The sequence below is a fragment of the Sphingobium rhizovicinum genome, assembly GCF_042647625.1.
In the GTDB taxonomy this organism is placed as follows: Bacteria; Pseudomonadota; Alphaproteobacteria; order Sphingomonadales; family Sphingomonadaceae; genus Sphingobium; species Sphingobium rhizovicinum.
Genome location: NZ_JBHRVU010000004.1, coordinates 3436314 through 3492491, shown reverse-complemented (window position 1 = coordinate 3492491; position 56178 = coordinate 3436314). Strand labels below are relative to the sequence as shown.

Annotated in this window: 50 protein-coding genes and 1 pseudogene (2 of these 51 running past the window's edge); 13 read left to right on the top strand and 38 right to left on the bottom strand. The window is 65.3% G+C overall.

Translation table 11 applies throughout. From position 1 onward, the window contains the following. From ACFOKF_RS18310 to ACFOKF_RS18275, 8 genes are all read right to left on the bottom strand, one after another. Positions 1-318, bottom strand: partial view of a DUF3325 family protein gene (locus tag ACFOKF_RS18310; RefSeq protein WP_380797477.1) — the 5' portion only. The gene continues 9 nt to the left of window position 1, outside the view; the window shows 318 of its 327 coding nt (coding positions 1-318); its start codon is at positions 316-318; its stop codon lies off the left edge, out of view. Then, on the bottom strand, positions 315-1832 hold the full coding sequence (locus tag ACFOKF_RS18305; protein WP_380797475.1) for a PepSY-associated TM helix domain-containing protein: 1518 nt from the start codon (positions 1830-1832) through the stop codon (positions 315-317). Before ACFOKF_RS18305 ends, ACFOKF_RS18310 begins: the two co-directional genes overlap by 4 nt. Next, entirely contained in the window at positions 1829-2137 is a 309-nt protein-coding gene (locus ACFOKF_RS18300) for a ketohydroxyglutarate aldolase (protein WP_380797474.1), read from the bottom strand. Before ACFOKF_RS18300 ends, ACFOKF_RS18305 begins: the two co-directional genes overlap by 4 nt. A 4-nt stretch (positions 2138-2141) precedes the next feature. Next, complete coding sequence (locus ACFOKF_RS18295; RefSeq protein WP_380797472.1) at positions 2142-4244, bottom strand: TonB-dependent siderophore receptor; 2103 nt, start codon at positions 4242-4244, stop codon at positions 2142-2144. A 244-nt stretch (positions 4245-4488) separates the two neighbouring features. Next, a complete protein-coding gene (gene dinB, locus ACFOKF_RS18290; RefSeq protein ID WP_380797470.1) occupies positions 4489-5568 on the bottom strand; it encodes a DNA polymerase IV in 1080 nt (359 codons plus the stop codon). Positions 5569-5619: 51 nt separating this feature from the next. Further along, entirely contained in the window at positions 5620-6174 is a 555-nt protein-coding gene (locus ACFOKF_RS18285; RefSeq protein WP_380797468.1) for a hypothetical protein, read from the bottom strand. A 6-nt stretch (positions 6175-6180) separates the two neighbouring features. After that, positions 6181-6705 (bottom strand): YceD family protein, encoded by a 525-nt coding sequence (locus ACFOKF_RS18280; protein ID WP_380797466.1) that lies wholly within the window; start codon positions 6703-6705, stop codon positions 6181-6183. Then, complete coding sequence (locus ACFOKF_RS18275) at positions 6702-7226, bottom strand: ubiquinol-cytochrome C chaperone family protein (RefSeq protein ID WP_380797464.1); 525 nt, start codon at positions 7224-7226, stop codon at positions 6702-6704. The genes ACFOKF_RS18280 and ACFOKF_RS18275 overlap by 4 nt, the downstream gene beginning before the upstream one ends. A 163-nt stretch (positions 7227-7389) precedes the next feature. On the opposite strand from ACFOKF_RS18275, the gene ACFOKF_RS18270 reads away from it, so the two are divergent. Next, positions 7390-7902 carry an outer membrane protein assembly factor BamE gene (locus ACFOKF_RS18270; protein WP_380797463.1) on the top strand — a complete coding sequence of 171 codons (513 nt, stop codon included), beginning with the start codon at positions 7390-7392 and terminating at the stop codon, positions 7900-7902. 268 nt (positions 7903-8170) lie between these two features. On the opposite strand, the gene ACFOKF_RS18265 is transcribed toward ACFOKF_RS18270, so the two are convergent. From ACFOKF_RS18265 to ACFOKF_RS18235, 7 genes are all read right to left on the bottom strand, one after another. Then, complete coding sequence (locus ACFOKF_RS18265) at positions 8171-9571, bottom strand: efflux transporter outer membrane subunit (protein WP_380797462.1); 1401 nt, start codon at positions 9569-9571, stop codon at positions 8171-8173. Next, positions 9564-10466: an efflux RND transporter periplasmic adaptor subunit gene (locus tag ACFOKF_RS18260; protein ID WP_380797461.1), complete on the bottom strand. Its 903-nt coding sequence runs from the start codon at positions 10464-10466 to the stop codon at positions 9564-9566. Before ACFOKF_RS18260 ends, ACFOKF_RS18265 begins: the two co-directional genes overlap by 8 nt. Then, positions 10463-10678: a DUF1656 domain-containing protein gene (locus tag ACFOKF_RS18255; protein WP_380797459.1), complete on the bottom strand. Its 216-nt coding sequence runs from the start codon at positions 10676-10678 to the stop codon at positions 10463-10465. The genes ACFOKF_RS18260 and ACFOKF_RS18255 overlap by 4 nt, the downstream gene beginning before the upstream one ends. Beyond that, the gene (locus ACFOKF_RS18250; protein WP_380797878.1) at positions 10675-12738 is read right to left on the bottom strand and encodes an FUSC family protein; all 2064 of its coding nucleotides are present in this window, start codon (positions 12736-12738) and stop codon (positions 10675-10677) included. Before ACFOKF_RS18250 ends, ACFOKF_RS18255 begins: the two co-directional genes overlap by 4 nt. Before the next feature lie 11 nt (positions 12739-12749). Next, positions 12750-13193, bottom strand: coding sequence for a MarR family winged helix-turn-helix transcriptional regulator (locus tag ACFOKF_RS18245; protein ID WP_380797458.1), 444 nt, complete (start codon positions 13191-13193; stop codon positions 12750-12752). Positions 13194-13344: 151 nt separating this feature from the next. Further along, positions 13345-13647: a hypothetical protein gene (locus ACFOKF_RS18240; RefSeq protein WP_380797456.1), complete on the bottom strand. Its 303-nt coding sequence runs from the start codon at positions 13645-13647 to the stop codon at positions 13345-13347. 23 nt (positions 13648-13670) lie between these two features. After that, positions 13671-16556 carry a M16 family metallopeptidase gene (locus ACFOKF_RS18235; protein ID WP_380797454.1) on the bottom strand — a complete coding sequence of 962 codons (2886 nt, stop codon included), beginning with the start codon at positions 16554-16556 and terminating at the stop codon, positions 13671-13673. A gap of 164 nt (positions 16557-16720) precedes the next feature. Here ACFOKF_RS18235 and ACFOKF_RS18230 point away from each other — a divergent pair, with 164 nt between their 5' ends. Together ACFOKF_RS18230 and clpB are read left to right on the top strand one after the other, a co-directional pair. Continuing rightward, complete coding sequence (locus ACFOKF_RS18230) at positions 16721-18382, top strand: M28 family metallopeptidase (RefSeq protein WP_380797452.1); 1662 nt, start codon at positions 16721-16723, stop codon at positions 18380-18382. 74 nt (positions 18383-18456) lie between these two features. Continuing rightward, the gene (gene clpB / locus ACFOKF_RS18225) at positions 18457-21036 is read left to right on the top strand and encodes an ATP-dependent chaperone ClpB (protein ID WP_380797451.1); all 2580 of its coding nucleotides are present in this window, start codon (positions 18457-18459) and stop codon (positions 21034-21036) included. 48 nt (positions 21037-21084) lie between these two features. Here clpB and ACFOKF_RS18220 read toward each other — a convergent pair whose 3' ends face one another. Both ACFOKF_RS18220 and ACFOKF_RS18215 read right to left on the bottom strand, forming a co-directional pair. Further along, entirely contained in the window at positions 21085-21300 is a 216-nt protein-coding gene (locus ACFOKF_RS18220) for a hypothetical protein (protein ID WP_380797877.1), read from the bottom strand. 100 nt (positions 21301-21400) lie between these two features. Next, positions 21401-22660: an aspartyl/asparaginyl beta-hydroxylase domain-containing protein gene (locus ACFOKF_RS18215; RefSeq protein WP_380797450.1), complete on the bottom strand. Its 1260-nt coding sequence runs from the start codon at positions 22658-22660 to the stop codon at positions 21401-21403. Between the two features lie 122 nt (positions 22661-22782). On the opposite strand from ACFOKF_RS18215, the gene ACFOKF_RS18210 reads away from it, so the two are divergent. After that, positions 22783-23817 carry a hypothetical protein gene (locus ACFOKF_RS18210; protein ID WP_380797448.1) on the top strand — a complete coding sequence of 345 codons (1035 nt, stop codon included), beginning with the start codon at positions 22783-22785 and terminating at the stop codon, positions 23815-23817. A gap of 151 nt (positions 23818-23968) precedes the next feature. Here ACFOKF_RS18210 and ACFOKF_RS18205 read toward each other — a convergent pair whose 3' ends face one another. Continuing rightward, entirely contained in the window at positions 23969-26986 is a 3018-nt protein-coding gene (locus tag ACFOKF_RS18205) for a TonB-dependent receptor domain-containing protein (protein WP_380797447.1), read from the bottom strand. A 396-nt stretch (positions 26987-27382) separates the two neighbouring features. Here ACFOKF_RS18205 and ACFOKF_RS18200 point away from each other — a divergent pair, with 396 nt between their 5' ends. Beyond that, the gene (locus ACFOKF_RS18200; RefSeq protein ID WP_380797446.1) at positions 27383-27931 is read left to right on the top strand and encodes a hypothetical protein; all 549 of its coding nucleotides are present in this window, start codon (positions 27383-27385) and stop codon (positions 27929-27931) included. A gap of 4 nt (positions 27932-27935) precedes the next feature. On the opposite strand, the gene ACFOKF_RS18195 is transcribed toward ACFOKF_RS18200, so the two are convergent. From ACFOKF_RS18195 to xseA, 3 genes are read right to left on the bottom strand one after another with little or no spacing between them, the layout of a single operon-like run. Continuing rightward, positions 27936-28793, bottom strand: a complete 858-nt coding sequence (locus tag ACFOKF_RS18195) for a M23 family metallopeptidase (protein ID WP_380797445.1) — start codon at positions 28791-28793, stop codon at positions 27936-27938. Further along, positions 28790-29002 (bottom strand): DUF2093 domain-containing protein, encoded by a 213-nt coding sequence (locus ACFOKF_RS18190; RefSeq protein WP_380797444.1) that lies wholly within the window; start codon positions 29000-29002, stop codon positions 28790-28792. Before ACFOKF_RS18190 ends, ACFOKF_RS18195 begins: the two co-directional genes overlap by 4 nt. Positions 29003-29033: 31 nt before the next feature. Continuing rightward, positions 29034-30527 (bottom strand): exodeoxyribonuclease VII large subunit, encoded by a 1494-nt coding sequence (gene xseA / locus ACFOKF_RS18185; protein ID WP_380797876.1) that lies wholly within the window; start codon positions 30525-30527, stop codon positions 29034-29036. A gap of 7 nt (positions 30528-30534) precedes the next feature. Between xseA and purD the strand changes: the two genes are divergently transcribed. Together purD and ACFOKF_RS18175 are read left to right on the top strand one after the other, a co-directional pair. Next, complete coding sequence (gene purD / locus ACFOKF_RS18180; RefSeq protein ID WP_380797443.1) at positions 30535-31812, top strand: phosphoribosylamine--glycine ligase; 1278 nt, start codon at positions 30535-30537, stop codon at positions 31810-31812. 105 nt (positions 31813-31917) lie between these two features. After that, positions 31918-32526 (top strand): hypothetical protein, encoded by a 609-nt coding sequence (locus ACFOKF_RS18175; protein ID WP_380797442.1) that lies wholly within the window; start codon positions 31918-31920, stop codon positions 32524-32526. 107 nt (positions 32527-32633) lie between these two features. Here ACFOKF_RS18175 and ACFOKF_RS18170 read toward each other — a convergent pair. After that, positions 32634-33419 (bottom strand): annotated as a pseudogene (locus ACFOKF_RS18170) (acyltransferase family protein). Positions 33420-33635: 216 nt separating this feature from the next. On the opposite strand from ACFOKF_RS18170, the gene ACFOKF_RS18165 reads away from it, so the two are divergent. Then, on the top strand, positions 33636-34343 hold the full coding sequence (locus ACFOKF_RS18165) for a GDSL-type esterase/lipase family protein (protein WP_380797441.1): 708 nt from the start codon (positions 33636-33638) through the stop codon (positions 34341-34343). 273 nt (positions 34344-34616) lie between these two features. On the opposite strand, the gene ACFOKF_RS18160 is transcribed toward ACFOKF_RS18165, so the two are convergent. The 9 genes from ACFOKF_RS18160 to ACFOKF_RS18120 all read right to left on the bottom strand — a co-directional run bounded on the left by ACFOKF_RS18160 (position 34617) and on the right by ACFOKF_RS18120 (position 44792). After that, complete coding sequence (locus tag ACFOKF_RS18160) at positions 34617-35675, bottom strand: sugar phosphate isomerase/epimerase family protein (protein WP_380797440.1); 1059 nt, start codon at positions 35673-35675, stop codon at positions 34617-34619. 1 nt (position 35676) lies between these two features. After that, positions 35677-36801, bottom strand: a complete 1125-nt coding sequence (locus ACFOKF_RS18155; RefSeq protein ID WP_380797439.1) for a Gfo/Idh/MocA family protein — start codon at positions 36799-36801, stop codon at positions 35677-35679. Between the two features lie 21 nt (positions 36802-36822). Next, on the bottom strand, positions 36823-37788 hold the full coding sequence (locus ACFOKF_RS18150; RefSeq protein WP_380797437.1) for a fumarylacetoacetate hydrolase family protein: 966 nt from the start codon (positions 37786-37788) through the stop codon (positions 36823-36825). A gap of 3 nt (positions 37789-37791) precedes the next feature. Then, a complete protein-coding gene (locus ACFOKF_RS18145) occupies positions 37792-38571 on the bottom strand; it encodes a cyclase family protein (RefSeq protein ID WP_380797436.1) in 780 nt (259 codons plus the stop codon). Beyond that, positions 38568-39725, bottom strand: coding sequence for an alpha/beta hydrolase family protein (locus ACFOKF_RS18140; protein WP_380797435.1), 1158 nt, complete (start codon positions 39723-39725; stop codon positions 38568-38570). Before ACFOKF_RS18140 ends, ACFOKF_RS18145 begins: the two co-directional genes overlap by 4 nt. A 4-nt stretch (positions 39726-39729) precedes the next feature. Then, the gene (locus tag ACFOKF_RS18135) at positions 39730-40632 is read right to left on the bottom strand and encodes a VOC family protein (protein WP_380797434.1); all 903 of its coding nucleotides are present in this window, start codon (positions 40630-40632) and stop codon (positions 39730-39732) included. Then, positions 40629-43016 carry a beta-glucosidase gene (locus ACFOKF_RS18130; protein ID WP_380797433.1) on the bottom strand — a complete coding sequence of 796 codons (2388 nt, stop codon included), beginning with the start codon at positions 43014-43016 and terminating at the stop codon, positions 40629-40631. Before ACFOKF_RS18130 ends, ACFOKF_RS18135 begins: the two co-directional genes overlap by 4 nt. Then, positions 43013-43615 carry an NADPH-dependent FMN reductase gene (locus ACFOKF_RS18125; protein WP_380797431.1) on the bottom strand — a complete coding sequence of 201 codons (603 nt, stop codon included), beginning with the start codon at positions 43613-43615 and terminating at the stop codon, positions 43013-43015. Before ACFOKF_RS18125 ends, ACFOKF_RS18130 begins: the two co-directional genes overlap by 4 nt. A 61-nt stretch (positions 43616-43676) precedes the next feature. Continuing rightward, positions 43677-44792 carry an LLM class flavin-dependent oxidoreductase gene (locus tag ACFOKF_RS18120; RefSeq protein WP_380797430.1) on the bottom strand — a complete coding sequence of 372 codons (1116 nt, stop codon included), beginning with the start codon at positions 44790-44792 and terminating at the stop codon, positions 43677-43679. Between the two features lie 183 nt (positions 44793-44975). Here ACFOKF_RS18120 and ACFOKF_RS18115 point away from each other — a divergent pair, with 183 nt between their 5' ends. Beyond that, the gene (locus ACFOKF_RS18115; protein ID WP_380797428.1) at positions 44976-45599 is read left to right on the top strand and encodes a TetR/AcrR family transcriptional regulator; all 624 of its coding nucleotides are present in this window, start codon (positions 44976-44978) and stop codon (positions 45597-45599) included. A gap of 23 nt (positions 45600-45622) precedes the next feature. On the opposite strand, the gene ACFOKF_RS18110 is transcribed toward ACFOKF_RS18115, so the two are convergent. From ACFOKF_RS18110 to ACFOKF_RS18085, 6 genes are all read right to left on the bottom strand, one after another. Continuing rightward, positions 45623-45973 carry a hypothetical protein gene (locus ACFOKF_RS18110; protein WP_380797426.1) on the bottom strand — a complete coding sequence of 117 codons (351 nt, stop codon included), beginning with the start codon at positions 45971-45973 and terminating at the stop codon, positions 45623-45625. Positions 45974-46222: 249 nt separating this feature from the next. Further along, positions 46223-47122, bottom strand: coding sequence for an alpha/beta hydrolase (locus tag ACFOKF_RS18105; protein ID WP_380797425.1), 900 nt, complete (start codon positions 47120-47122; stop codon positions 46223-46225). Between the two features lie 135 nt (positions 47123-47257). Continuing rightward, a complete protein-coding gene (locus ACFOKF_RS18100; protein ID WP_380797423.1) occupies positions 47258-47650 on the bottom strand; it encodes a C-glycoside deglycosidase beta subunit domain-containing protein in 393 nt (130 codons plus the stop codon). 12 nt (positions 47651-47662) lie between these two features. Beyond that, positions 47663-48673: a sugar phosphate isomerase/epimerase family protein gene (locus tag ACFOKF_RS18095; protein WP_380797422.1), complete on the bottom strand. Its 1011-nt coding sequence runs from the start codon at positions 48671-48673 to the stop codon at positions 47663-47665. Positions 48674-48676: 3 nt separating this feature from the next. Then, positions 48677-49903, bottom strand: coding sequence for an MFS transporter (locus ACFOKF_RS18090; protein WP_380797421.1), 1227 nt, complete (start codon positions 49901-49903; stop codon positions 48677-48679). A gap of 162 nt (positions 49904-50065) precedes the next feature. Beyond that, positions 50066-51016 carry a ThuA domain-containing protein gene (locus tag ACFOKF_RS18085; RefSeq protein WP_380797420.1) on the bottom strand — a complete coding sequence of 317 codons (951 nt, stop codon included), beginning with the start codon at positions 51014-51016 and terminating at the stop codon, positions 50066-50068. A gap of 281 nt (positions 51017-51297) precedes the next feature. On the opposite strand from ACFOKF_RS18085, the gene ACFOKF_RS18080 reads away from it, so the two are divergent. The 4 genes from ACFOKF_RS18080 (at position 51298) to ACFOKF_RS18065 (ending at position 56063) form a co-directional block, all read left to right on the top strand. Next, a complete protein-coding gene (locus ACFOKF_RS18080; RefSeq protein WP_380797419.1) occupies positions 51298-52815 on the top strand; it encodes an MFS transporter in 1518 nt (505 codons plus the stop codon). An 88-nt stretch (positions 52816-52903) separates the two neighbouring features. Beyond that, positions 52904-53557, top strand: coding sequence for a gluconate 2-dehydrogenase subunit 3 family protein (locus ACFOKF_RS18075; protein WP_380797418.1), 654 nt, complete (start codon positions 52904-52906; stop codon positions 53555-53557). Next, positions 53554-55236, top strand: coding sequence for a GMC oxidoreductase (locus ACFOKF_RS18070; protein WP_380797417.1), 1683 nt, complete (start codon positions 53554-53556; stop codon positions 55234-55236). Before ACFOKF_RS18075 ends, ACFOKF_RS18070 begins: the two co-directional genes overlap by 4 nt. Beyond that, positions 55233-56063: a nuclear transport factor 2 family protein gene (locus ACFOKF_RS18065; protein ID WP_380797416.1), complete on the top strand. Its 831-nt coding sequence runs from the start codon at positions 55233-55235 to the stop codon at positions 56061-56063. Before ACFOKF_RS18070 ends, ACFOKF_RS18065 begins: the two co-directional genes overlap by 4 nt. Before the next feature lie 76 nt (positions 56064-56139). Here ACFOKF_RS18065 and ACFOKF_RS18060 read toward each other — a convergent pair whose 3' ends face one another. Beyond that, positions 56140-56178 carry the 3' end of an MFS transporter gene (locus ACFOKF_RS18060; RefSeq protein ID WP_380797414.1) on the bottom strand. The gene runs 1347 nt beyond the window's last position, so the window shows 39 of its 1386 coding nt (coding positions 1348-1386); its start codon lies beyond the right edge, outside the window; its stop codon occupies positions 56140-56142.

The window sequence follows — 56178 nt, the reverse complement described above, 5'->3', positions numbered from 1 at the left end:
CGTCATCAGCCCCAGCGGGATCATCAGCGCCGCCACCGGCACGCCGATGCGCGGCAGGGCAGGGCGATAGGTCATGCCCAGCATGATCGCCCCGCCCAGCAGCGCCAGCAGGCCCACCCATGTCACCAGCGCCTTGCCCGGATCGGCCGCCAGCCCCAGGCTGAGCAGCGACAGCGCCAGCAGCGCCCAGCCCGCCATCTCCAGATGCGCGACGAAGGGCCGGCGCTGCCATGCGTCCAGCAGCACCGGCTTATGCCGCTGCATCCGCGCGGCGAGCGCGAACAGGGCAAGATAGAGAAGACCGGCCGTCAGCATCATGCCGCAGCCATCCGGCGGCGGGCCGGCGCGGGGGCGGGCTTGCGGCGCACCTGCCGCCACACCAGCATCGCCAGCGCAACGGCCGTCGCCAGCAGCATCGCATTGCCGGTCGCGAGCACCATGTCGCTCGCCCAGATCGGCCCCAGCAAAGCCGCCAGCGCGCAGCACAGCGCCAGCACGCCCATCAGCAATGGCCAGCCGATCGCCGGCGGCAGCGCCAGCCCCGCCAGCAACACCGCCGCCGCGCTCCACAAAGCGACCGATATTTCGGCCTCGGCCCGCGCCGCCATCCCCAGCGGCAGCAGCCGGTTGGCGATCGGAAACGCCGCCATGCCGATGGCCGCACCCATCAGCCCGCCGACATTCAGCCGCTCCAGCACCTTGTTGCCGATCGACAAGGGCGCCCGCTCGCGCCGCTTGACGATCCACAGCAGCATGCCGGTCGCGATCGCCAGAGTCAGCATCGCGCCCCCCAGAAAATAGAGCCAGCGCGTCAGCAGCGGCGCGAAATGCGCCATGTGCAGCCCATAAATGGTCTGGTAGGTGCGCACGCCCACGCGATCCTCGGTCCATGCCTTCAGCAATTTGCCGGTCGCCCCGTCGAAACTCATTTCACCGGGCAGATAGCCGATCGCGCGCTGCTCCACCGGATAGAAGGTCACGACCGCCGCCGCATCGCCGGGATGGAAGATATAGGCCCGGCCGACGGGCGCATCGAAATAGCGTTCCGCCTGCGCCAGCATCGGCCCGATCGGCGCCAGCGGCGCCTTCGTCCCGCTCGGCTCGCGGTCGACGGCGCCGGGGGCCAGATCGCTGTAGAGCGTCTCCAGGTCCGTGCCATAGGCGGCGGCAATGCCCCAGGGCATGTTGATCGACGCCAGCGTCACAAGGCCCGTAAAAGTGATCATGATGTGGAATGGCAGGGAGAGGACGCCCAGCGCATTATGCCCGTCCAGCCAGCTGCGCTGCCCCTTGGCCGGGCGAAAGGTGAAGATGTCCTTGAAGAAGCGCTTATGCGCGATGATGCCGGTCACGATCGCCACCAGCATCAGCATCGCCGCCAGCGACGCGAGCAGCCGCCCCCAGGGATAGGGGATTTGCAGCTCGAAATGCAGGCGATAGAAAAATTCCCCGCCCAGCGTGTCGCGCGCGACCGGCGCGCCGCTCACCGGGTCGAGCGCCCGCGTCAGATAGGCGCCGTCGCTGTCATAGGTCGCCTCGACCGTGTTGGACCGGCCATCGGGCGCGGACAGATACCAGCCGGTTGATCCCTTTGTGTTGGCGGACAGCCATGTGGTCGCCGCCTCGATCGCGCGGGCCGGATCGGCCGGGGCGCTGACTTCGGGCCGCATCCAACGGCTGATTTCTGGCTTGAACACGCTCAGCGTGCCAGCGAGGCACATCACGAACAGGATATGGCCCAGCACCAGCCCGGTCCAGCCATGCAGCCACGCCATGGACTGGCGCGCGCCCTCGCGGATCATGGCGCTGGTCCCGCTGTTGTCCGCGCTCATGCCGGCGGCGCTCCCGCCAGCCAGGCGACCCCGCCCAGCGCCAGCGCGGCGACGCCCACGCCCGCCAGCGCGCGCCATGGCCCGCGCGCCAGAAAGGCCCAGAGGGCGACGCCCGGAACCACCAGAAAGGCGATCATCGTGCCGGTCGTCACGGCTTCGGCCCGGCTCATCGGCAGGATGCGGGCCAGCATTGCGGCCGCCAGCGCCGCGACCAGATAGGCCCCCACCGTTCCGGCCAGAGTGCGCAACGCCACATTGGCGCGATAGCGCCAGCCCTTGTGCCGCTGTTTCGCTCCGGCCGCCATCGCGTCAGAACTCCACGCTCAGCGTCGCCAGCGCGGTGCGCGGCGGCGCATAATAGGCCTGCCCCCACATCAGGCTGTTGAGATAGCGGGTGTTGGCGACGTTGCGCACATTCACGCTGGCGCGGACATGGTCGACCACCCGTATGCCCGCCATCAGATCGACGACGGCATAGGCTTTCTGCCGCACGGTAAAGCCATCGGTGTCGGTATGGATGCCATTCTGCCAGCGCAATTGTGCCCCCAGCTTCAGGTCGTTGAGCGTCGGCACGACATAGTTGGTCGCCAGCTTGAGCGTCTGGGTGGGCAGCCAGGTGCGCGTGTCATTGCCGTCCTGATCCTCGATGTCGAGCCAGGTATAGCCGCCGCTCAGCGACCAGTCGTCCGTGATATGGCCGGCAATCTCCAACTCGAATCCCTTGGAGGTGGTGTCCACACCGCGATAATAGCTGTCGCCCGACTGTCCAGCCCCATCCGCGCCGAACACGCCGGCAAAATCGGCCAGCCCCTTCTGCTTCGCGCGGAAAATGGCGGCGGTGGCGTAGAGCTTGCCGTCCAGCCATTCGCTCTTCACGCCCGCCTCGATGCTGGTGCCCTTCGCCGGATCGAGCCGGACATTGTTCACATTCACTTCGGTTTGCGGGTTATAAATGTCGGTATAGCTGGCGTAGAGCGAGACATGGCTGTTCAGGTCCAGCACCAGCCCGGCATAGGGGCTGACCTTGCTGTCCTTGCGGTACAGGTCCGTGCCATAGCTGTCGCCGGTGGATTTCAGCCACATGGCGCTGGCGCCGACCACGGCCTTCAAATTATCGGACAGGTTGAGGTGCGCGGCGCCATAGGCGCGGGTCAGCTTGTCGGTGCTGCGCGCCGCCAGATAGGGGGTGGGGAAATCCGGCTCTGCAATCAGCCCCTGTCCCCACTGGCTGACCGCCGGATAGAGAATGTCGTCCGATGCGGAGCCTTCATATTCCCATCCGTCGCGCTTGGCGGTGGACAGGCCAAAGGCCAGGCTATGTTCGCGCCCGAACAGGCTGACCGGGCCGGACGCATAGAAATCGCCCAGATATTGCTTGTAATCGGACGGGTAGATGCCCACCATGCCATGCACGCCCAGCCCCGTCTCCGCGTCGGACAGGCCATAGGCATAGAGCAGCTTGGCATTTTCCTCGAACCTTTTGTAGGTGAAGACGCCCTTGGCTGACCAGCCATTGTCGAAGCTATAGGCCAGCTCGGCAAAGGCCGTGGTGTCGGTCGTATCCCAATAGGTCCAGTCTGCCGATGTCGATGCCGACCGGGGATAGGCGATGCGCGCGCCTTCGCTGTCGACCAGCGGCAAAGCGCCCCACAGCACGCCGTCGCTGTTATTTTCCTGCCGGCTGTACCCGGCGGTCAGCTTCAGCTGCGGCGTCGCCTGCCAGCTGATCATGCCGCCCATCACATCGCGATTATTGCGGTTATAGTCCAGATGGGAGTCGCGCTCCTGATGGGCGTATGTCATGCGCACCGCGACCGTGTCCGTTACCGGCACGGACACATCGCCTTCCGCGCGCCAGAGATCATAGGAACCCAGCTGCACGCTGCCATTGGCGGCGAAATGGTCCAGCGGCCGCTTGCGCACATAGTTGATCGTGGCGGACGGGTTGCCCACCCCGGTCATCAGGGCATTGGCGCCCCGGATCGTTTCGACATTCTCGAACAGCGCGGTGTCCAGGTCGCCAAACTGAATGCCCCAGATCAGCGGCAGGCCGATGCCGTCCAGCTGAAAACTGGTGACGTCGAAGCCGCGGGAATTGAAATAGGTGCGGTCCGTCTCGACCCGCTCCACATTGATGCCCACGGCCTGATCCAGCAGGTCGTTGATGTTGGTCAGCGCGAAATCGGTGATCCGCTCGCGGTTGATGATGCTGACCGACTGGGGCGTCTCGCGCAGCGTCAGCGCCAGACCCGTCGCCGCGCTGGTCGCCTGATTGCCCGCGCCGGTGACGATGATGGTGGAATCGCTCGCCGCTCCGGCATCGGCCTCCGCCAGCGGCGCGGCCAGCGCCGGACCGGCTGGAAGAAGGGCGGCGACGCCGGCAAGCAGCAAGGTGCGCAGCGGACGAGTCATGGGATTCCCCTATGTGGATGCGTTTCGCGCGCCCGCTAGAGGAATATGGTCATGCGAGTCAATCGCATTAGCAACATTGCGCATCTATTTCGCGCTGTAACGCTTATGTTTCCAAAAAATCCGCCCTTCACCTCCTCCGTTCGCTTCGAGCTTGTCGAGAAGTCCGCGCACCCCCTTCTCGACAGGCTCGAACCGAACGGAAATTGCCGGATCAATCTGGCGGCGTCCCACCGCTTGCGCCGCGTCACAGCGCCAGCGGCAATTGCCCGTCCGCCTCCTGCGTTTCTTCGCCCGCCAGATTATGCACGCCCAGCCCCAGCAGGCGCGCGCCCATGCGCAGCGGCAATTGCGCCAGCAGCAATTCGCGCCCCGCCTGCGCCAGCAGATCGGGCGATCGCACCGGCGCGGCAAAGCTGCGCGATCGGGTGATGATGCGGAAATCGGCGAATTTGATCTTCAGCACCACCGTTCGTCCCCATGCCTGCGCCCGTTCGATCCGGGTCCACAAATTGACGGCGATGCGGTCCAGTTCGGCGACCAGCGCCTCCTGCTCCACCAGATCGTCGAAGAATGTGTCCTCCACGCTCACCGACTTGCGCTCCTGCCGCTCGCGCACCGGGCGATCATCCTCGCCGCGCGCCGCGCGATAATAATAGTCGGCCGAACTGCCGAAATGCGCCTGAAGGAATCGCATGTCGCGGTCGCGCAGGTCCGCGCCCGTCTCGATCCCCAGTTCCTTCATCCGCTGCGCCGTCACCGGACCCACGCCATGGATGCGCCGCACCGGCATGGCGGCGATGAAGGCCGCGCCCTCGCTCGGCCGCACGACGCAGACGCCGTCGGGCTTGTTCTGGTCCGACGCCAGCTTGGCGATCAGCTTGTTATAGGACACGCCGGCCGATGCGGTCAGGCCCGTCTCCGCGCGGATCATCCGCCGTATCTCCTGCGCGATCATCGTCGCGGACGCGATGCCCGGCTTGTTCACCGTCACGTCCAGATAGGCTTCGTCCAGCGACAGGGGCTGGATCATGTCGGTAAAGCGGCTGAAAATGTCGCGCACCTGCGCGGATACGGCGCGATACACCTCGAACCGGGGCTTCACGAACAGCAGGTCGGGGCACAGCCTGCGCGCCCGCGCGCCCGGCATGGCGGATCGCACGCCGAATTTGCGCGCTTCATAACTGCATGTCGCGACCACCCCGCGCGGCCCGCCGCCGCCCACCGCAATCGGCAGCCCGCGCAGCGACGGATCGTCGCGCTGCTCCACCGACGCATAAAAGGCGTCCATGTCGATATGGATGATCTTGCGCACGCCCGATTCCATGGCGGCCGCTATGCCACGAATGGGAACGAAAGGGAAACACCCTGATGCGGATCAGTCGACCAGGCGCAGATTGTCCAGCACCGTCTCCAGATGCGCCCGGCTGATCCGGCTCCACACATTATAGGTGCAACGCTGCCCGCCGACCCGCAGATAGGCCAGCGAATGGAGCCGCTTACCCGCCACATTGTCGGCCGGATAGGGCTGCGCTCCCACCACGCCATAGCCGGCGAAGGACGGCGCGGGCAGCGCGGCCAGATCGCGCATCTGGGGCCATTGCCGCGTCAGCCGGTCGCGCTGCCAGCTTGCCGGCTGATCATCCTGCGGCAACAGTCCCGTGCCGGCAAAGCCATAGGCGCTGCGCACGCCCGGCAGGTCGAACGCCACGGCCCAGCCGCCGCCGAAGCTGGCGGGCCGCGCCTTGCCCCGCACGCCGCCATCCGACGCCAGCGCCAGTGGCGCGCACTGCGCGCGGTTTTCCGCCATGTCCCACTGGCTGCGCGCCACGCCTTCGCCGATCAGCGGCGTCCCCGCCGCCCAGCGCGCGGGCGGCGTCCCGGCCTGTGCGACCGATGCCGTCGCCGCCATCATCAGCAAAAGCGCGCGCATCTTTTCCTACTTCTTGTCCTTCAGGCCCAGCAGCGCGGCAAAGGGGCTGGCCTGCTCCTCGCTCAATACGCCCGCTTCCTTAAGGTAGGCGTCGGCGTCTGGCGCACGGGGATAGGGCGTCATCGCCAGCGCCATCGTCTCGGCCACCGCCTCGCCCATGTCCACGATCTGCCCGTCATAGCCGATCGTGTCGCAATCCTCCGCGTCCAGCTCCAGCTCCTCGCCTTCGGGCGCATCCTCGCCCTCCACCACGAAGCGCAGCAGGAAGTCGCTGTCGATCGTTTCGGGCACCGGCACGCCGGTCGCAACGCAGGGCTGCGCCAGCGCCGCGCGCACCCGCCCGCGCGCCATGATCGCGCCATCCTCTTCCGTGAGCGCATAGTCCGCCTCCAGCCGGTCGAGCGCCGACAGGCCGAACCGCCGGGCCAGCGCCGCGCGCTCGGCGTCATCGGCGACGATATGGGTGTCGCCGGTCAGGCGCTTGATCTGGTCCGCCTTTACCGGGCGGGAAAATTCGACGGTCATGTTCATCCCATATCTCCCGCGAGCAAGGCGTCGCGCGTCAGGCACCCCAGCCGCATCCAGCGCGCGCGCAACGCGCCCTCGACATGCGCGATCGCCGCGTCCGTCACCGGCGCGCCGCGATAGAGGTTGCGGCGCAGCGCCTCAGCAAAATCCCCCTCTCCGGTCAAGGCGTCGCGATAGGCGCTGATGCGCCCGCCCAGCGCGCTCATCATCCGGCCGACATGCTTGCCAACGACGACATCGCCAATCCCTTCCTGCCGCAACTGCCCGTCCATATCGTCGACGAACAGCTCGGTCAGCCACACGCTGTCCTGCGCCGCGCCCTGTTGTTCCAGCCGGATCAGCACCTGCGCCAGGATGGCGACGATCATGTCGAACCGCCCGTCCAGCGTATCGGGCACCGCCCCGTCCAGATACCAGTGCGGCTGCCGTCCTTCGGCGACGATCGCCTGATAAAGCGGGTGCAGCCCCTCGCGCGGGTCGCTGCGGCCAAACAGGCGCTGGAGGATGGAAGGCGAACGGGTCATCGGCTTGCGGCTTTTTCCAGACGGATCGGGCGGCGGCGCGCCGTCCGAGATTATGCGCCCCTTGCCGGGGCACGCGCATTTCCATATTGATCGCTGCGTCCGCCAATGCAATGGCGACATCAGGTTTCTTGGGTTCGCGGGCAAACCCCCGCAGGAGAAGTTCATGCCTCAGTTCAGCCGCCATTCCCGCCGTGGGCGCGTGATGATCGCCATCGGCCTCAGCGCCCTGCTGCTTGGCACATCGGCCTGCACCCGTCTGCGCACGCATCAGGGCTATCAGGTCGACAAGCTGCTGGTGGATTCGGTTCAGCCCGGCATCGACAATCGCGCTTCGGTGGAAGGCACGCTGGGCCGCCCCAGCTTCGTGTCGCAATTTGGCGAGCAGGACTGGTATTATGTGTCGCGCAACATGCGCGCGCTGGCCTTCTCCAATCCCAAGCCGGTGGAACAGACGGTGCTGCGCGTGCGCTTCGATCCCGCCGGCAATGTCGCGGCGGTCGATCGCATGGGGCTGGAGCAGGTCGCCCATATCTCGCCCTCGGGCGACAAGACGCCGACCTTGGGCCGCCATCGCAGCCTGTTTGACGAAATTTTCGGCAATATCGGCGCGGTTGGCGCCGCCGGCATGGGCGGCGGCAGCGCGGGCGGCCCCGGCGGCGGCCCGAACGGCAGCTAAGCTGTCAGGCTACAGGCCAGCGCAAAACGCACCACGCAAAAAGGGGGCGATCCGCAACAGTCGGATCGCCCCCTTTTTGCGATGCTGTCGATGCGGGGCTTTTAGGGCCGATCGACATTCAGATGATGGCGGAGCGAAAATGGTGAATTTTCGTGACCCTTGAAACGAGTCACGTGCCTCGTTTCAACGGAGCGTACTTAAAGTACGTGAGCACCGGAAGTGCGGAAATTCGCCATTTGCAGCCCGCCAGGGCTGAATGTCGATGGCCCTAGGACCAGCCGCCGCCCAGCGCCAGGAAGATGGCGATCTGATCCTGCACCAGCTGCGCGCGCGCAGCCGCGGCGGAGGCTTCCGCGCTCGCCAGGCTGCGCTGCGCGTCCAGCAGCGACAGGAAATCGCCCCGGCCAAAGCGAAACAGCTTGCCCGCCTGTCCCGCCGACACGCCCGCGCTGTCGCGCGCCCGGTCCAGCGCGCCCGCCTGCTCGGCATTGCGGCGGTAGGTTTCCAGCGCCGTCTCGGTCTGACGCAGCGCCTCCAGCACCGATGCGTCGAAGCCGGCCAGATCGGCCTTCACCTGCGCATCGGCCTGCGCGATCTGCGCCTTCACCACCGGCCGGTTGGGGAAGCGCCAGCTCAGCAACGGCCCCAGGCTGAAGCCAAAGGCCGATCCCGATCCGAAATCCTTGAGCGGCCCGGTCAGCCCCACCGATCCGCCGATGCTGACCTGCGGATAGAGGTCCGCCGTCGCGACGCCCAGCCGCGCCGTATCACCCGCAATAGTGCGTTCGGCCTGCCTTATGTCGGGCCGCCGCCGGATCAGCGCCGCGCCGTCGCCCACCGGCAAAGGCTGGCCCAGCGTCGGCAGCGTCGCGCAATTCTCCACCTCGCGCGGATAGTCGGCCGGCGCCCGGCCCAGCAATGTCGCCAGCAGATAGAGCGCATTTTGTCGCTGCGCCGCAAAGCCGGGCAGCGCCGCCTCGCTCACATCCACCGCCGCCTGCGCCCGGCTGACGTCGAACGCGGTGCCGCGCCCGCCCTTGGCCAGCCGCCGCGTCGCGTCCAGCGTGTCGCGCTGCAACGCCACCACCTTGCGGTTGACGGTCAGGGTGTAATTGGCGGCGCACACCTGCGCATAGGCCTGCGTCGTGGCCGCCGCCACGCTGACGCGCACATAGTCGCGCGCCGCCGTCACCGCCTCCACATCGGCCCCGCTCGCTTCGATCGCGCGCTTGATCCGGCCGTTCAGGTCCAGCGGATAGGATGCCGCCAGCCCCAGATCATAGCCGACCGTGCCGGGCAGATGCTGCGACACGCCCGATGCGCGCGCAATCGTCTCGCCGCCGCTGATCGTTGTCGTGATGTCGCGGCCCGCCTGCGCCTCGCGCAGCACGGCCTGCGCCTTTTCCAGATTGGCGTTCGCGCTGCGCAGGTCGGCATTGGCGCTCAGCGCCTGTTCGACCAGCGCGTCGAGCTGCGGGTCGGCATAAAGCCGCCACCAGTGATCGGGCAGTTCGGCTTGCGAAAATTGCCCGCCCTGCGCCGAATGGAAGGCCCCGGTCGCCCCCGGCGTGGTCGCGGCGGACTGTTCGGGCGGGCGATAATCCGGCCCGGCGGTGGCGCAGGCGGCCAGACTCAGCGCCAGCAGCGGCGCGTAAAGGGGGTTACGCATGGCGGCATTCCCCCGGCTTGGCGTCCTTGCCCGCCGGCTGCACCGTCACGGTCGCGGTGCGGCCGGAAATCAGGCGCAGCCCCGCTGGCACCTTTTCCAGCTTCACCCGCACCGGAATGCGCTGGGCCAGCCGCACCCAGGAAAAGGTCGGCTCGACCGTGGGCAGCAGGTTGCTGGAATCGCTGCGGCTGTCGTCGTTGATGCCATAGGCGATGCTTTCCACCCGGCCATGCACATCCTGCGCCTCGCCCATCAGCCGCACCGTCACCGGCGCGCCAATGCAGACCAGCGGCAGCTTGGTTTCCTCGAAATAGCCTTCGACCCGCACCGAATCGCTGTCGATCAGCGCCATGGCCTGGCTGCCCGCGCCGACATAATCGCCCGGATGCAGGTCCAGATTGGTGACGACGCCATTGACCGACGCCAATATCTTCGTGCGCTTCAGGTTCAGCGCCGCCGCATCGCGCGCGCTATAGGCTTCGGCCAGCGCCGCCTGCGCGGTTTCGACCTTGGCCAGATTCTGCTCATGCGTTTCCGCCGCGACCAGATCGCCCAGCGCCGTGTCGCGCCGCGCCTCGCGCCGCGCCTGTCCCAGCGTCGCCTGCGCACTGGCGATCCGGGCGTTCGCTTCCTCCAGCGCCATCGAATAACGCGGCGTGTCGATCACGAACAGCAGGTCGCCCGCCTTCACCTGCTGATTGTCATGCACCGCCACCGATGTGACGAGGCCGCTAATGTCCGGCGTCACCCGCACCACATCGGCGCGCACCCGCCCGTCGCGGGTCCAGGGGCTGCCCTCATAATGATTCCACATCCAGATCGCCGCGATCGTGGCGGCGGTGACAAGGGCGATGGTGGCGGCGCTGCGGATCAGCATGGTTGTGACGCGGTTCATAAACGGATTCCAAGGGTGGGGACGAGGATGGCGAGGCCGCCCAGGATCAGCACGAAGATGCTGAGGTCGACGACCGCCCGATAGGCGAGGAAGCGATACAGGCCGGCCGCGCCGATCAGGCGGGTGACGACCCAGGCCAGCACCAGCGCGACCAGCGCCAGCAGCAACAGGGTAGGGATGAAGATGCCGCCCAAAGCGATCTCTCCGGTCATGCGATGGCCCTCCGATAGCCCAGCCTGTACCCTGTTGCGTCGGGGAACAGGTTGCGGCGCAGGCTGACGAGGCCCAGCACCGCTTCGCGGCGGATGGACGGGCGGGGATTGGCCGCTAGATCGTCGATCGCCGCATCAATGTCGTTCAGCAGGGCGGGGTCGGCCGGCTGCGGCGCATCCGGGTCCATCTGCCGGTAATGGCGGCTGACGCCCTGCAATACGGTGGCCAGCGGCCCGGTCTGCTGCACCGGCAGGTCCAGCCGCAATTGCCGCAATTCGCCGATGGCGACGCCGGTGCGCAGGTCGCGCAGCGCGTCATACAGCGGCTTGCCGCTGTCCCGCCGGGTGGCGGCCAGACGCGGGGCGAGCAGGGCGATGCGATCGAGCATCCGGTTGATCCAGCCACGCACGTCGGGCGGCGACATTTTCGTTGCGCGATTGGCGATGTCGGTCCATCCGGCCCTGATGGTGCGGCGGATCGCCCGCTCGACCCCGGCCGACTGGAACAGCCCTGCCATGATGATCGCGAACCAGATGCCCACGATCTGCGCGATCGCGCCGTTGATATAGGGGCCAAAGGCGCTGACATAATGGTCGGACAGCAGCACCGGGCTGCCCAGCCCCAGCAATGTCGGCAGCGCGATGCCCATCCAGCGGGGGGAGGCCATCATCGCGCCCAGCAGCAGCAGCATCGGCGCATAGGCCAGCGCCAGCATGCCAAAACCGTCCAGCCGGGGCATGATCGCATAGCCATAGACGGCACCCAGCACGGATGCGGCGATCGTGCCGATCATGAAGCCCTTCAGCGGTGCCAGCGGATTGTCCGACGCGGAAAACAGCGACAGGAATACGCCGGCCAGCATGACGGCGCTGCCGCCATCCTTCCATCCGCTGCCGATCCACAGGGCGCATCCGATGGCGATGGTCATGAACGCGGCAAAGGCGCCGCGCGCCGCCCCAGCGACGTCGCGGTGCATCTCGCGGTTGCGCCGCCCTTCCAGCAGTTCGGCGACGCGCGGCGTCACGGCGGCGCGGCTGTGCGTTTCCATCTGGTCGTGCAGGTCGCGGCAATCGCGATGCACCGCCACCAGCGACGCCAGCCGGGCATAGAGGCTCAGGCGCATCATCTCGCCCCAGTCCATCTGCGCCGACGCCTCCGGCTCCATCGCCATGCAACGCTCGATCAGCGCCTGCGCCCGCTGCGCCCGCACGTCATTGTCGGGCGCGGGCGTGTCCAGCCACCGCCGCACATCGGCGATCAGCGCTTCGACCTGTGGCGGCACAATGCCGTCATGCGCGGCCTTCAGCTGCGCCAGCCGGTCCTCCACCGCCGCGCCCAGCGGCAACAGCATCGACAATTGATCCTGCAACGCGCGGACTGTGCGCACACGCGGGGCAAGGCGGCTGATGTCGAAGGGCAGATGCGCCGACATCTGGTGCAATTCGGTGACGTCCTGGGCCAGCCGGCGGCGTTCGGCGTCCAGCCCGGCGACCGGCTCGATCGCAATCGCGTCGCGCGACCAGCGCTCGGCGTCGCGCAATATCGCCTCCACCCGGGCCAGCAGGACGCCGGTGATCGATCCGGGCAGGATGACGCCATGGATCAGGCTGCCGCACAATATCCCGATCAGGATTTCCTGCACGCGCAGCGACGCCACGGTGAAGATGGTCTGCGGCGTATCGACGTCGGGAAAGACGATCAGGCAGGCGGTATAGCCCGCCAGCACGAACATATAGCCGCGCGGCGTGCGGTCCAGCAGCGACACGAACACGCACAGTCCCGTCCAGCTCGCCATGGCGAGCGACAGCAATTCGGGCGAATTGACCAGCGGCGGCACGACTGCGACCGCGAACATCGCGCCCGTGAAGGTGCCGATGATGCGGAACAGCGCCTTGGAAATCACCGCGCCGGCCATGGGCTGGGCGACGATATAGCTGGTCAGGAACGCCCAATAGGGGCGCTCCAGCCCGATGCTGAAGGCCACGTACAGCGCCAGCATCGAAGCGGCCAGGCATTTGAGGGAAAAGAGCGCGGCGGGAACGCCGAATCTCTCGCTCATCATGTGCAGGGTCACATGCGACTCCGCCGCTCGGCGATGCGTTCGCCCAATATGTCCAGCATCTCCACCATGATCTCGATCAGTTCGTCGGGCACATCGCGCAACAGGTCGTCGCGCAATGCGCCCAGCTGCGCCTCGATCTGGCCGACCAGCTCCTGCCCGGCCGGCGTCAGCGCGATGATGTTGGATCTCTTGTCTTCGGGATGCGGCGTGCGCGCGACCAGTCCGGCCGCCTGCACCTGATCCAGCGTGCGCACCAGCGACGGCTGGCTGATGTCCAGCGATTCGGCCAGTTCCGCCTGCCGCACGTCGCCGCCCATGCGGTCGATGTGGATCAGGCACCAGCCCGCGCTGTTCGACACGCCGAAACGGGCGAGCGCGCTGTCGGCCAGCTGCCGCCACCCGCGCGCGACGGGGGCCATTTTATGCGCCAGCAGGCGCCTCGAATCGATCATTGCCATATCCATTAGGTAGCTAACTAATGGATCAATGCAATCTCACGCGCAACTGTCCACTTCGCTGTCGCATATGCACAAAACGCAATCGGCCCGGACCATGCCGTGCAACATGGTCCGGGCCGATTGTGACTCCGGTCAGGCCGTCAGATCAGGCCCGGCGCGTACCGCTGAACGCCGAAGCGCCGAACGCACCCAGCTGCATCGTGCCGGTAATGGCGTCGCCCGCCACGTCCGCTTCGCACTCCAGCGTCATCGGCATCGGCATGGTCATTTCCATCTTCCAGGTCAGCTTCGCGCCCTCAACCTTGCCGTCGACCACGTCCAGCGATCCCATCATGCCGGCAAAGGTGCCGTTGAAGCGGTCGCCGCTGCTGATGACCGTGAACACGCCCTTCTGGTCGCCCATCGGCGTCTTGGCCACGCAATCATAAGCGCCATCCACATCAGCCATCGTCATTCTCCTTTACGTACCCGTCAATCGGCGAGCGTTCCCATTTCCACCGGCAGGCCCACCGCGTCAAGCTGCGGCCGCACCAGTTTCGCGTCGCCCACCACGACCCAGATCAGCCGGTCGGGATGAATCGCCTCGCGCGCGGCCTTGTCGAAATCCGCCGCCGTCATCGCGCGATAGGTTTTGGGCAGCGTCTCATAATAATCGTCCGCCCGGCCGATCAGGCTGTTGCGCATCATCGCGCTCAGCAGGTCGGACGATGTTTCGAAACTGCCCGGCAGGGACAGGATCTGGCTGTTGATCGTCTGGTTGCGCTCGGCCTCGGTCGTGCCCTTGGTCGTCAGAAACTCGGTCATGTCCTTGCGCAGGGCCAGGATGGATTCGCCGGTCTTGTCGGTCTGGACCGGGGCATAGACCAGCAGGGGAATGGTTTCCTTGACGCCCGACAGCGCCGTGCCCACGCCATAGGCCCAGCCCTTGGTTTCGCGCAGGTCCATCCACAGGCGCGACGTCGTGCTGCCGCCCAGCACTTCATTGGCGGTTTGCAGCGTGACCGGATTGTCGGTGCCCGACTTGTTGGTCAGCAGGCCCGCCAGGATCATCGACTGCGGGCTTTGCGGCTTGTCGATCAGCACGATCTTCGCCGGCCGCATCATGCGATCCATGCGGAACAGCTTCGCGCCCTTCTCGGTCGCCGGGGCCTTCCAGTCGCCAAAGCGCTTGTCCAGCAGCGGCAGCAATTCGGCCAGGCTCGTGTCGCCCGCGACGAAGATGGTCGCATTGTCGGGCCGCATCCACTTGTCATGGAAGGCGGTCAGGTCCGCCCGCGTCACCGCCTTCACCCCTGTCTCGGTGCCCGATCCGGTGAAGGGAATGCCATAGGGATGCGCCTGCCCATAGAGCAGGGGCGGCAGCATGCGCTGCGCGATCGCCATCGGCTCGGTCTTTTCCGCCTTGATCCGGGTCAGCACCTGCCCGCGCAGCCGCTCGACTTCAGCCGGGGCAAAGGCGGGATTGCGGATCACATCGGCCAGCAGGCCCAGCGAGGCGTCCAGATTGGGCTTGAGCGCGAACAGGCCGACAGAGGTGCGGTCCATGCTGTTGCCCGCGCTGATCGACGCGCCCAGCCGCTCCTGCTCCTCGGCGATCTGCACCGACGACCGGGTCTTGGTGCCTTCATCCAGCAGCGCCGCCATCAGGCCCGCCGTGCCCAGCTTCGCCTTGTCGTCCGCGGCATTGCCCGCGTCGAACGCAACCGATATGCGCACCGTCGGCACGGCGCTGCGCTGCGCGAACACGACCTTGATGCCGTTCTTCAGCGTTGCATGCTCGACATTGGGGAAGTCCAGATCCTTGACCGGCTCGATCGGCGGTTCGGCGATCTTCGTCGGGGCCGGCGGCGTTGCGGCCGCCGGGGCCGGCGCATCGGGATTGCGGAAGAAGGCGGGCTTGTGCCCGGCCCCTGCGCCCTCGGCCTTCGCATTGCCCGCCAGCGCATTGTCGGCTGCGGACCGCTCGCCCGGCGCGACGGTCAGCCGCAACACCGGCCGGCTCAGCCATTTGCGCGCGACTTCGGCCACGCTCTGCGGCGTTGCGGCGGCATAGACGGCCAGATCCTTCTTATATTTGCCCGGATCGTCGGAATAGACCGCGCCCTCGGCCAGCGTCACCGCCTTGCCGGAAAAACCGCCGACCTTCTCCAGCCCCGAAATCGTGCCCGATGCCTGCCCGGTGGCCGCGCGCAAGACCTCGTCAGCGGTCGGCCCCTTGGCCAGATAGTCGGCCAGCAGCGCGTCCAGCCGCTTGCCCACCGCCACCGGGTCCACGCCCGGCTTCACATCGACGGTGATCTCGGCAAAGCTCAGCTTCTCGAACGGCTGGATGCTGGCCTTGACCGCAACGGCGACCTTCTCGTCCCGCACCAGCGCATTGTCCAGTCGCGAAGATCCCAACCCGCCAAACACGGTCATGGCCAGATCCAGCTGCTGCAAATCGGCCGAATTGACGCCGGGCACCACCCAGTTGCGATAGAGGCGGGTGGCCGCGACATTGTCATGCATCGTCAGCTCGACATCCTTGGGCAGGGTCGGGACGCTTGCATCGACATCCTTGGGGGCCGGGCCGGCCGGGATATTGCCGAACCACTTCTCCACCTTGGCCCTGGCGGTCGCGGCGTCGATGTCGCCGGCCAGCACCAGCACGGCGTTGTTCGGGCCATAATGGGTCTTGAACCAGCTCTGCACGTCGGCCAGGCTCGCGCCATTCAGGTCCGCCATCGAACCGATGGTCGAATGGCGATAGGGATGGCCTTCGGGCAGCAGCGCCGCCAACTGCGCATATTCGACCAGGCCATAGGGTTCATTTTCGCCCGACCGCTTTTCATTCTGCACCACGCCGCGCTGGGTATCCAGCTTCACCTGCGTCACCGCGCCCAGCAAATGGCCCATGCGGTCCGATTCCAGGAACAGCGCCCGGTCGAGCGCGCCGGTCGGCACCGTTTCGAAATAGTTGGTGCGGTCGAACCAGGTCGTGCCGTTCCAGTCGGTCGCGCCAATATCCTCCAGCCGCCCGAAGAAGGGACCGTCGGCATTTTCCGAGCCATAGAACATCAGATGTTCGAACAGATGGGCAAAGCCCGTCTTGCCCGCCGGCTCATAGCGCGAACCGACATGATACCATATCGACACCGCCACCACCGGCGCTTTGCGGTCGGTATGGACGATCACGCGCAGTCCATTGGCCAGCCTGAACTCCTCATAAGGAATGTCGACCTTCGACACGAGGCTGGAAAGCGGCGCGGGCGCGGCGCTCGCAGTGGCTCCTTGGGCACGCGCAGTCGCCGGCATCAGGGCAAGCGTGGACAGGCCGATCAGCAGGGGCAGCCGGCGCGATAGGGAAGAAAGGGTCATGAAGGGCCTCTGGCAAGAGCTACGGACCATATGGCGACGGACGCGCCACGATGGCCGCACCATAGCGGGGCGTGATAGGCGTGCAATACGCAAAGGGTGGACAGGCGCGATGCAGGGCGGCAATCCTGTCGCCATAGCTCCTTATCCAGAAAGCCCTTTCCCGCATGAACCGTCTGGCCCTGCTGGCAGCCGCCTCCGCTCTCGTCCTGCCTGTCGCCCTTTCCGCGCAATCTCCCGCTGATCCCATCTTCTCGCCCGCAGCGGTGCGCGCCCATGTCGAATTTCTGGCCGACGACCTGCTGGCCGGCCGCGACACCGGCAGCGAAGGCCATGAAATCGCGGCCCGCTATGTCGCCAGTCAATTTGACGGGCTGGGCCTGAAGCCGGCCGGCGACGCCGGTGCAAATGGGGTCAGCTGGTTTCAGCGCATCGGCTTCCAGAAGACCGAGTTCGGCCAGACGCCCGCCACGCTGACCGTCTCCGGCGCAGGAGAGGCGAAGCGCTTCACCCATGCCGGCGATGTGCTGGTGGGTCTCAACGCCGCCGAACCGCATCTGGATGTCACCGCGCCGCTGGTGTTCGTGGGCTATGGCCTCGAAAATAAGCGGCTTGGCCTCGACGATTATGCCGGTCTCGACGTGAAGGGGAAGATCGTCGTCACCCTGCGCGGCTATCCCAAGGGATTGCCGAGTGAAGAGGGCGCGCATCTGTCCGCGACCAAGGGCAAGATCGCCGAAGCGCATGGCGCGATCGGCATGCTGTCCTTCGGCACGCTTCAGTCGATGAAGGCGCGGCCCTGGGCGCGCATGGTGCAAATGGCCGACGAACCCGATTTCACCTGGGTGTCGCCCGAAGGCGTGCCGTTCGAGGCCGCGCCGGGCCTGCGGGCCTCGGCCGCGTTGAACGATTCGGCGGCGCAGGCCCTGTTCGCCGGCGCGCCCACGACCATCGCCGCCATCCGCAAGACCGCCGACAAAGCGGGCGGCAAGCCCAAAGGCTTTGCGCTCAAAACCAGCGTCACGATCCGGGCCGACAGCGTCAGCCAGCGCGTCACCAGCCCCAATGTTGTCGCCATCCTGCCCGGCAGCGACCCGAAGCTGAAAGACGAATATGTCGTCCTCTCGGCGCATCTTGACCATATTGGCGTCAGCCCGGCGAAAGCCGGCGATCCGGCGGACAAGGACCGGATCAACAATGGCGCGCTGGACAATGGCGCAGGCATCGCCACCATGCTGGAGGTCGCCCGCGCCATGGCCCAATCGCCGGACAAGCCGCGCCGTTCGATCATCTTCCTCGCCTCCACCGGCGAGGAAAAGGGGCTGCTGGGCGCCGACTATTATGCCCGCCATCCCAGCGTCCCGATCAAACAGATCGTCGGCAATGTCGATCTCGACATGCCGCTGCTGCTCTATCCCTTCACCGACGTCATCGCCTTTGGCGCGAACCATTCGACGCTGGGACCGATCGTCGCAAAAGCCGTCGCGCCGATGGGCGTGAAGCTCTCGCCCGATCCGATGCCGCAGGAAACGATCTTCGTGCGTTCCGACCATTATATGTTCGTGAAACAGGGCGTGCCTGCCGTCTTCCTCGCCACCGGCTATGCCAATGGCGGGGAAAAGGCATGGGGAGACTTTCTGGGCGGCGCCTATCACCACCCCGGCGACGACATGAACCAGAAGATCGACTGGGACGCCGGCGCCCGCTTCGCGCAGGCCAATTACCGCATCACCCGCGCCATGGCCGATGGCGATACGCCGCCGCTCTGGTTCGCGCAGGATTTCTTCGGTGATCTGTTCGCGCCCGATGCGCCCAAGGCACCCAAATAAGGATAATCACGCATCGCCTCTTGTGTGGTTTTTGAGCAACACTACATCGTCGCCATCAATTTGAGTGGATGCACATGAACCTCGAAAAATTCACCGATCGCGCCAAGGGCTTCCTCCAGTCGGCGCAAACCGTGGCGATCCGCATGAGCCATCAGCGGATCGGCCCGGAACATTTGCTAAAGGCGCTGCTGGAGGACCAGCAGGGCATGGCGTCAGGGCTTATCAAGGCAGCGGGCGGTTCGGCAGACGTCGCGCTGCGCGACACCGATGCGGCGCTGGCGAAAGTCCCGGCCGTTTCGGGCAGCGGCGCGCAGCAGACGCCCGGCCTCGATAATGATGCCGTGCGCGTGCTCGATTCCGCCGAGCAGGTGGCGACCAGGGCCGGTGACAGTTTCGTCACGGTCGAACGGCTGCTGCTGGCGCTCACCCTCGCCACGACGACGACGGCGGGCAAGGCTCTCGCTGCTGCCGGTGTAAAGCCCGAAGCGCTGAACGCTGCGATCAACAGCCTGCGCGGCGGTCGCACCGCCGACACGGCGGGCGCGGAAGATCGCTATGACGCGCTCAAGAAATTCGCCCGCGACCTGACGGACGCCGCGCGGGCTGGCAAGCTCGATCCGGTCATCGGACGGGACGAGGAAATCCGCCGCACCATCCAGATTCTTGCGCGCCGGACCAAGAACAATCCGGTGCTGATCGGTGAACCCGGCGTCGGCAAGACCGCGATCGCCGAAGGCCTCGCGCTGCGCATCGCCAATGGCGACGTGCCCGATACGCTGAAAGACCGCACCTTGATGGCGCTCGACATGGGGTCGCTGATCGCCGGCGCGAAATATCGCGGCGAGTTCGAGGAGCGCCTCAAAGGCGTGCTGGACGAGGTGAAGGGGGCGGACGGCCAGATCATCCTCTTCATCGATGAAATGCACACGCTGATCGGCGCGGGCAAGTCAGAAGGTGCGATGGACGCCGGCAATCTGCTGAAGCCTGCTCTGGCGCGCGGCGAACTCCATTGTATCGGCGCGACCACGCTCGACGAATATCGCAAATATGTGGAGAAGGACCCCGCGCTCCAGCGGCGGTTCCAGCCGGTGTTCGTCGGCGAACCGACGGTGGAGGACACCATCTCCATCCTGCGCGGCATCAAGGAGAAATATGAGGCGCATCATGGCGTCCGCATCGCCGACGCCGCGATCGTTTCGGCTGCAACCCTGTCGAACCGCTACATCACCGACCGTTTCCTGCCCGACAAGGCGATCGACCTGATGGATGAGGCTGCATCGCGCATCCGCATGGAGGTGGAGAGCAAGCCCGAAGAGATTGAAAATCTCGACCGCCGCATCATGCAGCTTCAGATCGAGCGCGAAGCGCTGAAGAAGGAAAGCGACGCCGCGTCAAAGGACCGGCTCGCCACGCTGGAATCGGACCTCGCCAATCTGGAGGAACAGTCCGCCGCGCTCACCACCCGCTGGCAGGCGGAAAAGGACAAAATCGCCGGCGAGGCGAAGCTGAAGGAGCAACTGGACGCTGCGCGCATCCAGCTGGAGCAGGCGCAGCGGTCGGGCGAATATGGCAAGGCGGGCGAACTGCAATATGGCACCATCCCCGCGCTGGAAAAGCAGTTGGAGGAGGCGCAGACCGCATCCGCCGGCGCGATGCTGCGCGAAGAAGTGACGGCGGACGACATCGCCGCCGTCGTTTCCCGCTGGACCGGCATCCCGGTCGACCGGATGATGGAGGGCGAGCGCGAAAAGCTGCTCAACATGGAATCGGTGCTGGGCCAGCGCGTCATCGGGCAGGCCGATGCGGTGAAGGCCGTGTCGACCGCCGTGCGCCGCAGCCGCGCGGGCCTGCAAGATCCCAACCGGCCGCTCGGCAGCTTCCTTTTCCTTGGCCCCACGGGCGTCGGCAAGACCGAACTGACCAAGGCGCTGGCCGGCTTCCTGTTCGATGACGACGCCGCGATGGTGCGCATCGACATGAGCGAATTCATGGAGAAGCATTCGGTCGCCCGCCTGATCGGTGCGCCTCCGGGCTATGTCGGCTATGAGGAAGGCGGCGTCCTGACCGAAGCCGTCCGCCGCCGTCCCTATCAGGTCGTCCTGTTCGATGAGGTCGAAAAGGCGCATGGCGATGTGTTCAACATCCTGCTGCAGGTGCTGGACGATGGCCGCCTGACTGACGGGCAGGGGCGCACGGTCGACTTCACCAACACGATCATCGTGCTGACCTCCAATCTGGGCAGCCAATATCTGACCAGCCTTGGCGATGATGAGCCGGTGGAGAAGGTCGAGGATCAGGTGATGGACGTCGTCCGCGCCCATTTCCGCCCGGAATTTTTGAACCGGCTGGACGAAGTGATCCTGTTCCATCGTCTGGGCGCGGCCCATATGGCCCCGATCGTCGACATCCAGGTCGCACGCATCGGCAAGCTGCTCAAGGATCGCAAGATCGTCCTCGACCTCAGCGAAGGCGCGCGGGCATGGCTGGGCCGCGTCGGCTATGACCCTGTCTATGGTGCCCGGCCGCTCAAGCGGGCGGTGCAGCGCTATCTGCAAGACCCACTGGCCGACCTGATCCTGCGCGGCGACGTGCCGGACGGATCGACCGTCAGGGTAGAGGATGGCGACGGGGCATTGGCGCTCAGCGTCGCGTAATTTGCCGGGGCGGGGGCTGCTTTACAAAGCGTGCCCCCGCCGTCAGGGTCAGCCGCTGGGGTTCATGCCCGCGCGGTTGCGGGTGATCAGATCATCGGCGTCGCGATTCTGCTGTTCGCTGATGGCGCGCCATTCGGCGTTGGTCTTGCAGATGCGCTGCTTGGCCACCAGCGATCCGGTAACGGTCAGCCGCTTGCACCGCACCGCATTGGGATCGTTCCGCTCCAGCTTGGGCTTTTCCTCCGCCAGAGCCGGCATCGCCATGACGAAAAGGCCACTCACGATCACTGCCTTCAAAACACGCACGCACAATCTCCCCGAAAAATCGACGGGCCTGTCAGTCCGTCTTGCCATGGATGCCGGATCAGACGCCTGTCTTCCTGCTGGCATCGGCCGTGGCATAGAATTGCTTCAACAACAGCTGCTCTTCAAGTGACAAATGCGGGTTCCACACGTCGAAGATCAGCACCACGCGCAAATGGTCGCTCTCATTCCAGGCCTCATGATCGATCGTGTCATCGAAGGCGAAGGCCTTGCCTTCTTCCCATGCCCTTGTTTCGCCGCCGACACGAAAAGCGCAGCCGGGCGGGACGATCAGCGGCAGATGCACGATTGCACGCGTATTGGTGACGCCGGTGTGCGCCGGAATGTGGCTGCGCGGCTTCAGCAGAGAAAAGAAGACTGAAGGCGCCCGCCCGGGAATGTCGGCGCGGGGCAGCGCTTCCAGCGCCGCGACGGTATTGGGGCATGCGGCGCAGACGGCTTCGTTGCGCACGCCATATTCCCACAGAAAGGCGGCGCCCCAGTCGAGCGATCCGTCCAGCGCCGTCCATTTATTGTCGGGCGTGCCGGCATCCTGCCGGACATAGGGGCGCACGGTTGCGCCGTCCCGTTCCACCAATGCCAGAAATTCGGCGCGAATGGCGTCGGTCTGCGCCTCTAGCTCAGCCATCCACGGAAAATGCGTCCGGTCGAAAAATTCATCTGCGGGCAGGAAGGGATAGTGCAGGCCTGAACATTGATGCTGGAACAAGGGTCGCCGTCCGAACTCGACATCCAGACAGGTTTGAAAACGCCGGCGTGCCATGACGTCTGCGGCCTTCAACTGATCCGCAACACCCTGTTCGATGAAGGCGGCGAAACCGGCCTTATGATCGGTGACATAGCGGCGGGCATCCGCCAGCGTATCCGCCAACGCCGGCGGAATGTCGCCCAGCCCCCCCGCCAGCGCCAGCACCTTGCCCCAGCTGTCGGCGGCGTCCTGGCGTTCCTCCAGCCGCTGCTGCAACTGGGCCATGCGGATTTGCGCCATCAGGTTGCGCTGGTCGACACCCAAAGCCTGCCGCAGCGCATGGCGTTCGCCTTCGGCGGCATTCAGTCCCCGCTCGGCCGACGCCACATTCATCCATAGCGCCGCTTCTTTGGGGTCGGCTTGTGCTGCGGCCAGGAAATGGGTGCGGGCCTCCCCGAAATCCTGCCGGTCGAGCGCCACCAGCCCCAGAAGGTTCAGGATCTGCGGCGTCCCCGGTCGCTGGGTCAGCGCCTGCAACAACAGGCGCTCGGCATCCTTGCCACGCCCCTGTCGCCGCGCGTCCACCGCCTGCTGCAACAAGCCTTCAACCATAACGCCCCTATTGCTCCTATTGTCCTTCATGCCCTTGGCTAACAGACGGGGCGATGCAGGCAAGTGCGGGAAAATGCGGCCATGCTTGTATGATGCGGATGCGCATGCGAAGGCTGATGGTCATGAAGCCGTCTTCCATTCCCGCCGCCATGGGCGATGCCCAATGGCTGGCGCACCGCTATGATCCCGGCCACGACGCCTTTCACATGCGCCATGTGCCCCGCGCCGCTCATGCCGCCATTCCGTTTCTGACCGACGAGCATCTGGGCGAGCAGGAACCGCTGGTGGTGCGGCGCGTGGAGGCAATGGCGGCGTCGGCCGCGCCGGCGCCGATCCATTTCATCTTTCATTCGGCTTACTGCTGCTCCACCCTGCTTGCCGCCGCCTTCGACATGCCGGGCATGGCGATGGGCCTGAAGGAGCCGGTGCTGCTCAACGACCTGATCGGCTGGCGGCATCGCGGCGCAAAGGGACTGGAAGTCGCGCGCGTCCTGGACGAAGGGCTGCGCTTGCTGGCGCGGCCGTTCGCCAGGGGCGAAGCGGTGGTGGTGAAGCCTTCCAACATCGTCAATCCGCTCATTCCCGCGATCATGGGATTGCGGCCGCAGGCGCGCGCCCTGCTGCTTCACGCGCCGCTCGACGCCTATCTCGCCTCGATCGCGCGCAAGGGCATGTGGGGACGCCTGTGGGTGCGCGACCTGTTCATGAAGCTGATGCGCGAAGGGATGATCGCCCCGCTTGGCATCGCGCCTGACGATTATCTCAGTCTTACCGACATTCAGGTCGCCGCCGCCGGCTGGCTGGCGCAACAGCGCCAGTTTCAGCTTCTGGCGCCGCAACTGGGGGGGCGTGTGGCGACTCTGGACAGTGAGACATTGGTGGCCCGCCCACAAGATAGTCTGGCGGCGTTGGCGGGCCTGTTCGACATCGACCTAGATCAGGCGACGATCGCCGCGGTGGTCGATGGCCCGGTCTTTGCGCGGGATGCCAAGAGTGGCGCCGATTTTGCCCAAGGGCAGCGGGCGCAGGATGCTCGGCACGGTCTGGAACTCCACGGCGAGGAAGTGGAAAAGGTGGCGCAATGGGCGCGGGTGATCGCGGGCAATGCCGGCATCGCGCTGGACCTGCCGCAATCTCTGCTGGCTCGACAGGCGTAACAGCCGCCCATCTACCACAGCATATATGGGGGCGCGCAAATGCGCGAAGGCGTGCCTGCCGGCCGCCGCCCACTTTCAACCGGATTGTGAAGGCAAAAGAAAAGGGCCGGTGTTTCCACCGGCCCTTCCTTTTTCATGCCTGATGCGCGGATCAGAAGCGGAACTTGATCGCAGCAGCGTAGCGGCGGCCCAGCGCGTCGTAGGTCGACGGATAGACGTTGCCGCTGTTGTAGGCGGTCGAACCGATGGTCGAACCCACAACCTTGGGCTTGTTGTTGAACATGTTCTGCGCCGTCAGGGTCAGCGTGATGTTGTCCGTGACGTGGAAGCGGCCCGACAGGTCGAAATAATGTTCAGCCGGAATTTTGCGGAATTCCGGATCGACCATGCAGCCGCCTTCATCGGCGCCCGTGGGGTTGGGGCAGGGCTGGTCGTCAATGTCCAGACCTTCGTTCGCCGCCAGCGCCGCGGCCAGATCGTCGGCCAGAGCCGCCGGTTCATAGCTCACGCCGTTGATGTAGCGCCACAGGAGCGAGATGTCGAAGTCCTTGAACGCCAGCGTGGTGCGCTGCGAGAACTGCCATTCGGGCTGAATGGAGGCGCAGTTGACCGAGTAGTAGCCGGTGCATTCACGGTTCAGCGACGACGGCGAAGCCTGGAACTTCGAGCTGCCGGTCCAGTTGCCGTTCAGGCTGAGCGACAGCTTGGCGAAACCGATGTCACGATCATAGTTGAGCGTGAAGTCGACACCGTCGGTCTTGAGCGTGCCGAGGTTCGACAGGCCCAGGAACAGGCCCGGGGTGGTCAGCGATTCACCGAACAGGTTGCCCGTCGCGGGGTTGCGGCGGATGATGGTGCAAGCCGGATTGGAAGCGCTGGACGCCGACAGATTGTCGAAGCAGGCGCTGATGCCGTCACCCGGCGTCGGCGTGGTGATCGCACCCGTGACCTTGATGTTGTAATAGTCGACGGTTGCCGAGAAGCCGGGCAGGAAGTCCGGCTGGAACACGGCGCCGATCTTCCAGCTGTTCGATTTTTCAGGCGACAGAGCCAGGTTGCCGCCCGAGGTGTAGTTCACCTGGCCAGCCGGATCGTTTTCGATCAGACCCAGATATTCGCCACCACCCTGTGCGGTGCAGACTGCGGCCAGATTGGCGTTGGTCAGCGGTGCCGAACCGGCGCACGGATCGATCGCCAGGTTGGTCAGGCCGGTGTTGTTGGGTGCGAACAGTTCGGCGATGTTGGGCGCACGCACGGCGCGCGCATAGTTGCCGCGGAACTTGATGGCGCGGACCGGGCTCCAGGTGCCGCCAGCGTTCCAGGTCCAGGTCTTGTAGCCCGGCGAACCGGCTGCATCGATGCTGTACTTGGAATAGCGAGCGCCGCCCTGAATGGTCAGCTCTTCGAAGAAGGGCTTGTCCTGCACGATCGGCAGAACGAGTTCGCCATAGGCTTCGTAGACGTCATAGCCGCCTTCGATATTCGGGGCTGCACCACCGGCGCCGCCCAGATCGCCCGACTGCGACAGGAGATCGGATTCCTGCGAAGCGGTATATTTGCGATATTCGGCGCCGAGCGCGAAGGCCACGGCGTCCGACGCCCAGGGAGCGGTCCAGCCGAAGTCGCCGCTGATCAGGCCCTTGGCCTGCGCCAGCGAGGTCTTGGTCGTGACCTGGCTGTTGGCGGTCAGGAACGCATTCATCGCGCTGGTGATCGAACCGTCAGCGCCAAAGGCGTTGAGCGGGACGCAGTTGTTGGTGGTGGTCAGGCACGCATCGGTGCTGGTGGCCAGCAGCGCCTGACGGACGCGGCTGTTCAGCCAGTAACCCTGCTGGGTCTGGATGTTTTCCGATTCGCCATAAGCGCCCGAAACGTCCCAGCTGATCGAATCGGTGATGCCGCCACGCGCGCCGACCTTATAGTCGAAGAAGGTGGTGGTGAATTCCGAAACGCGCGGGCCCAGTTCGGTCGCACGACGCGAGAAAGTCGTGGTGAACTGGCGATAGTTCGGGTCCGACGTGCTGGTGGCGGTCGCGGCGGCGGCGCATTCTGCGGTCGTCAGCGACTGGATGCCCGACAGGTTCGGGTTGAAGTCGTTGTTGGCGCAGAAAGCGGCGCGCTGGGCGGCGCTCAGATAGGGGTTGCTGACCGGCACCTGGACGCTCAGGCCGAACGAACCCGACGGTGCGATGATGGTTTCAACCGTGTTCTTCGAGAAGATGCCGCGGCTGTAGACTTCAACCGCATCGCTGACTTCATACTTGGCCGAACCGAACATGTTGAAGCGTTCGAACGGGGTCTGGAAGATGTTGTACGGGTTGAAGTTGAACGCGTCGAACGCGCCGGTCGAACGGAAAGCCGTGCCGTCGGCCGTAACCTGACGGGTGCCGAGCGCGCCCAGCGAGAAGCGCGACGGGGTGGCCGTGCCCGAACCGCCGATGGCGCCGCTGTAGGAATCGATATTGTCGACCGAGAAGTTGCGGCCGCCCTGATAGACCGGGTCCGACTGCTGATAGCCAACGGCGAACACCACGTTGCCGCGGCCGTCGTCGAAGTTGGCGCCCATGGTCACGTCGGCGCGGAAATAATTGCCGTCGCCCTGTTCGGTGATCTGGTTGGAGATGTTCGCTTCCAGACCCGAGAAGTCGGACTTGGTGACGAAGTTGACGACGCCCGAGATCGCGTCCGCGCCATAGGTGGTCGAAGCACCGCCGGTCAGAACGTCGACGCGCTCGACGAGGGCGACGGGCACGTTGTTAAGGTCGAAACGGCCGTTCAGTTCGGCGGGGACCAGACGGTCGCCATCGAGCAGAACCAGGTTGCGGTTGGAGCCCAGGCCGCGCAGGTTGACGAACGAAGCGCCGCCATTGCCGTTGTTGACGGCCGAACCGATGCTGGGGACGATACCCGGAATTTCACGCAGAATGTCTTCGGCAGTGTTGTTCTGCTTCAGTTCGATCTGGTCGGCGGTGGTGGTCAGAACCGGGTTCGACTGAAGGTTCGGGTTCTTGATCAGCGAGCCGGTGACGATGATGGTGTCGCCTTCGGCGGGGGCGTCAGCAGCCTGAGGGGCTTCCTGCGCGAAAGCAGCCGTCGCGATCAGCGACGCGCTCAGGATCGCCGGAGCGGCGCTGGCACGCAACAGTGCCCTTTTCGAAAATGTCTTCACGGTTCCAGTCCCTTGCTCTGGAGTTTGGCAGATGGCCTGCCACTTGAGTGGCCCAGATGGAGGGATAAGGTGCCCGACAGCGATCCCCCCATATGGATCGCAGGAAACTGCGCGGCGTTCAGGGCGCTGTAAAGCGTGGGAAAGGCCGTAAAACCGCTTTTGGACAAGGCTGTATCATAAATGCAACAAGGGCGGCGCGCCTTTGTTTTACGGCTGTATTGCAAGAAAGTTACGTGAAGTTGCAATCGAATGTAGCAATCATGCATCGCCTTGCTGGGATGTGGACTGATTATGACGCTTGCTGGGGGAAAAATGGTCCGCGGCGGTCATATTGACGTCATTTCCATCGGGTGCATGTTAGCGGCAGAGAATGCGTGCATGAAGGACAGGGCGGATATGAGAGGCAAGATCGGCTGTTTTGTGGTGGCAATCCTGTGTCTTGCCGTCGGACCCGCAGGCGCGGCGCCCCAGCGGCAGCAGCCCCGGCCAGAAATTTTCACCAACCTGCTCCAGTGCCGGTCCATTGCGGATAATGTAGAACGGCTTGCCTGTTTCGACCGCCAGGTCGGGGCGATGGACGCCGCCGCCCAGCGCGACGAAGTGGTCGTGCTGGACAAGGGCGAGCTTAACAAGACGCGCAAGACCCTGTTCGGCTTTTCCTTTCCCAAATTGCCGTTCCTTGGCGGCGGCGATGACAAGGATGAAGGCAAGGGCGAGGAAGATGGCGTCGCCCGGATGGAGGCCGTCATCGCATCGGTGCGCAGCCTGGGCTATGGCAAGTGGCAGATCGGGCTGGAGGATGGCGCCCAGTGGATGACCACCGAAGCCGTCACTGGCCGCGATCCCAAGGTCGGGCAGACGATCGAAATCAAGCGCGCGGCAATGGGCAGTTTCATGGGCAAGGTGGATGGCGGCCGCCCGGTGCGGATGAAGCGGGTCGGCTGACCCGCTACCCTCCGGCCGGCATCGGCCCGGCGATCAGCAGTGGGTCGATCCGGGCCTCATTCCACTTCATGCCCCAGTGAAGATGCGGCCCGGTCGCGCGGCCAGTGGCGCCAACCGCGCCGATGCGTTGCCCCTGCGCCACATGGTCGCCGACCTTAACGTCGATCCGCGACAGGTGCAGGAATGCGCTGTTGAGGCCATGGCCATGGTCGATCATCAGCAAATGCCCTTCCAGCGTGAAGGGCTTGTCGGCAGCTGCCAGAATGACGACGCCATCGGCCGGCGCGATCACCGGCTGGCCGGTCGCGGCGGCGACATCCACGCCGCCATGATAGGCGCCCGGCGTCCCCTGATAGATGCGCTGCGATCCGAACAGGCCTGAAATCCGGCCAAGGCGCGGCCAGATAAAGCGCTGGCGCCACCCCTGAGCGTCGGTCACGGTCGCACGCGCGGCGGCGATCGCCTCCAGTTCCGGCTTGCGCAGCGCCAGGAAGGCTTCGGTGCTTTTCGTGGGCCGCATCGGCGCGTTGATGCGTTCGATCCGCCAGTCGCGCGGCGCTACCGTCAACGCCTGTTCCATCGTCCGACCGTCAGCCATGCGTGCCGTCAGTCGCGCGGTGGAGGGCGCGTCGCGGTCGAATGCGATCAGGAAGCGGCCGTCCGCTTCCACCGGCACCGGCTGGCCGTCCAGTTGCAGCATCACCGTTCCGGCGGGCGCCGTGCCCAGCAATGCGCCGCCCTGAATGGCCTGCCCCGTCAGCCGGAAATCGGCGTGAACAGGCATCATGGCCGGCTGCGCGGCGGGCTGAGCGGTCGTTGCCGTCGCCATCGCCAGCATCAGCGCCGCAACCATGTCCTTCATCCGGCCGGGCGCGCCTTCAATTCCGCCTGCACCGATGCCTGCGCGCTGGCATAGGGCTCCTGCCGGTCGATGCTCCAGTAGCGCAGATGCTCCAGCGCGATTTTCTGGCCAGTCACGGCGCACAGCACATGATCGCCGGCCTGCAACACGCGAAAGCTGTATGGCATATAATGGAGGCGGGCGATGCGATCGCGATTGGACATCAACATGGGTTCAAAGCCTTTGTCGTGGTGCGCCGGATCAGGAAAACAAATCCTGCTGGGGCGTCTCTTCCGCTGCGCGCGCCTTGCGCACCGGGCGGGGCGGGGAGGATAGCGGAGGGGCGGGGCGCTGTTCAAGCCCGTCCGCCGCCTCGCCAATGCCTGCGCCCACCGCGCCGTCCTTGAAGTGCAGCATGACCTGGCCGGCCGCCTGCGCCGCGCCGACCGACTGCACCAGCCGCCCCTGCGCCATGACCCGCGCATAGCCCCGTTGCAGCGGCAGGTCGGGATCGAGCGAGGCGAAATGGCGCGACACCCGGTCGAAGGCGGTTGCCCGGTCGGACAAGGCGCGTTGCAGATAGTCGGGCCGCAGCTTCAGCCGGTCGAGCCGCTCGCCCGCCCGCGTCACATGCTGGCGCAGCAGGGCGGGGCGCAACGCGCCGGCCGCCTGCCCCAGTTGCGCGCGCGCATCGGCCAGCGCATGGCGCAGCCCGTTGACCAGCCCGTCGGACAGCTGATCCAGCCGCTGCCGTTGCGGCGCCAGCAGCATGTCGGGCGTCGGCATCAGCCGCGCCTGCATCTCCAGCCTTTCGCGCGCCTGCATCGCCCCCCGCCGCACCGCGCGCCCGGCGCGCAGTCCCATTTCGTTCAGCCCCGCCAGCAATTCCGCCCGCACCGGCACCGCCATTTCGGCGGCGGCGGTCGGGGTGGGCGCGCGCCGGTCGGCGGCATAGTCGCACAGGGTCGTGTCCGTTTCATGTCCCACCGCCGAAATGATCGGGATGGTGCAATCGGCAACTGCGCGCACCACGATCTCCTCGTTGAAGCTCCACAGATCCTCGATCGAACCGCCGCCGCGCGCCACGATCACCAGATCGGGCCGGGGCAATGGGCCGCCCTCCACCGCCGAAAAGCCACGAACGGCGCGTGCGATCTGCTCGGCCGCGCCCTGCCCCTGCACCAGCACCGGCCAGACCAGCACATTGGTCGGGCAGCGATCGCTGAGCCGATGGAGAATGTCGCGGATCACCGCGCCGGTGGGTGATGTCACCACGCCGATTGTGCGCGGCAGGAAGGGCAGGGGCTTCTTGCGCTCGGGCGCGAACAGCCCTTCGCCCGCCAGCTTCGCCTTCAGCTTCTCCAGCAGCGCCATCAGCGCGCCTTCGCCGGCCAGCTCCATCCGGTCGATCACGATCTGATATTTGGACCGGCCGGGATAGGTAGTCAGCTTGCCGGTGGCGATCACCTCCACGCCATCCTGCGGGGTGAAGGCCAGCCGCTGCGCGCCGCCCTTCCACATCACCCCGTCCAGCACCGCATTGTCGTCCTTCAGCGCCAGATACAGGTGCCCCGACGCCGCCCGCTTGAAGCCCGAAATCTCGCCGCGCAGCCGCACATGGCCGAACCGATCCTCGACCGTGCGCTTCAACAATCCCGACAATTCGCTGACCGACAGCGGCGGCGCGTTGTCGCCCGCGCGTTCCTCGGCTAACAGGCGGCCCGAACTGTCATAGGCATCAAATTCCGGGGACATGGGCGACATGAACATCCTTCTGCTTGGCGGCGGCGGCCGCGAACATGCGCTGGCGTGGAAGCTGGCGCAATCGCCGGCCCTCAAGACGCTGTACGCGGCGCCGGGCAATCCGGGCATAGCGCAGCACGCCACGCTGGTCGACCTTGATGCGACCGATCATCGCGCCGTGCTCGACTTCTGCATCCGCCATTCGATTGGTCTGGTCGTGATCGGGCCGGAAGCGCCGCTGGTCGATGGCCTCGCCGACAATCTGCGCACCATGGGTGTCCCCGTCTTTGGCCCCAACAAGAAGCCGGCCCAGCTGGAAGGATCGAAAGGCTTCACCAAGGATCTGTGCCAGCGCGCCAATATCCCCACCGCCGCCTATGTCCGCGTCACCAGCAAGGACGGCGCGATCGCCGCGCTCGATGATTTCACCCTGCCGGTGGTGATCAAGGCGGATGGCCTGGCCGCGGGCAAGGGCGTGATTATCGCCGAAACGCGCGAAGAGGCTCTGGAGGCGCTCGATTCCATGTTCTCCGGCGCGTTCGGCGCGGCGGGCGAGGAAGTCGTCCTTGAAGAATTCATGACCGGGGAGGAAGCGAGCTTCTTCGCCCTCACTGACGGCAGCGCCATCCTGCCCTTCGGGTCGGCGCAGGATCATAAGCGCGTGGGCGATGGCGACACCGGCCCCAACACCGGCGGCATGGGCGCCTACAGCCCGGCGCGCGTGCTGACCTCCGAACTGGAGGCGCAGGTGCTGGAACAGATCATCCGCCCCACCGTCGATACGCTCGCGGCAGAAGGCATCCCCTATTCGGGCGTGCTGTACGCCGGCCTGATGCTCACGGCCGAAGGGCCAAAGCTGATCGAATATAATGCCCGCTTCGGCGATCCCGAATGTCAGGTGCTGATGACCCGCTTCGACGGCGATCTGGTCGATCTGCTGCTTGCCGTGGCGCAGGGCAGGCTGGCCGAACAGGGACCGGTGCAACTGGCGGATCGCACCGCGCTCACCATCGTCATGGCAGCAAATGGCTATCCCGGCACGCCCGAAAAGGGCGGCGCGATCAGCGGGATCGACCGGGCCGAAGCGGACGGGGCAAAGGTCTTCCACGCCGGCACCGCCGACAAGGATGGCGTGCTGGTCGCCAATGGTGGGCGCGTGCTCAACGTCACCGCCACGGGCGATACGGTCGGCGCGGCGCAGGCCGCCGCCTATGCCGCCGTCGATGCGATCGACTTCCCGTCCGGTTTCTGCCGCCGCGACATTGGCTGGCGCGAGGTCGCGCGCGAAGCGCGCTGACAAGACGGATGGGCTGTCGCGCGCGAAACCGCGCGACGCCCTTGCCCCGTGCGCGCAAGCGTTCTTAAATAGGGTATGACACGCACAACAGGGAGGTGATGCGCGATGCAGGAATTCTTCATGGACTATGGCCTGTGGCTGCTGGCGGCGCTGCTGGTCGTCATCGCGCTCGTCTTCCTGCTGTCGGGCAAGAAAAAGACGGATGCGCCTGCGGAGCCAGTCGCGCCGGTGGCTGTCCCGCCCGCGCCGGTGACCGCCGCCCCCGTTCCGCTGATGGCGGAGCCGGCCGTGGTTGTCCCGGTGGCGTCTGTACCGGCCGAACCCGCGCCTGCGCCTGTTGAACCTGTGCCCGTCGAACCAACGCCTGAGCCGGCCCCGGTGGTCGATCCGGCCCCGGTGGTCGATCCGGCCCCGGCGGCGGAGGCGGCCCCCGCGCCCGCGCCGGCCTCCCCGGCCGTCACCACGCCTGCCGCGGATGGGGATGATCTGCTCAAGCTCAAGGGGGTCGGGCCCAAGCTCAAGGCGCTGCTGATCGAACTGGGCGTCACCCGCTTTGCCCAGATTGCGGCCTGGACCGATAGCGACGTCGCCCTGATCGACGCCAAGCTCGGCAATTTCAAGGGCAGGCCGGTGCGCGACCAGTGGATCGACCAGGCCAAATATCTCGCGGCCGGCGACCTTGCCGGTTTCGAAGCCAAATATGGAAAATTATAAGCGGCGCGATCAGGCGGGCTGAGGCGCCGGCGCCATGACCGGCACGGTCATGGCGCGGGGCGGCGGCACGCTGCCCAGCCAGCGGCGCAGCCCGGCGTGCCGGGCGGTCAGCCGGCGGTCAGGATCAGGGCGGACGCCAGCAGCATGACGGGCGCATTGGCGCCGGTCATCAGCATCCCGGCCATGACCAGCGGATGCCAGAGGTAGAAGAACAGGCTGTCGCGACCGATCCGGCTGATCGGCGCGAAGGACAGGCGCAGCGCCGCGATGCGCGGCAACAGCGCGATCAGGCCCAGGCACATCATCAGCCGCGCCGGCACGAAGGCCAGGGCGTTGCCGCTTCCCTGCAAGGTCGACCACCAGCCAAGGCCCATCGCCGTCACCAGCATCGCCCCGCCCAGATAGCGGGTCGGCAGCCCCCGTTCCGCCATCAGCATGCCAAAGAAGAAATAGACCGGAAAGCGCACGAAGCGGCTGTCGGCCGACAACAGGCTGAAGCCGATCGGGCCATGGTCCAGGCCAAAGCTGTACATGGTCGCCAGGCTGATCGGCGCGCCGATCGCCAGCAACAGCAGCGGCGACAGCGGTGCCAGCCGCGTGATCATGATCAGGAAGAAAAGAACGGGCACATACCAGAGGTGGAATGGCGGGCGCAGCAGCATCTCGATGGGCGTCATCCAGGACAGGGATGCGCCAGTTACCAGTTCATAGGTCGTCAACGCCGCCAGCTATGGCAGCAGCAGCCGTTCGCCATAGCGTTTGAACAGCGGGACGGATGGTTCCGATCGCGTGCGCGCCACGTTGAGAAGATAGCCGGAAATGCCTATCATCACCGGCATGCGGAACCCGGCGCCGATCCACAGCGCCAGATGCTGCTGATGCGTGAGTTCCATGGCGTGTCCCGCCATGACGAGCAGGATCAGCACGCCCTTCAACAGGTCGATCGACGGATTCTTGCCCACCCCAAATACCCCCGGCCCCTTTCCCTACCATGCAACCATGGCCTTTCGGGCGGTTCAAAGAAGCTGGTAAATAATTAGACTATATCCTCGTCGGAAATGCTTCGGGTCGATGCGCGCCGAAGATCAACCAGAAAAGGGGTCGCCCTGTTGCGCAGTCTGGATAGTTCGCCTCTCGCCAAATTCCTCTTCGCCATGCTGGTGTTCGCGCTGATCCTCGTCGGCTGGCGGCTTTACGACCGCTATCGCGGCACAACCGCCACCTTGCCGGACAATGGCGTTGCCGCGCAGGGATGCGCCCTCTGGTTCGTGGGCAGTTCATCCATCCATCGCTGGACCAGCCTGCAACAGGATATGGCGCCATGGATCACTCATAATCGCGGCATCAACAGCGCGACCCTGCCGGACATATTGCCCCGCTTCGCCAATATCGGTCCGGCGGAGGGGCGGCCGCGCGCGCTGATCCTCTATGTCGGGGAAAATGACATCGCCAATGGCGTGCCGGTGCGCACGGTCATGCGGCAGGTGGCGGCATTGTTCGATCTGCGCGACCGGCTGCTGCCCGGCGTCCCGGTGCTGCTGCTGTCGGCAAAGCCCAGCCCCGGCCGCCTGAAATTCCTCGGCGAACAACGGCTGTTCAACGCGGCGGCGCAGAATTTCCTGCCTCATATGCAGGCGGCGCATTATGCCGACATCACCACGCCGCTGCTGGCCGGCGGCAAGCTGGGCGACAATTATCAGGCCGATGGCGTCCATATGAACGCCGGCGGCTACCGCATCTGGGCGGATGTGGTGCGTCGGCGGCTGGATCAGATATTGCCGGCGTCGGTGACGCGGACCTGCGCGCCGAAGTCCTAAAGGCGACATGGGGCATGTCCGCAGGCGGATCATCGCCCCCAAACCTCTGTGAATGGCGGCATGGCGGCGTGTCCGTCTGTCCTACAGGGCGGACCTCTCCTATGCTGACATCGGCTCTTTCGATTGTCGGCAGCACATGCGCAAACCTGCCGGCGCGGCCCCGATAAAGTGACATAAGGTGACAATTCCACGCGCATTTTGCGTCTCTTTTGTCACTTTATCGCCGAATCGCGGATGATCCGCCTGGCGGGATGACCGGCATGCTGCTGCCGATCATGGACATATGCCCATCATGCGACGGTTGAGCTGGCGATCCGCTCCGCCCGAAGCGAAATCATCGAATGCATGTTCGGTCACTTCGATGATGTGCCGGGCGATGAAGGGCGCGCCTTCCGCCGCTCCGACTGCCGGGTGTTTCAGCGCGCATTCCCATTCCAGCACGGCCCAGCCGGGGAAATCATAGTGCGCCATCTTCGCAAAAATGGCGGGGAAATCCACCTGTCCGTCGCCCAGCGAACGGAACCGGCCCGGCCGGTCGGCCCAGCCCTGATAGCCGCCATAGACGCCCGAACGCCCGGTGGGCCGGAACTCCGCATCCTTCACATGGAAACATTTGATGCGGTCGCGATAGATGTCGATGAACGCCAGATAGTCGAGCTGTTGCAGCACGAAATGGCTGGGATCATACAATATGTTGGCGCGGGCATGGCCGCCCAGCCGGTCGAGGAACATGTCGAACGTCACGCCGTCATGCAGGTCTTCGCCCGGATGGATTTCGAATGCGGCATCGACGCCATGGTCCTCGAACACGTCCAGTATCGGCTTCCAGCGCCGCGCCAGTTCGTCGAACGCATCCTCGACCAGTCCGGCGGGCCGCTGCGGCCAGGGATAGACATAGGGCCATGCCAGCGCGCCGGAAAAGGTCGCATGCGCGGTCAGGCCAAGGCGCTGGCTGGCGCGGGCCGCCATCTTCACCTGATCCACGGCCCATGCCTGCCGCGCAGCGGGATTGCCGCGTACTTCCGGCGCGGCAAAGGCGTCGAACTGCGCGTCATAGGCGGGGTGGACGGCGACCAGCTGCCCCTGAAGATGAGTCGACAATTCCGTGATCGACAGGCCATGGGCGGCCAGCACGCCTTTCACCTCGTCGCAATAATCCTGACTGTCGGCCGCCTTGCCCAGATCGAACAGGCGCGCGTCCCAGCTTGGTATCTGCACGCCCTTATATCCCAGGTCCGCGACCCACCGGGCGATGCTGTCCAGGCTGTTGAAAGGGGCGGCGTCGCCGGCGAACTGGGCCAGGAAAATGGCCGGGCCTTTGATGGTCTTCATGTCATTCTCCCGGGATGATGAGCGGCGTCCAGCCGGCGCGGCGAGCGCTGGCGTCGACAGCGGTGGCGATGAACGCCATCGACCGGACGCCATCGTCAATGCCGGGCAGCAGCGGGGCGGGTTCGCCGCGCAGCATCCGGGCGAAATCGCGGTAAAGGTTGGCGAAGGCTTCCAGATAGCCTTCCGGATGGCCGCCGGGCGTGCGTGTCGCGGCACGGGCGTCGGGGCCAAGCGCGGCGTCGCCCGCCTGGATGATTTCGGTTCGTCCGTCGCCATGATGCAGAGTCAGGGCATTGGGCGATTCCTGTCGCCAGTCGATGCCGCCATGTTCGCCATAGACGCGGATGCGCAGGCCATTGCGTTCGCCGACCGAAATCTGCGACGCCATCAGCACGCCGCGCGCCCCGGTGTCGAACCGCAGCAGGACGGTGCAGTCATCGTCCAGCGCGCGACCGGGCACCACCGCGGCAAGGTCCGCCAGCAATTCGGTGACGGTCAGCCCGGTGACGAACTCCGCCAGGTGAAAGGCATGGACGCCGATGTCGCCGATGCACCCGCCCTGGCCCGACCGGGCGGGGTCGACCCGCCATTCGGCCTGTTTGCCGCTTGCCTCTCCGGCCAGCCAGCCCTGCGGATATTCGACCACGACCTTGCGCACCTTGCCAATGCCCCCCGCCGCGATGCGCGCCCGCGCTTCGCGCACCAGCGGATAGCCGGAATAGGTATAGGTCAGCGCATAGGGCGTACCCGTCTCGCGCACGATGCGGCGCAGGTCCAGCGCTTCGTCCAGCGTGGCGGTGGCGGGCTTGTCGCTCATCACCGGCAAACCGCTGTTCAATGCGGCAAGCGCAGCGGGCAGATGCAGGTGGTTGGGCGTCACGATGGACAGGAAATCGATGCCGTCGCTGCGCGCGGCCTCGACCTCCAGCATGGCGTTGAGGTCAGGATAGGCGCGGGCCGGATCGATACGATATTGCGCGCCTGCCGCGCGTGCGCGTTCGGCATCGCTGCTGAAGGCGCCTGCGACCAGCGCGATCTGCCCGTCCAGTTCCGCGGCGATGCGATGGACCGGGCCGATGAAAGCGCCGGGGCCGCCGCCGACCATGCCCATGCGGATCTTTGTCATGGCTCTCCTCCTTATTGTCGTTCAGATTGCGGCGACGACACGCTGGTCGATAGTCCCGAACGGCGATCCGTCCCGTCCCAGGGCATCCATCCGAACGGTGTCGCCAAAGGAGAGGAAGGCTGTTTGTGGCGCGCCGTTCCGGATCGCTTCGATGGCCCTGCGCTCGGAAATGCAGGAGGAACCGACTTTGGCGTAATCGGCGTTGGACACCGTGCCGGAACCGATGATGGTGCCTGCGGGCAGGGCGCGGGTGCGGGCGGCATGGGCGATCAGATCGTGAAAGCCGAACTGCATCTCGCGGCCATGGGGATGGCCAAACCACTGGCCGTTGATCATGACCTGAAGGGGCAGGTGGACCCGGCCGTCGACCCATGCGTCGCCCAGCGCGTCGGGGGTGACAGCAAAGGGGGCGAGCGAACAGGCGGGCTTGGCCTGCACCCACCCGAACCCGGTCTTCATCTCTATGGGCGCGATGGCGCGCAGCGACCAGTCGTTGATCAGCAGGACCAGCTTTACATGGCGCAGGGCATCATCGGCCGGCGTGCCCATCGGCACGGCGTCGGTGATGACGCCATATTCACCCTCGAAATCGATGCCATCCGCCTCGCTGGGCAACGGCACATCGGCATGGCCCGGCAGGAAGCGGTCGGACAGCCCCTGATACATCAACGGGCGATCCGTCTCGATCGGCGGCAGGTTGAACGCCTTCTGCATCAATGCGCCATGTTGCGGGAAGGCGGACCCGTCGAGCCATTGCCAGGCGCGGGGCAGGGGAGCGAGCAGGCGGTCATGATCGATCGGCGATCCCTCGCCTTGCTCCAGCCGGTCAGCCAGTGCGCGCAATGCCGGTTCGATCATGACCCAGCGCTCGACCGCCTGTTGCAGCGTGTCGGCAATGCCGGCTGCGGGCAGGGCGCGCTGCCCGTCGCGCGATATGAGGGCCAGCGCGCCGTCAGCCGTGCCATTGTCCAGCGTTGCGAGGCGCATCGATCAATCCTCGATGATGGCGACGGCGCGGGTCCAGCCCGCCGAAGCGCCCTTGATCTTGTGGGGGAAGCAACTGACGGTGAAGCCGTTGCCGGGCAGGCTTTCCAGATTGTGCAACTTCTCCAGATGGCAGTAGCCGATGTCCCGGCCCGCCTTATGCCCTTCCCAGATGAGCGACGTGTCGCCCGTTTCCCTGACCTTTTCCGCCGTGTAACTGAAGGGCGCGTCCCAGCTCCACGCGTCGGTGCCGGTCACGCGCACGCCGCGCGTCGTGAGATACATGGTCGCTTCATAGCCCATGCCGCATCCCACATTCACGAAATCGGGCCGCCCCAGCGCCTTGCCCGCCGCCGTGTTCACCAGCACGATGTCCAGCGGTTGCAGATCATGGCCGATCCGCGCCAGTTCCGCCTCCACATCGGCTGCGGTGACGACATAGCCATCGGGAAAATGCCGGAAGTCCAGCTTCACCCCCGGGCGGAAGCACCAGTCGAGCGGCACTTCGTCGATGGTGATCGCCCGCTGCCCGCCGTCCATCGTCGGCGAGAAATGATAGGGCGCGTCCAGATGCGTGCCGTTATGCGTGGTCAGCGTCACCCATTCGGCCGCGGCAAAGCCTTCGCCGCCCGGCGTTTGTTCCGCCGTCACGCCGGGGAAGAAATGCTGCAACTCCTTCACCGTTTCCTGATGCGTCTCATAGGTGATCTTCGGCCGCATGAAGGGCGGATCGGACACCACGTCATTTTCCAGCGTGATCGACAGGTCGATGAAGCGGCGGGTCATGCGACGCGCCCGCCCAGCGTTTCGGCGAACCAGTCGGCGATCAGATCGCGGCCATAGGCCATATTGTCCGCGCCGACATGCTCCACGCCGCCTTCGCGGGGGGTGAAGATCATCTTCTCGCGCCGGGGCGAGTTGATCAGCTGCTCATAGAGATCGTCGGCATAATCGACGCTGATCTGCCGGTCGCTGGCGCCATGGGTGACGAGGAAGGGCACCGTGATGCTGCCCATATGGCCGTTGAGGTTCATCGCCTCCGACTTCGCCAGAAAATCGTCCTGATCGCTCGCGCCGAACGCCCAGTGGACATGCGCCCAATAATGGGGGACCGGGTTTTCGCCCTCGCGCGCCATGCGCTTGTCCTGCACTTCGCGCCAGTTATGGTTCGCGCCCCAGACGGCCCCGCTGGCGAAGCGCGGTTCATAGGCGACGGCGCGGGGGGCAAAATGGCCGCCCAGCGAAATGCCGGTCATGCCGATCGCTTTGGGGTTCACTTCGGGCTGTTGTTCCAGCCAGTCGACCGCCTTGCTCGCCCAGCTTTCGCTCAGCGGATCGACGGGCAGGTTCTGAAGCCGCAGCGCCTCGCCCGATCCGGGCTGGTCGACACACAGGGTCGCAATGCCCCGCCGGGCCAGTTCCTGCGGCAGCCGCGTCCAGTAAAGCAGCTCCTTGCAGCTATCGAGGCCGTTACAGAAGACGACGACGGGCTTGCGGCCCGGACCCGGCGCGCGCGTGAACAATGCGGGCATCGTGCCCTTGTCCAGCGGTATCTCCACCCGCTCGCGGTTGATACGGCCGAGCGCGGTCGACTTGTCGAAAGCATCGCGGGCGCGGGCATAGGTCGCCTCGCGCCCCGGCGCGCCATGGCCCTGCATCCGCTCCGCCGTGATCAGGTAGAGCGACGCACGCTCCAGCTTGTTGGATGCGGAGAAAAAGCGTCCCTTCGCCTCATCCTCACTGGCCAGTTCCAGCAGCTTGTCGCCCATCGCCGCCCAAGCCTTCATGAACATGGGCGTGCCCGCATCCGCGCCGCCATCCGCCGCGTCCCTGATCGGCTGGCACATGTCGATGATTTCACCGAGCTGCGCGCCGCTCTCCATCGCGATCGCGACCGACAGGTTCCAGATATAATTGGGGAAATATTCGAACAGCGCCATGGGATCAGACCTCCACCGCCTGGAACAGTCCCTTGTCGGGTTCGGGGTGCGGCATGGTCTGCGGACCGCCGACGCCGATGCCCCACTGGTCCATCACCTTGGGACCGGGGATATGGACCTTGGGCGCGTGGCTTTCGAAATCTACATGCTCCAGTTCCGACGTATATTCGACCGCAAAGCCCGCGGGCGTGGTGAAGTAACTGAAGGTGTTGTTGCCCGCCGTATGCCGGCCCGGACCCCAGCGTATGTCGGTGCCCTGCTGACGCAGCCGGTGGATGCCCACCATCATGTCGTCGACGCTCAGCATATCATAGGCGACATGGTTGAGGCAGGGCGGTCCGGGCAGGATGGCGATGCGATGGTGTGCGCCATTGCAGCGCAGGAAGCACATGAAATCGCCCAGCCAGTCGCTGACCTTGAAGCCCAGAACATCGCAGAACCATTGCACCAGCGCCTGATGGTTGGGTGAATGCAGCACGATATGGCTGATCTTCTGCGGCACGCCTTCCCAATGGACGATCTCGCGCGCCGTGCGCCGCGCCACATCGCTCGAAATCTCGAACGGCAGGCCGTCGGGGGAAAAGAAGCGGAAGCCATAGCCGCCGCCCAGCGTTTCCAGATTCCTGGGCGCAAAGATGATCCGGCAACCCGATGCCGCAACCTTGTCATGCAGCGCGTCCACATCGGCGCGGCTGCCGGCGGCCAGCGCGATCACGTCGACCCGCTTCTCCTCCGCCGCGCGCAGCCGCACGACATAGGCGTCCTCGCCGCCGTCGGCCGCAAAATGGACCATGCCGTCCTGCTCGCCAGCCTCCACCAGCCGCCACTGGTCGGCGTAGAAAGAGCTTTCCGCCGCCAGATCGGGGACGGCATAGCCAACATAGCGAATTTCTGTGACGCGGCTCATGCGATAGGCTCCGAAACGGGAAGGGACAGGTCAAAGGCGATGTCGGCGGCCGAGCGGCCGACAAACAGGCGCGGGGCGGCGATGTCGCGCCAGCCGTCGCGCCAATATTGCAGGCGGCGCGCGGGGATTTCGATCACGACGTCGCGCCGCTCCCCCGCTTGCAGGTGCAGCTTGGCGAAGGCGACCAGCGCCAGTTCGGGTTCCCGCCGATAGATTTGCGCAACGTCGCTGCCGGCCCGGTCGGATCGGTTCTCCACCGTCACCGCGATGCGAAGCCCGTCGCCTTCATCCGGCAAGGTCTGCGCCGCGACGATGGCGATGTCGGCATAGCCAAAGCCAGCGCCCAGCGTATGGCGGGGATCGGCCATGCCGCGATAACCCAGGCGTCGCCCTTCCGCATAAGTCAGGTCGCCCTGCGCATCGGGGGTCAATGACAAGGCGGGATAATCCTCGTCCCGGCGCGCGATCGACACGGGCATGCGCCCGCCCGGCTCGCGATCGCCGGCAAGCACCTGGGCGATCGCCTCCCCAAAGCCTTCGCCCGGATACCAGGCGATCAGCAGCGCGGCTGCCTTGTCTTCCCAACTTGTGTCGAACGCATGGCCGACATTGGCGATGATCGCCGTGCGCGGGTTGGCGGCGGTCACGGCGTCGATCAGGGCGATCTGTTCGTCGGCCAGCCTTGTATGGCTGCGGTCCTTGCTTTCCACGCTGGCGTCGGATGTTTCGCCGACCATCAGGATCACCGCATCCGCCTGCGCCGCCAGATCGACGGCGCGTTTCAGCATGGCCTCTGGCGTGTCGGGGCGACGGATGCCGTACCAGAGGCCATGGACGCGGGCGGGATCGTAACGGAACTCGATTTCGATCGTGACGCTCTGCCCAGCCTGCAATGCGATGGCGGTGCTGCGCGCGTCGCCGCTTTTCAGCTTGCCCATCACGTCGGACGACGGGATCGGTTCCTTCTGCGCCAGCACATCCTGCCCATCGACGCGCAGCACGACCGGGCCGGTCGCGCCCAGATAGAAGATATGCTCGCCATCCTGATCGGCTTCGAAGATGCCGGTGGCGACGATCCGCGCCGCCTTGTTCAGCGTCGCCACATCGTCATGCACGCCCGCGAACCAGACCAGCGAATTGGTGTCGCGAGTTTCGCTTGCGATCAGGCGTGCGTCCGCATCCTGCCCGTCATAATAATCGACGGTCATGCCGCGCGCATGACCGTCGCCCGGATCTCGCGCCGGGCGGACGGGCATGGCGGGCAGGCGCGGCTGCGGGTCGACGCCCGGTTCATAATCAATGCGGCCATGCGGAGCATAACGTGCGATGATCGCGTCCAGCGGTCGCGATGCGTCAGGCGACACGGCGATCTTGGCGAATGTGCCGCCCTGATAGCAGGGGGCGGCTGCATTGGGGCCGATGATCGCAATATGCCTGTCGCGCCCCGGTACGAGGGGGAGGATATTGTCCCGATTGCGCAGCAGCACACATCCTGCCGCCGCCGCCTCCACCAGCAGGGCGTCGGCCGCCTTGCCGGTAATCGGGGCCTTCTTTTCCGCCCTGAACCGGGCGGCTGCGCGGGCGACGCGGGTGGCGGCGTCGGTCACGCGCGCTTCGCCCACCTGCCCCTGCGCCACCGCTTCGGCCGCCTTGAAGCCAAGGAAACGGGCCGGGCCGGGCATTTCCAGATCCAGCCCCGCGCTCAGCGTCGCGACAGTGCTATGGGTGCCGAACCAGTCGCTCATCATCACGCCGGGGAAACCCCATTCGCCTTTGACGATGGTGGTGATGACGTGATGATGTTCGGCGCACCATTGCCCGTTCAGCCGGTTATAGGCGGTCAGCATGCCGCCCACGCCCGCCTGCGCGCAAAGTTCGAACGGCAGCAGATAGATTTCGCGCAGCGTCGCTTCATCGACCACGGCGTTCATGCGATCGCGATCGGTTTCGCTGTCGTTGCACACCAGATGCTTGGCGATGGACGCCGTGCCGGTCGATTGCAGCCCGGTCGCCCAGGCCGCGCCCAATATCCCGGCGAGCAACGGTTCTTCGGAAAAATATTCGAACGCGCGTCCCGCCAACGGGCTGCGCGCCAGATTGACGTTGGGGGCCAGCACCATGTCGACGTTCATGCGAATGGCTTCGCCGCCCACCAGCGCGCCGACCCGGCTGTTCAGCTCCACGTCCCAGCTTGCGCCCAGCGCCGTGGGGCAGGGGGTCAGCAGCGCGATGTCGCGTTCGTCCACGCGCCCGCTGGCGATGCCCATCGGCCCGTCCGCCATGGCGAGCGAGGGGATGTTCGCCTCCGCATAGCCGACCGTGGTCCACATGGTCGCGCCCGCGCTCATCGCGATCCGCTGCTCCAGCGTCAGGGCGTCCGTCATGCTACATTCTCCGCCGGGACCGCTGCCATGGCAAAGGCCATGATCTGCTGCGCCTGCGCGCGTACGGCGCGGGCGACGCCGTCGTCGGTCAGCGCGCCATCCGGCCCGAACGGCCGCTGCTCCACGCTGTTCACCGCAACGCCAACGGGCGTGGGCCATCCGCGCATGGCATGAACCACGTCCCGCATCGCCGACAATGTCGTGCCGCATGCCTGCCAACCCGCCGCCGTCACGACAAGGCCAACTGGCCGGCCGTCAAAATAGACGCGGGCGTCGGCGCGCAGGTCTTCCAGCAGGTCGACGGCGTTCTTCACCAGCCCCGAATAACCGCCATGATAGCCGGGACTGCCGATGACGATGCCGTCGCAGTCGCGCACCGCTTCGACCAGCGCGCTTTCCGCATCGGTGCGTGTCGGATTTTCGGGATTGAAATGGGGAAGCCGGGCTAGCGCCGGGCCATCGAACATGATCGTCTGGGCGCCCAGCGCCGCACAGTCCGCCAGCACCGCGCGGACGATCCGCTCGCTGGAGGACGCCTGCCGAAAGGTGCCGCCAAGGCCGACGATCCGCTTTGCGCGGGCCATAGAAAGACCGGACATTCCACACTCCTCAAAGGGGCGGCGCGGCCTTCTTGTGGGCCGCGCTCGCACGCAACGCTGATTATTCGGCCGGTTCGGACACCTTGAACGCAGGCATCACCTTTTCCGACAACAGACGCAGCGTCTGGTTGCCCAGCCGCAGCCTTTCGGCGGTCAGCGGGCCGGTGGTGGTCCCGCACAATATGTTGCCGATGCCCAGTTCCTCATAGGGCTTCAGATGCTCGATCACCCTTTCGGGCGAGCCATAGAGGCACCATGTCCCGATCCAGTCTTCGGTCAGGGCATTGGGCGTGCGGTCGGTCTTTTTATTGGCGGAGTCCGCTTCGGCGCGGGCGTTGAACGCGGCTTCGCGCTCGATCGCGTCCTGATAGGAGCGCAGGATCACTTCCAGTTCCTCGCGCGCCTGCTCGTCGGTTTCGGCGACATGCACGACCTGATAGGTGTGTGTCGTCCAGTCGAGCGCCTTGGCGATCACCTCGGGCGAATGACCCGCTTCGTCCAGCATCTGGCGATAGATGCCGAAATATTTGGAGACATGCTTCATCGGTTCGGTGCCGCCGATCTGGGGCGGGGTGAAGGCGGGGATGAAGGCGGGCCAGCCATTTTCGGCGGCGCGGCGGGCGCTGCTTTCTTTCATGGCGACGGGCATCAGGCGGGCGTGGCGCGGGCTGTACTGCGCAGGCGCGATGCGCTGCAACACGCGGCCCTTGTGCGGGCCGTTGTCGATGTCGATCGCGGGATCTTCCATCCGCTTGGCCCAAAGCTGCTCGGCGATGGCCAGATTATTTTCGGAAACCTGCCCGGCTTCCTTATAGTTGACGCCAAAGCCGATCATCTCTTCGGGCGTGGTGCCGCTGCCGACGCCGACCAGCAGCTTGCCGTCGGTCAACTGGTCCAGAATATTGATCCGCTCGACAAAGCGCACCGGGTGGTGCAGCGGCACGGACACGACGGAAAAGCCGAAATGCATGCGCGGCAGTTTCGCGGCGAGATAGGATGCGAACATGAAGCTGTCCGACGCCACCGGCATATAGCCGTTGAAATGATGGTCGGGCAGGAAGATCGCGTCAAAGCCCAGATCCGACGCCTGTGTGGCATGATCGGTCAGGTCATGGATGAGTTGACGGTCTTCTTCCGCGGCCATCGACCGGGCGTTCAGAAAAACAGAAAAGCGCATTATCCCCTCCACCGCTGCCCTGTGGGCGCTGATATGACGACTTGTTTACATTGGCGGCCAAAGCCGTCAGAATGGAAATCAATTAGAACCATTGTTCTCATTACCGATAGGGTCATTATGCCGCCAGTGTCAACCGTGAAGTCGAAGAATGATTCTATTTCTGGTCCTGCGGAGGCCAGTCGCGTGCCGCAACAGGGGCGTTCGCGCGCTTCTTATGAGCGGATGCTGACGGCCGCCGAAAAACTGATGGTGAAGCGCGGGAATGATGATTTCACGCTGACCGAAGTGGCCAAGGCGGGGAAGGTGTCGATCGGTTCCATCTATCTGCGCTTCGACAGCAAGGATGATCTGATCCGCGCCGTCCATGGGCGCGTTCTCGCCCAGATCGGATCGGATCAGGATGTCATGATGCAGACCATCGGCGAAAAGGCGGCCAGTCTGGACGAATTTGCGCAGCTGTTCGTGGAATCCTATGCGGAACTGTTGAAACGCTACAGCCCGGTTCTGCGCCCCATCATGTTCCGCGCCATTTATGATGAATCGATCTCGTCACTGGGGCGCAGTTCGGCGGAAAAGCTGACGGCGGAAGCCGAGGCGCAGATGCTGCGCTATGCTGGCCAGTTCGGGCGGCCGGATCATGCGCGGCTGGTCGGCAATGCGTTTCGCATGATCTACTACACGCTGGCGCGCTTCCTGGGTCTGGGGTCTTCGCCCGAAGCGGCCAATCAGGGGAATTGGGACGAACTTAAGGAGGATCTGGCGATCATGTGCGCGGCCTTCCTGCGGGCGGGGCCGCTGGCGCGCTGACGCATGGGGCAGCGTGCCATGCGTCAGCCCTCGCCGTCGGCATATCGCAGCCCCGCGCCGTAAAAGCGCACCACGCCCGGACCATCCGCCAATATGCAGAGCTGAAATCCGAACCGCGTCAGGATCGCCGGCTTCACGGCCATGTCGGCCCGCATCCGGTTCGCAGTGGGATAGAATTTCCGCCACATTTCCGGTGGATCGAACGGTTCGGGCACGCCGTTCAGCGGCACGTTGGGTTCGTAGAGATGCTGGCGCTCCATCCCGCCATGGTGGACGCAGGCCCAGCTGACCTTCGCGGCCCCCTCCGTTTCCCACAGCAGCGACACCTGGTCGATGATCCCCCGGCCGGGATCTGAAAGGGGAAATGGAACCATATCTGCCGGTCGGGACGGATGCGGAAACTGGAACAGAAGCCGCGATGAAATCCATTCTCGTTCGACCATGGCTTGTCGTCCACGACATCCAGCCAGTCCGGGCCATGTTCCTGCAACTGCACTGCCGCCGGGCCGACCCATATTTCCCGCGTCCTACCCATGTTGCTTGCCTGTCCTTGCATTTGCTGATGCTGCATCCCGTCAGTGCGCGGGGCCGACGCTTCCAGCCGGGATGCGCACGAAAAGCGGTCAGTTCGTCTTCAGAAAGCCATTCACCGTCAGCCAGGTCATGAAACCGGTGATCCAGCCATCGCTGGTCGTGCCGGATCGCCCCAGGCCAAAGCCGTGGCCGCCATCCTGATAGAGGTGAAATTCCACCGGCCGTTTCGCCTGCAACCAGGCGTCGATCAGCCCAAAGCCCTGACTGGCGAAGAAATGATCGTCGGCCGCCAGAACGGCGAACATCGGCGGCGCGTCGGCCGGCGCTGCGCGGGCGGTCAGCCTGCCATAGACGGGCGCGATGAAGGCGGGGCGCTGCCCCGGCTTTGCCGACAATGTCGTGCTGATGGTGGTGAACGCGCCTGCTGAAAATCCCATCATCCCGACGCGGGCTGGGTCGATCTTCCACGCCTTCGCCCGTGCGCGCACCAGCGTCAGGGCGGCAAGGCCGTCGTCGCGTGAAAAGTCGGGCGTATCCTGCGGCGGGCGGATGGAGGATGGCTTGCCCGTGCGTCCGGCGATCATTTCCCGCGTGAAGACGGCGAAATCTCCCGGCGTGGGCACCAGCCGATATTTGAGCACGAAGGCGGCGACGCCATGATCGGCCAGCCATTGCGCGACGGCATAGCCTTCCGTTTCGATCGCCAGGCCCAGAAATCCTCCACCCGGCGCCACGATGACGGCGGCGCCGGTCGCCCTGGCGGGATCGGGCAGGAACGGCGTCACTGTCGCAGCGGATACGTTGCGCACATTGAGGTCGCCATTCATCCGAAACCAGTTTTCCGCTGGAACGTCCGCCGCCTGCGGCCCGGTGTTCAGTGGGATGACTGCGGATTGCGAAGGGGCGGATGCGGGGGAAAACTGGAAACCGGGCGGGCTTTGCGGCCCGCTGGCCAGCGCCTGCGTCGCGGAGGACGACGCTATGCTCATGGCCAACAGAGCGCATGCCATGCGCCAGCGATAGCGTCGGATCATCTCATTTCCTCCCATGCCATATCATCGCCCGCGCTTTTCCCGGCGGATCGGCGGCATGGCGACGCACCGCGCCGCCATGCCGTTCCAGCATCAGGCGGCGAGTTGCAGTTCGCGCCCGGTCTTCGTCGTCGGCACGAAGGGCAGGTAGGACACGCGCATCCGCACGGCGATGTCGACCTTGTGCGCGCCCGGCGTCAGCCCGCCTGCGCGCAGCACCATGACCGTCGCCTTCTCGCCGAAATTCCAGCGATCATCATAGACGCTTTCCATCTCGTCCAGCGTCCAACTGCGCCCGCGCACCGAAAAGCGCACATCCTCGCGCGCCACTGGCTCGCCGTCGATGGTGAGGCCGATATCCTCGATCATGGACAGCCCTAGGCCGCGATAATAAGGCAGGCGGGCGAGCAGGCAAAAGCCGATCGTCTCGCCGCCTTCGACGACATTTTCAAAGCCTTCGTCGCACAACATCATCTTGTCGAACATGGGGGCGGCTCCTTAGGCTGCGAGAACGGTGGGGGTGGGTTCGCCGATCAGCGACTTCAGCATTTCCTGCTGGCGGCGGACCTGCTCGACGGAATCGACGTCCTGCGCGTCCTCGATCCAGCGATTGCCCTCATATTCCGAACAGATATAGCCCGTGTAGCCGCCTTGCTTGAGCACCCGGACGATCTCGTCATAGGGGATGCAGGGTTCGACCAGATTTTCGTCCATCTGATAGAATTTGCCGTGCACATTATGGATGCGGTGCATGTAATCCAGCATCCGCTTCGGCTCATAGGCGGCATTGTGGCGCAGCGTTTCGGCCATGCCCAGCGCCGGTCCTTCGCCGCCCATCTCGCGCACGTTCAGGATGACATATTCGGACAAGACCCGGTCCTCATAGGCCGTCTCGATATAGTCGGCGATCTTCTGCGGCACGCCGTTGCGGATGAAGCGCTCCTTCCAGACCGGCGGGAATTTGAACAGGAACATGCCCATGTCGGGCAGGAAGCCCAAGGCGTCCGATCCCGATTTTTCAAAGGCCTCGGCATGGCGAATGATCCAGGGATGGTCGAAATGCAGCGGCGCATGCACCTCGATCAGGATCTTGATATCCTTCTCCTCGGCATAGGGCGCGGCGGCGACCAGTACTTCGGGGGCGATCGACACGAGCGCACGGATATATTTCATCCCCAGACGCGCGCCGAAGTCGATGTCCTTCTTCACGCTGGCGACCTGTTCCTCAAAGGGCATCATCCGCCCCTTGTAGCGCTTGTAATCCAGCATGAAGTCGTGGCTGACGGCGGTGGCGCCATATTTGGCGATCAGCGCATGCCATTCTTCGATCTTCGCCTCGTCGACCGTGGCTTCGGGCCAGCCCCAGAAGGTCTGCTCGCCGATAATCTCGATGCCCAGCGCGCCCATGTCGGCGCAGGCCCTGAAGCAATCCTCCAGGCTCATCTTGCCCTGAAAGGTTTCGTGCTGGAAACTATAGAGGCTCACGCCCCGTTTGATGTCGCTAGTCATGATTTACTCCGCTGGAGCGATGGAAGGAACGGCGCGCGGCGTGCGCGCCAGACCGATGAGAATGGCGGCAATGATGCCGATCAGACCCGCTGCAAGGAACGCGCCCTGCATGGTTCCGACGATGGTTTCGGCCTGATGCACGGCCCAGGGGCTGGAAAACTGGCCGAAGAAGAAACAGGCGGTCCACACGCCCATGCCCCGACCCCGATGTTCGAAGGGCAACATGCTCTGCGCCCACAATATGATGGTGGCGACCGCCATGCCCGCGCCGGTCTGCTGCACGATCAGCGCGGCGGTGAGCCAGCGCCAGTCGGGGGCAAGGCCAATGCCGGCCAGGCCAACGCCCAGCAGGCCGAAGAAGGTGGCCAGCTTCACCTGATGCGACATATTGCCCATCAGGCGGAAAATCACCGCGCCCAGCATCACGAACAGGCTGGGGATGGCGGTCAGCTGGCCGATGCGGGCCGGGTCCATGATGCCGACCTCGCGCCAGGCGAGCGAACCGGAGATGATGAAGACATAATAGAGCGCTGACGCGACCAGCGTCACGCCGCCGATCAGCGCGACCGATGCGATCGGGAAGGGCGTGCGCTGCGCCATTTCCTTCTTCTGGGCGATGTCGGCGATGGTCGCGCCATCGGCGCGGCGCGGTTCGAACAGCCAGGCGATCATCGCGATGAAGATCGGGAAGGCGACGGCATAGACCAGGAAGATGCCGTTCCACCGCACCGAAGACGCCGCGCCCGACATCAGGATCACGCCCGACGCAAAGAAGGGACCGCATATGCCTTGCAGGAACAGCCAGTCCTTGCGCCCGCGATCGTCCCAATAATCCGCGATCAGCGTGTTGACGATGGTCAGGATCGCCGCTTCCGCCAAGCCCAGCAACAGCCGGCACGCGATCAGCGCATTCAGGCTGTCGAGGAAGAAGGGCGCGGTGCCGACGATGCCATAGAGCAATGTCGCGCCGATCAGCAGCGGCCGGCGGCCGAAACGATCCACGAAAAATCCGGCAAAGGGCGCGATCAGGGCAATGGTCAGGCCGGGGGCCGACACCATCATCGGCACCTTCCACCGGGCGTCGGGATCGCCGGCAAAATGATCGATGATCGCCGGAATGGCGGGGAACATGGAAACGATCGCGAAGATGGGCAGGAAGCCGGCCACCACGATCGTGATCCCCTGCGGAACCAGCGACAGGCGTCGGAAGAAATCGATCAGGGAACGCACTGCGCCTCGGCTCCTCTTTCCCGGACGACTCAAGACGTCGCCTCTAATTAGAACTGATATTCGTCTATTGGTTTGGTTGCGGCCTGTCAATCGGCGGACGAACAGGCCGCAATCCGGTAAGTCACCTATGGCCCTCGACCCTGTCGCCGCCGGCCGCGCGCCTCACTGGGTCGGATAATCCTTCGCCTCTTCCGGTACGGGCACCGTTACCTTGCCGGTCGCCGCCCACTCGGTCCCGCGCAGGATCAGCGATTGCAGCCCGGCAAAATGCAGCGACACCTCGTCATGGCCCAGCGTCATGGAAAAGACCCGGCCCTTGCCATAATCGGCGGTCCACACCTGCGGATGATCGGCGTCCATCCCCTTCATCGCCTTCAGCTTTTCGGGCGTATAGGCAGCGGCGGGATATTTATGCCCGGCGATCTTGGCGTCGTAGCTGGCCGATGCATCATGCGCCGTCGCCAGCACATGGATCCTGGCCGTCGGGTCCATCCGCATGTTGGTGTACATGTCGTCATTATAGGTCCAGACATATTCCCGCATGCCCGCCGTGATCGGGTGGGTGCGATCGACGATATGGACCGGGAAGGCGCCCGGCGGCGATCGCCGGCTGGACCCCGGCTCCATCACCGCGCCGATCAGCGTCTGATATTCGGGCCAGTTCTGGCCGGAGGTGAAGGAGGAATGATAGGCGACCAGACCGCCGCCCTGCTTCACATAGTCGAACAACGCCTGTTCGGCCTGTTTCGACCAGCGATGCTCGTCCTTGTCGGCATAATTCCAGCGGCTGGAATAGTTGAGCAGGACGACGTCGTAGCTCTTCAGCGTCGCCAGGTCGCCATGGTCGAAATCCTCGGTAATGCGCACATCGAACCGACCCGTATCCTGCATCAGCGTGCGCAGCATGTTGTTCACGCCGGTCCAGTCATGTTCATAGCTGTTCTGGCCGCTGATGATCAGCACCTTCACCCGCTTTTCCGCCGGATCGACGGGAATGGCGACGCGCTGCACCGTTTCGGGCGGCCGATATTTGACGTTGACGATGACCTGCGCCGTCGCGGGCAAAGCGAGCGCCATTGTCGCGGTCAGGGCCATAAGGGGGACAAGCTTCATCGCATTTCCTCTCTCGTGATTGTGCTTTTCAATGCAGGCTGTCGCGGGGGGCTGGCCAAGGACAGGGCAACACCCATGGTCCCGCGCCTGATGATGGGGCGGGGCAGAATATTCGGGCAATCCAACCGATTCGCGCGGCTGAAGACCCGCCGTGCCATCATTTATTAGAATAAAAATTCTGGTTGTCGAGTGGCATCTTTTTCGCCATGCGCTCACTCTTGACGGGCCGGAAAATTGGCATATTCATTACTAGAATAGTCATTCTATAAAAGGCGTCTGCCATGGCGCCCGCGGGGAAGCAGATGAACGGGATGAGGGGAGAGGGCGGCCTGGCTGCGGACAGCGCGCTCGCATCGGCGGCGCGCCTGAGCGGCCGGCAACGCAGCATGGCGCTGGCGATCGTCGCCACGGCCATGGTGCTCGACCTTGTCGACATGACGATCATCAACGTCGCGGTGCCCACGCTTCAGGCGCAACTGGGCGCCAGCGATGCGGAGGTGCAGTGGATGGTCGCGGGCTATTCCACCATTTTTTCGCTGTTGCTGATCACCGGCGGGCGGCTGGGCGACATTCTGGGGTATCGGCGGGCCTTTCTGATTGGCGTGGCCGGCTTCACGCTGACCTCGCTTCTGTGCGGCCTGGCGCAAGGCCCCGGCCAGCTGGTCGGCGCGCGCCTGTTGCAGGGGGCGACGGCGGCGATCATGTTGCCGCAGGTCATGTCGCTGACCCAGATCATGTATCCCCCGCATGAGCGCATGGCGGCGCTGGGCCTGTTCGGCATATTGGGTGGCCTTGCCGCCGTGCTGGGGCCGGTGATTGGCGGCCTGATCCTCAGCGCCAATCTGTTCGGGTTGGGCTGGCGACCGATTTTCCTCATCAACCTGCCGATCGGGATTGTCGCTCTGGTCCTGGCGGCGCGGATTTTGCCGGCCGGGCGCTCGGCGCATCGGCCCCGGCTGGACATGATCGGAACCTTACTGGTCATGCTGCTGCTGTTCGCGCTGATCTTTCCGCTCATTCAGGGGCGCGATTATGGCTGGCCGGCGTGGGGCTTCGCTTTGATGGCATGCAGCCTGCCCATCGCCCTCCTCGTGATCCGGCGCAGCCGCGCCCGCATGGCGCGGGACGGCTCCGCCCTGATCGTGCCGGACCTGTTTCAGGCGCGCGGCTTCACCTTCGGCCTGTTGACGACCCTGCTGTTCCAGACAGCGACGGGCGGCCTGCTGTTCGTCCTGACCCTCGCCATGCAGCGCGGCCTGCATTTTACCGCGGCGCAGGTGGGGCTTGCCCATGTGCCCTATGCATTCGGTGCGTCCTTCGCGATCGGCCTGCTGTCGCGCAAGGCGCTGCCGCGCTTTGGTCCGATCATCATCAGCTGGGGGGCGATGCTGATGATCGCCGGCATCGCCGCGCTGACCGGCCTGTTCAACGCGCCGCAGCTCATGACCTCGGCCCCCTGGCTGCTGGCGCTGCCATTGCTGGCCATGGGGCTAGGCATGGGGCTGGCCGGCGGCCCCCTGCCGCCCTGCACTTTGTCGGAAGTGGATGTCGGCCATGCCGGTTCCGCATCCGGCACGCTCAAGGCGACGCAGCAGCTCGGCTCCGCCATCGGCGCTGCGGCGATCGGCACGCTGTTCTTCCTGATCCAGCCGGGGGCAGGCATGGCCGCGCGCGATGCGATTCATGCCTTCACCCTGTCGGCCATGGCGGTTTCGGCACTATTGGCAGTGGTGGGCGTGGCGGCGCTGGCCATTCCCCGCCAGTTGCAGATTCGCGGCGATCGGCACGCAAAGGGATGAAAGGCGCCCTTGCCGCCGTTCCAGCGACCGTGTAGTAAATGGAATTATAGTTCATATTTGTGCCATGTGTGGCGCGTGAGGAGAGGATATGGGACAGGGCGCAGATCATCGCCAGCCGCCGCCCGATGCGGCATGGACGCCGGCCCGGGCCGATCGCCGGCAGATATTGGGCGGGGCGGTCGTCGCCGGTCTTCTGGCCGGGGTTCCGCTCCACGCCTGGAACCGGGTCAAGGCAGGCGAGGATGGCGGCGCGGACGCATCGGAAAAGCTGCTCCTGGTGCGCCTCTCCGATCTTGTGATTCCCGCCACCGACACGCCCGGCGCATCGGCCGTCGGCGTTCCCGCCTTCGTCGAACTGGCGCTGCGGCACGGACTGGAGGAGACCGCGCCCGAACCGTCTGCTTCGTTGTTCGCGGGGCAGGGGCGCGGCGGCTTCGCCGTGCTCGACGCGGTCCGGCGCGATCTGGATCAGCGCACCAGCACCCTCTTCCTCAACCTCCCGCCCGACCGCCAGCATGCCGAACTGGCGGCCTATGATGCCGAAGCGTTCGGCGGCGATCGCAAGGATCATCCGTGGAAGAAGCTGAAGGGGCTGATCCTGACCGGCTATTATACCTCGGAAGTCGGGGCGAGCCGTGAACTGCAATATGAACTGGTGCCGGGTCGCTGGGATCCGGACCTTCCCTTGGCCCCCAATAACCGCTCCTGGTCGAGCGACTGGACAGCGGTGGATTTCGGATGAGCATGGATTTTGACGCGATCGTTGTGGGTTCGGGCATCACCGGCGGGTGGGCGGCAAAGGAACTGACGGAAAAAGGCCTCAAGGTGCTGATGATCGAGCGGGGCCGCATGATCGAACATGGCACGGACTATGTGACCGAAACCAAGGCGCCCTGGGAAATGCCGTTTCGCGGCGAGGGCGACGCGGAACTGTACGCCGCGGAATATCCGGTGCAGCGCCTCAACCGCCACTTCACCGAATTTACCCAGAACCACTTCGTCAACGACAAGGATAATCCCTATGCCGTAGCCGATGGCACGCAGTTCAGCTGGTGGCGCAGCTATCAGCTTGGCGGTCGCTCGCTCACCTGGGGCCGGCAAAGCTATCGCTGGTCGGACTATGATTTCGGTGCGAACAAGGTGGACGGGTACGGCACCGACTGGCCGATCCGCTACGCCGACATCGCGCCATGGTATGATTATGTAGAGGACTTCATCGGCGTGTCCGGCGCGGCCGAAGGCCTGGCCTCGCTGCCCGATGGAAAATTCCTGCCGCCCATGGCGCTCAATGTCGTGGAACAGCATGTCCGTGCCGCGATCGCGCAGAAATGGCCCGATCGCTGCCTGACCGTCGGCCGCACCGCGAACCTGACCGCGCCCAAGGAAGGGCGGGCACCCTGCCAGTTCCGTTCCATCTGCGCGCGCGGCTGTTCCTACGGCGCCTATTTCAGCACCCAGAGTTCGACGCTCCCCGCCGCGCAGGCGACAGGGCGGCTGACGGTGGTGACGGATTCGCTGGTGGAGGCGGTCGATTATGATCCCGCCACGAAGAAGGCGACCGGCGTGCGCGTCATCAACGTGAAGACCGGCCAGCGCAGCAGTTACGGCGCACGGCTCATCTTCCTGAACGCCAGCGCCTTCAACAGCGTCCACATCCTGCTGCGCTCCCGTTCCGAAGCCTTCCCCAACGGCCTTGCCAACAGCAGCGGCGTGCTGGGCACCCATGTCATGGACCATGCCTCCACCCTGTCGACCATGGCCATGATGCCGGGCTTTGAGGATCGCACGACCTTCGGCAACCGGCCGACCGGCGTCGTCATCCCGCGCTTCCGCAACTTGGGCAGCAAGGATGGCGACTTCACCCGCGGCTATAGTTTTCAGGGCGGCGCGTTGCAGAGCGGCTGGACGGCGGCGAAGCGGTCGGCGGGCATCGGCAAGGAGTATAAGGAGGAAACCCGCAAGACCGGCGCCTGGCGCATGGTGTTCGTCGGTTTCGCCGAAAGCCTGCCGCGTGTCACCAATCGCCTGACACTCGACCCCGTGAAGCTGGACCCGCAGGGGTTGCCGATGCTCAACATCCATTTCGAACATGGCGACAATGAACGCCGCGCGCTGGCCGACGCCAAGACGGAAGCGGCCGCGATGATGGAGGCCGCTGGCGGTCATGTCATCATGGGCTTTGATCAACCCAATCCGGGCGGCACCGCCATTCACGAAATGGGGGGTGCGCGCATGGGCCATGACCCGAAAACCTCTGTCCTCAACCGCTGGAGCCAGTCGCATGACATATCCAACCTGTTCGTCACCGATGGCGCGCAGATGAGCTCGTCGGCCTGCCAGAACCCGTCGCTCACCTATATGGCGCTAACGGCGCGGGCCTGCGATCATGCGGTGTCGCTGATGCGGGAAGGCGCGCTGTGAGGCCGGTCGTCACGGCGCTCAGCGTCGCTCTGATCGCCATCGCGCCGGCCGTGCTGGCGAAGGCGGTCGACAACCGGGCCATCGTCACCGATTTCGTCGATCGCTTCTATGCGCAGCGCAACGTGGCGGGCGCGTTCGCAGCCCATGTCGCGCCGGACTACATCCAGCATAACCCCGGCCTTCCCGACGGAGCGAAGGTCGCCGTGGAGGTGCTGGGGCCAAAGTTCGCCCAACCCGGCGCGCATTTCGACGTAAAGCATCTGCTGATCGACGGCGATCTCGCGCTGGTGCATCTGTTCGGGCAGGGCACGCCCGGCACGTCGGGCGCCGCCGTGGCCGACATCTACCGGCTGAAGGATGGCAAGGTCGTCGAACATTGGGACGTGCTGCAACCCGTCGCACCGGGCAGCGATCCGCTGGCGATGGCCCCGGCAAAGCCTGCGGGGCGGGGCGACACGGCGCGCAATCGCCGCGCGTTCGAACGCTTCATCGACCTGCTGTTCCAGAAGGGCGATGTCGATGGCGCATACAGCCAGTTCGTCGCGCCCGACCTGATCCAGCATAATAGCCGCATGGGGCAGGGGCGCGAGGGGGCGGTCGCCGCGATCAAGGGGCTGCGTTCGGCCCCCGGCGCGACCTTCACGGTCCAGCGCGTCCTGGTGGACGGCAATCTGGCGGCGGTTCATTATCGCGGCACATTGTCGGCGCAGGATCGTGGCGCAGCGGTGGTGGAAATCTTCCGCTTCGATCAGGGCAGGATCGTTGAACATTGGGATATGTTCCAGCCCGTGCCCGAAACATCGCGCAACGCGCATCCGATGTTCTGAACGCGGGCAGTGCAAACAAAAAAAGGGGGGCGCTGCATGGGTTGCAGCGGCCCCCTTTTTTTAACCTGTAAAGCGCTCAGCCCGCCCGCGCTGCAATCTCCTTGCGGATGCGTTC

Coding starts and splice junctions, on each gene's coding strand:
- ACFOKF_RS18305 (WP_380797475.1), bottom strand. CDS start 1,832: ATGAGCGCGGACAACAGCGGGACCAGCGCCATGATCCGCGAGGGCGCG.
- ACFOKF_RS18300 (WP_380797474.1), bottom strand. CDS start 2,137: ATGGCGGCCGGAGCGAAACAGCGGCACAAGGGCTGGCGCTATCGCGCC.
- ACFOKF_RS18295 (WP_380797472.1), bottom strand. CDS start 4,244: ATGACTCGTCCGCTGCGCACCTTGCTGCTTGCCGGCGTCGCCGCCCTT.
- dinB (WP_380797470.1), bottom strand. CDS start 5,568: ATGGAATCGGGCGTGCGCAAGATCATCCATATCGACATGGACGCCTTT.
- ACFOKF_RS18285 (WP_380797468.1), bottom strand. CDS start 6,174: ATGCGCGCGCTTTTGCTGATGATGGCGGCGACGGCATCGGTCGCACAG.
- ACFOKF_RS18280 (WP_380797466.1), bottom strand. CDS start 6,705: ATGAACATGACCGTCGAATTTTCCCGCCCGGTAAAGGCGGACCAGATC.
- ACFOKF_RS18275 (WP_380797464.1), bottom strand. CDS start 7,226: ATGACCCGTTCGCCTTCCATCCTCCAGCGCCTGTTTGGCCGCAGCGAC.
- ACFOKF_RS18270 (WP_380797463.1), top strand. CDS start 7,390: ATGCCTCAGTTCAGCCGCCATTCCCGCCGTGGGCGCGTGATGATCGCC.
- ACFOKF_RS18265 (WP_380797462.1), bottom strand. CDS start 9,571: ATGCGTAACCCCCTTTACGCGCCGCTGCTGGCGCTGAGTCTGGCCGCC.
- ACFOKF_RS18260 (WP_380797461.1), bottom strand. CDS start 10,466: ATGAACCGCGTCACAACCATGCTGATCCGCAGCGCCGCCACCATCGCC.
- ACFOKF_RS18255 (WP_380797459.1), bottom strand. CDS start 10,678: ATGACCGGAGAGATCGCTTTGGGCGGCATCTTCATCCCTACCCTGTTG.
- ACFOKF_RS18250 (WP_380797878.1), bottom strand. CDS start 12,738: ATGAGCGAGAGATTCGGCGTTCCCGCCGCGCTCTTTTCCCTCAAATGC.
- ACFOKF_RS18245 (WP_380797458.1), bottom strand. CDS start 13,193: ATGATCGATTCGAGGCGCCTGCTGGCGCATAAAATGGCCCCCGTCGCG.
- ACFOKF_RS18240 (WP_380797456.1), bottom strand. CDS start 13,647: ATGGCTGATGTGGATGGCGCTTATGATTGCGTGGCCAAGACGCCGATG.
- ACFOKF_RS18235 (WP_380797454.1), bottom strand. CDS start 16,556: ATGACCCTTTCTTCCCTATCGCGCCGGCTGCCCCTGCTGATCGGCCTG.
- ACFOKF_RS18230 (WP_380797452.1), top strand. CDS start 16,721: ATGAACCGTCTGGCCCTGCTGGCAGCCGCCTCCGCTCTCGTCCTGCCT.
- clpB (WP_380797451.1), top strand. CDS start 18,457: ATGAACCTCGAAAAATTCACCGATCGCGCCAAGGGCTTCCTCCAGTCG.
- ACFOKF_RS18220 (WP_380797877.1), bottom strand. CDS start 21,300: ATGGCGATGCCGGCTCTGGCGGAGGAAAAGCCCAAGCTGGAGCGGAAC.
- ACFOKF_RS18215 (WP_380797450.1), bottom strand. CDS start 22,660: ATGGTTGAAGGCTTGTTGCAGCAGGCGGTGGACGCGCGGCGACAGGGG.
- ACFOKF_RS18210 (WP_380797448.1), top strand. CDS start 22,783: ATGAAGCCGTCTTCCATTCCCGCCGCCATGGGCGATGCCCAATGGCTG.
- ACFOKF_RS18200 (WP_380797446.1), top strand. CDS start 27,383: ATGAGAGGCAAGATCGGCTGTTTTGTGGTGGCAATCCTGTGTCTTGCC.
- ACFOKF_RS18195 (WP_380797445.1), bottom strand. CDS start 28,793: ATGAAGGACATGGTTGCGGCGCTGATGCTGGCGATGGCGACGGCAACG.
- ACFOKF_RS18190 (WP_380797444.1), bottom strand. CDS start 29,002: ATGTTGATGTCCAATCGCGATCGCATCGCCCGCCTCCATTATATGCCA.
- xseA (WP_380797876.1), bottom strand. CDS start 30,527: ATGTCCCCGGAATTTGATGCCTATGACAGTTCGGGCCGCCTGTTAGCC.
- purD (WP_380797443.1), top strand. CDS start 30,535: ATGAACATCCTTCTGCTTGGCGGCGGCGGCCGCGAACATGCGCTGGCG.
- ACFOKF_RS18175 (WP_380797442.1), top strand. CDS start 31,918: ATGCAGGAATTCTTCATGGACTATGGCCTGTGGCTGCTGGCGGCGCTG.
- ACFOKF_RS18160 (WP_380797440.1), bottom strand. CDS start 35,675: ATGAAGACCATCAAAGGCCCGGCCATTTTCCTGGCCCAGTTCGCCGGC.
- ACFOKF_RS18155 (WP_380797439.1), bottom strand. CDS start 36,801: ATGACAAAGATCCGCATGGGCATGGTCGGCGGCGGCCCCGGCGCTTTC.
- ACFOKF_RS18150 (WP_380797437.1), bottom strand. CDS start 37,788: ATGCGCCTCGCAACGCTGGACAATGGCACGGCTGACGGCGCGCTGGCC.
- ACFOKF_RS18145 (WP_380797436.1), bottom strand. CDS start 38,571: ATGACCCGCCGCTTCATCGACCTGTCGATCACGCTGGAAAATGACGTG.
- ACFOKF_RS18140 (WP_380797435.1), bottom strand. CDS start 39,725: ATGGCGCTGTTCGAATATTTCCCCAATTATATCTGGAACCTGTCGGTC.
- ACFOKF_RS18135 (WP_380797434.1), bottom strand. CDS start 40,632: ATGAGCCGCGTCACAGAAATTCGCTATGTTGGCTATGCCGTCCCCGAT.
- ACFOKF_RS18130 (WP_380797433.1), bottom strand. CDS start 43,016: ATGACGGACGCCCTGACGCTGGAGCAGCGGATCGCGATGAGCGCGGGC.
- ACFOKF_RS18125 (WP_380797431.1), bottom strand. CDS start 43,615: ATGTCCGGTCTTTCTATGGCCCGCGCAAAGCGGATCGTCGGCCTTGGC.
- ACFOKF_RS18120 (WP_380797430.1), bottom strand. CDS start 44,792: ATGCGCTTTTCTGTTTTTCTGAACGCCCGGTCGATGGCCGCGGAAGAA.
- ACFOKF_RS18110 (WP_380797426.1), bottom strand. CDS start 45,973: ATGGTTCCATTTCCCCTTTCAGATCCCGGCCGGGGGATCATCGACCAG.
- ACFOKF_RS18105 (WP_380797425.1), bottom strand. CDS start 47,122: ATGAGCATAGCGTCGTCCTCCGCGACGCAGGCGCTGGCCAGCGGGCCG.
- ACFOKF_RS18100 (WP_380797423.1), bottom strand. CDS start 47,650: ATGTTCGACAAGATGATGTTGTGCGACGAAGGCTTTGAAAATGTCGTC.
- ACFOKF_RS18095 (WP_380797422.1), bottom strand. CDS start 48,673: ATGACTAGCGACATCAAACGGGGCGTGAGCCTCTATAGTTTCCAGCAC.
- ACFOKF_RS18085 (WP_380797420.1), bottom strand. CDS start 51,016: ATGAAGCTTGTCCCCCTTATGGCCCTGACCGCGACAATGGCGCTCGCT.
- ACFOKF_RS18080 (WP_380797419.1), top strand. CDS start 51,298: ATGGCGCCCGCGGGGAAGCAGATGAACGGGATGAGGGGAGAGGGCGGC.
- ACFOKF_RS18075 (WP_380797418.1), top strand. CDS start 52,904: ATGGGACAGGGCGCAGATCATCGCCAGCCGCCGCCCGATGCGGCATGG.
- ACFOKF_RS18070 (WP_380797417.1), top strand. CDS start 53,554: ATGAGCATGGATTTTGACGCGATCGTTGTGGGTTCGGGCATCACCGGC.